Genomic DNA, 57,671 nt, shown 5'->3' on the forward strand with positions numbered 1-57,671 from the left:
TCAGCGGCAAGACGTTCGGCGCACGCGCGGCCGATGCCGCGAGAACCGCCCGTTATCACCGCGACCCGCGCGGACCCGCCGTTTGTGGTTGCCACAGGATGCTGTTCCTTCCGTTCGTCGGCGTGATTCCGGAACTATCCTGACGACGCCCGGTCACCGGGCGAACGACTGTGGGCAGGCGATACGCCGTGGCCCGGCGGCGTCGGAAGGGGCCAACCATAACAGCGCGGCCGCCGGAACTCGCCGGTCACCGCACCGGCGAGCGGTTACGCGGAGCGGGCGGTCCACTCGCGCGAGCGGATCGCGCCGTCAGGCGAGGACGGCGCGAAGATTGCGCGCCAGCACTTCGACGCGGTGGCGCTGGAGCTCGGTGAACTCTTCCGGATGGTGTATCTCGACGCTCAGCCGACCGTCGAAGGTACTGATGACGCAGGTGCCGCCACCTGGTTGTTGCGGTCGACGGCCGGTCAGGTCCGGCTTCGCGAGCATCGTGGAGTGGAAGTCGTCGATGCGCAGGTCGTCGTGTTCGGGTAGCGGCGGGATGGTGCCCCAGTTGGTCGCGATGACCACGCCGGGCAGCGCGGGCCTGGGTGCGGCCGCCATGTCGGGGATGCTCAGGGGCGTGCGTTGCACGATGCCCGCGGCCAGGCCGGCATGCAACGCCTCGCTGATGCCGCGGGCCGACTCCACCAGCGTCACGTCGGAGTCGGGGGAGAGGTAATTGGCGAATCCGAGGACGTTCGTCCCCTCGGTCGCGCCGATCTCCGGGGTCACCCTCGTGCGCAGGTCCACGGAGTACAGGTAGAGCAGTCCGGTGAGCGGTAGTTCGCGAATCTCCGCTTCGGTGCGCAACAGCGCCGCCGACACCAGACCGTGCACGGTGACGTTCTCCCGATGCCCGAGCGCCACCAGCGCGGTGGTCTCCTCCCGGGTGAACCTGCACCGGGTGGTGCACAGCATCGGGTATTCGTCGTCGCGCTCCGGAACGCCGGGCGTCGCCGCGGCGGGAGTGGCGTCGGCGGGCACGGAGCCGGGCAACGCCATCTTCTCGATGCCGCGCGCCGCAAGCAGCTGCTCGACCGGATCGGGGAACGCGCGCACCGGCGGCTGCGGCGTACCGCCGCCGATCGCGTCTCGATACCCCGCCCAGAACTCGGTGACGACGACGAACGCGTGGAAGGCGTCCGCGATGCTGTGATGGATCATGAGCGTGACGCTCGCGGTGTCGCCGTCGCGCACCACGCACAGGGCGCAGACGCCCGCTCGCTGATCGAATTTCGCACCGATGAGGGGGAATTCGGGGTCGGCATCGGCGACGAAGATCTCCGGCACGGCATCCGTCACGGCGAAGACATGACCGCCCGCTTCGGTCGGCTCGATGCGGGCACGCAGGATCGGATGCGCTCGCGCGACGGCCTCGAAGGCAGCGGTCAGCGCCCGCACGTTCAACCGGCCGGATACCCGCGCCGTATAGCCGATGAAGACCTCGCCCGCGGCGAACATCTCCTCGCTCGGGGCGAGCCGGCGGATCACGTCGACCACGATAATGCCTTCCCTTCGCTCCCGGCGAGACTAGCCCGACACCGTTGCGCAGGGGCATCATTCGCCCCAATCGGACGAAAAGGACATGGAATCGGCGGCAATCGGCCTTGCCGGAGCCGGGAACTGGATCTGTCGGATGATCGGATCACTTGGCTAAGCTCCCGGTCGTCGAAAGCGAGCGGAGCATGTTCCCCACCGAGCAGAGGTCATTCGGCGCCGCGCCGATCGCCGTCCCAGGGCGCCGAACGGCGGGCGCGCGATGACCCGCCGCGGGTGGTCGCTGTTCTTGGCGATGGGCGTGATCTGGGGCGTGCCATACGCGATGATCCGCGTCGCGGTGGAGGATCTGGACCCGATCGTGGTCGCGTTCGGCCGCACACTGATCGGCGGCTTGCTGCTGTTGCCGGTGGCGCTGTTCTCCCGTGCGCTGACGCCGGTGTTCCGGCGGTGGCGGCCACTGCTGCTCTACACCTTGGTGGAGATCACCGGACCGTGGTTCCTGATCGGGTACGCCGAGACCACGCTGCACAGCTCGACCGTCGGCCTGCTGATCGCGGCGGTGCCGCTGATCGCCGTGGTGATCGTGACCGCGCTCGGTCACGATCGGTTCGACGCACGGCGGCTGGTCGGCCTGTTGATCGGGTTCGCCGGCGTCGCCGCCCTGGTCGGTTTGGACGTCGACCTGGGGAACCCCGCGGCGATCGCGGCGATCGGCCTGACCACGATCGGCTACGCCGTGGGCCCGATCGTGATCAATCGCGCGCTGGCCGATCTGCCTCCGCTCGGCGTGGTGACCGGATCGCTGCTGCTCGCGGCGGCGATCTACGCGCCGTTCGCCGGTTACCGGTGGCCGGCGCGGGTTACCGCCGACGCGGCCTGGTCGGTACTCGGCCTCGCGGTGGTCTGCACGGCCGCGGCGTTCCTGTTCTTCTTCGCGCTGATCGCCGAGGTCGGTCCCGCCCGTGCGACGGTGATCACCTACATCAATCCCGCGGTGGCGATCCTGCTCGGCGTCACGGCGCTCGACGAGCCGCTGACGGCGGGCATGGTGATCGGGTTTCCACTGGTCGTCCTGGGTTCGGTGCTCGGCACCGCGAGCGGTCGCGACAAGGCGGCGCGTACGGAGTCGGCGACGCCCGCCGCGCCGGAGGCCGCCGCTCAATTACCCGAGAGGTAATCGCCACGGGTGCGGGGACACCCGAGAATCGGGTACGCGCCGTTGCGATCGCGCGGTGCCGCTTCGAAAGGACCTCTCGTGTCAGTCACCGCGCCCGCCACTCGAACGGTGGTCGAAGAGTTGTTGCGGCGGATCGGTTCCGGGGACCCGGAAGCCGTCGCCGAGTTGTACGCCGAGGACACCGATTGGCGGCTCGATTGGCCGGAGGCGGAGCACGGACGCGCGGCGACGCCCTGGATCCGGCACCGTCGCACCCGCGCCGATGCCGCCGATCATTATCGCTCGATCGCCGAACACCATGTGCCGGAGGAGGTGGCCACGCGTGTCGAACGGGTGCTTGTCGACGGCGCGGACGCCGTGGTGCTCGGCGAAATCCGGCAGACCGCGCGCCGCACCGGTCGCGCCTATCGCGCGCGCTTCGCTCTGCATCTGACGGTGCGGAACGGCCTGATCACCCGGCACCACGTCTACGAGGACAGTCTCGCCGTCGCCCAGGCCTTCGAACCGGGGGAGTGAGTAGGTAATACGCTGCTCGGGATGCTCGATTCGACGGAAGACTTCGCAGACGAACGCCCCGATGTCGCGGCCACCCGCGCCGCCTACGACGATATCGCCGAGCTCTATACCGAGCTCTTCCGCAATCACCTCGCCGGTGCGGTGCTCGACCGGGCGGTACTCGGCGCGTTCGTGGAATCGGTGGCGGGCAACGGTTCCGGGCCGATCGCCGATCTCGGCTGCGGCCCGGGACGGATCACCGGCCATCTGGCGTCGTTGGGGGCGCGGGTATTCGGCATCGATCTCTCGCCGCGAATGGTGGAGCTGGCCCGCGCGGAGCATCCACAGCTGTTCTTCGCGCAGGGTTCGGTGGAGGAGCTACCGATCGGCGATTCGACGCTCGGGGGCATTGTGGCGTGGTATTCGCTGATCCATACGCCACCGGAGCGCGTGCCGCACGTGTTGAACGAGTTTCACCGGGTACTCGCGAGCAAAGGGCACGTGTTGCTGGCTTTCCAGACGGCCGACCTGCCCGATGCGGTGGAAGCCTTCGACCACAAGGTGACCCGGGCCTACCGGTGGGCACCGAAACGCCTTGCGCGTCTGCTCGGCGGCGCCGGGTTCGCGATGATCGCCCGTATGGTGCGCGAACCGGGCCCCGACGAGCGGTTCGGGCAGGCCTACCTGCTGGCTTCGAAGGTTCGGTGATTCACCGAACGCGGTCCACCCCGTCCGGGTAGGTTTGTCGTGTCGCGGCGGCTTCATGGCTGCGCGGGCCCGCCGACAACGTGGTCGATCCGAAACTCGAACGTTCCACCATGTCGTCAGGGGGCGACTCATCATGGAATTCATTGCGCCGGTCGATGCCGTCTTCTTGCTCGCCGAATCCCGGGAACAGCCGATGCATGTCGGTTCGCTGCAACTGTTCGAGCCACCGGAGGGCGCGGGAGACGACTTCGCCGCGCAGGTGCACGACGAACTCCTCCGGAACACCGACATCGATCCGACCTTCCGCAAACATCCCGCGACGATATTCGGCACCCCGCAGATGGCGTGGACGCGGGCCGAGAACGTGGACCTGGACTATCACGTGCGGCGGCTGGCCGTACCCGGTCCTGGACGCATGGACCAGCTCGTCGAGCTGGCCTCCGGGCTGCACAGCAGCCTGCTGGACCGGCATCGGCCGCTGTGGGAGTTCCATCTGATCGAGGGTCTCGCGGACGGCAGGTTCGCGCTGTATTCGAAGATGCACCACGCGTTGATCGACGGCGTTTCCGCTCAACGCCTGCTGCGGCGCACACTGACCAGCGATCCGTCTTCCGGCGCCGCGCGGGTGCCGTGGCACCTGCCTCGGGGCAGGCGCAGGACGGCGTCCGGTGCGGGTGGTACCGCGCGCAGCCTGGTCTCGGCGGCGACGTCCGGCGCATCGATGCTGCGCGCGGCCCGCACCGCCTTGACGCGGCAGCAGCTGACCTTGCCGTTCGCGGCCCCGCGCACCATGTTCAACGTCCCGATCGGCGGCGCGCGCCGCGCGGTGGTCCGGTCCTGGCCGCTGGAGCGGTTGCAGCAAGTCAAGAAGGCCACCGGTTCGACGCTCAACGACGTGGTGCTCGCCATGTCGGCGGGCGCGCTGCGGCGGTATCTCCTCGAACGCTCGGCCCTGCCGGACAAGCCGTTGGTCGCGATGGTGCCGATGTCGCTGCGCGCCGAGGACGACGACGGGACCGACGGGGTGAAGGTCGGCGCGGTGCTGTGCAATCTCGGCACCGACCTCGCCGATCCGGTGGAGCGGCTGCGGGTGGTCGCGGCGTCGATGCGCGACGGCAAGGACGTCTACCGCACGCTGTCGTGCAACCAGACGATGGCGCTGTCGGCGCTGATGCTCAGCCCGCTGGCCCTCAATCTGGTGCCCGCGCTGATCCCGTACACCAACCCGACCTTCAACATCGTCATCTCGAACGTCCCCGGACCGCGTGAGCCCATGTATTGGAACGGAGCGCGTCTGGACGCGAGTTACCCGTTGTCGATCCCGTTCGACGGCCAGGCGGTGAACATCACGCTCACCTCCAACGCAGGCAATCTCGATTTCGGCGTGGTCGGCTGCCGCCGCAGTGTGCCGCAACTGCCCCACCTGCTCGACCACCTGGAGGAGTCGCTCGCCGAACTGGAGCGGGCCACCGCCTGACGCGGAAGCGCATTCCCCAGAAAACTAGAACGTGTTACTGTCGAGGCATGGTGCACCGGCCAGTCGAGGAAGCCGCGGCCGCTTCATGGCGATATCAGCGGCTCGCGGCGGACTCGACGCGCGGCGACCAGGCCGAGCCGGGCGCCTCTTATGCAACTCGTTCTAGTACATCTGCGACGCGCCGTTCGCGGCGGAGCAGTTAGGGAGACCAGCACGCCATGCGTACCGAAATCTGCGAACGGCTCGGGATCGAATTCCCCATCTTCGCCTTCACCCACTGCCGCGACGTGGCGGCCGCGGTCAGCAACGCGGGTGGACTCGGCGTGCTCGGCGCCGTGGGCTTCACCGCCGAGCAGCTCGAGGTCGAGCTGGCCTGGCTGGACGAGCACGTGCAGGGCGTATACGGCGTCGACCTGGTGATTCCGTCCAAGTACGAAGGCAAGGGCATCGACGGCCTGAGCCCCGAGGAACTGGAAGCCAAGCTGGCCGAGCTGGTCCCGCAGGGGCACCGCGACTTCGCCGAGAAGATCCTCGCCGACCACGGCGTGCCCAAGCTGCCGGAGGACGAGCACCACAACCAGCTGCTCGGCTGGACCGCCACCACCGCAGGGCCGCAGGTGGAGGTGATTCTGCGGCATCCGAAGGCCAAGCTGGTGGCCAATGCCCTCGGCACCCCGCCCGAGGACGTGATCAAGCAGGTGCAGGACTCCGGCAGGCTGATCGGCGCGCTGTGCGGTTCGGTCAAGCACGCGCTCAACCACAAGCGGGCGGGTCTGGACTTCGTGGTCTGCCAGGGCACCGAGGGCGGCGGCCACTGCGGCGAGGTGTCCTCGATGGTGCTGTGGCCGCAGGTCATCGACGCCGTGGGCGACCTGCCGGTGCTGGCCGCCGGCGGCATCGGCAACGGCCGCCAGGTGGCCGCGGCGATGGCGATGGGCGCCGCGGGCGCGTGGACCGGCTCGGTGTGGCTGACCGTCGAGGAGGCCAATGTGCCGCCCGCCCAGATGCAGACCTACATCGACGCCACCAGCCACGACACCGTGCGGTCGCGCGCCTGGACCGGCAAGCCCGCCCGCATGCTGCGCAACGAATGGACCGAGGCGTGGGAGCGGGCCGACACCCCCGATCCGCTGCCGATGCCGCTGCAGATGATGGTCGCGCTGGACGGCGTGAAGCGTGGCCACCGCTATCCGGAGGCCGCCAAGGACGTCAACTTCAACCCGGTCGGCCAGATCGTCGGCATGATGAACCGCGTCGAGCGTTCCGCCGACGTGGTCAACCGGCTGATCCAAGAGTACGTAGAGGCGTGCGAGCGCCTCAACAAGCTCAACGGCGGAGCCTGAGTCCGGGCAACGACACGGGGAGGGCGATGCCGGGCGGTAGGGCCGCGCGGCATCCATCCGGTCGAGTCCGGGCCGATCGCACCGGCGTAGCCGCGGCTTCCCTTACACCGGTGCGACCCGCCGGACCGATTCCGCCGCACCGAAGGAATCGGCCACGGCGCTGATGTTCTGTCGCGGAGTCGATCTCGCCGGTCGGCGTCGTTCCCGGTGGTCCGAACACCCTTGCCGAGTCGGAACCGATTCGTCCCATTCGCATCCAGATCGTCTGGGACAGAGTGGCCTAGGGAACTTCGCGGCACGGCCGCTTTCCCCGCGATGAGCGGACTCGGTTCGCGAGGTGCCCGAAAAACGTCTGAGACGGACTGTGCGGTGTACGAAACGGCTAGGCGGTGGCCGCTCGGTTCTCGTCGGCGCTCTCCTCGACGCCCGCCACCAATTCCTCGAAGCGCGCGATGACCTTCTCGTGGTACATGCCGAACAGATCCTCGAACAGCGCCAGCTGAGCCTCACTCGGCCCGGAGCCGGAATCCCACACCGCGGCCAGCGCCCGCCACACCAGGACATGGAGATCCGGCGCACCGGCGAAGTACGCCTCGACCGCCTCCGGCACCTCGAGCACCATCTCGCCGATCGAGTTCAAGATCGCGCGCTGCATGGGGAGCCCGAGCGCGGTCAGCAGCCTGCGCACCAGCGCCACTTCGAGCGCCAAGAGCCGAGACAAGTCCGGATCATGCTCACGGGCTATCGATTCGAGCTCATCGATCGTAGATTTCATTTCCGCGGAATCGATCCGCTGTGCGCAACCGGTGTAGGCGAGCAGCGTCTCGAGTACGAGATTGCGCTCGACGTCGACGATATCGCGGAACATCTCTATCGCGATGTCGGGCATGGGAATCGAGAAGCGGAACAGCTGACGGTACACGTCCACCCCGCCGGCCTCCCGGACGTCGCGGATCGTGAATCCCTTGCCGCGCCGGGCTTCGACGAAGCCGTACGACTCCAGCCGACCCAGGGTCAGCTGCGCGGTCGCGCGGTTCATATCGAATTCCTCGGCGACCTGACGCACCGACGGCATGAGATCCCCCGGCTGATATTCCCCCGCGGCAACCCGGCGCGCCAGCTCGTCGGCAACGTCGGCGACCACCGTCTGGGATCCCATCGAAGTCACCTTTCGACTGGTTTCGTACACGTCCCAGACAGTCTAAGCCCTACTGATCGGTACTGCACATGTGTCACACTTGTGCGCGCGACTGTGAGGTGAGTCATGACCATCCGGCCCATCGGCGAGCGCCCCGAGGAGGGGACCGCGGGCAAACGATCCCGGCTTTTCGCTTCCAGGCCCCATGGCAAACCGCCTGTTCACGGCGCTGTTCGTGGTGCGAAGCTGGCCGCGCTGCCGGTGGCGTTCGCCGGGCGGCAGGCCGCGGGGCTCGGTAAGCGGGCACTCGGCAGATCGGCCGAAGAAGTCAATCGCGACATCCAGCTGCGCACCGCGCAGCACATCTTCGAGGTGCTCGGCGAGCTCAAAGGTTGCGCCGCGAAATTAGGGCAGCTTCTGGCCATCTACGAGCTGGCGCTGCCGCGGGACGTGGCCGAGCCGTACCGGATCGCGCTCGCCAGGCTCCAGGACGCCGCGCCCGCGATGCTGCCGCACGCGGTGCATGCCGCCATGGCCGAAAGCATGGGCGCGCAATGGCGTTCGAGCTTCCGCGAATTCGACGACCGGCGCGCCGCGGCGGCCTCGCTCGGGCAGGTGCACCGCGCGGTCTGGCACGACGGCAGGACGGTCGCGGTCAAGGTGATGTACCCCGGCGGTAGGCAGGCGGTGGCTCGCGATCTGGACCACTTGCGCCGGATCTCCTATCTCGCAACGGTATTCCTGCCCGGCGCGGACGTGAATGCGCTGACCGAAGCGATCTGCGCGTCGGTCACCGGTGAACTCGACTATGCGGCGGAGGCGAATTACCAGAGGGCGTTCGCCGCGGCCTATGCCGACGATCCGGACTTCCACGTGCCGAATGTCGTTGCGCAGCAGGGCGACGTGTTGATCAGCGAATGGATCGACGGCACGCCGGTCCCGCGCATCGTCGCCTCCGGCACGCAGGCCGAGCGCGACCGCGTAGGCATGCTCATGGTCCGCTTCGTGACTCGCGGCTGGGGCCGGCACGGACTGCTGTACGCCGATCCGCATCCCGGCAACTTCCGGCTGCTACCCGACGGACGGCTCGGCGTCATGGATTTCGGCGCGTGCTGCGCGTGGCCGCCCGCGGGTTTCGGCGATCTGACGCTCGACTGCTGCAAGGCGATCTTCCGGGGCGGGCCGGGTGATCTGGCCGCGGCCACGCGCAGACACGGCTTCGTCGCGAACGGACGGGCCATCGACAGCGAGGCGCTCTACGCGGCGATCACCCCGTGTGGTGAGCCGTTGCGGCACGCGACCTATCGCTTGACCACACGCTGGTTACGTCGACAAGTATTGCGCACCACGAATCCTCGGCTGACCAACGTGGTGCGCCAGATGACCATGCCCGCCTACTTCACGCCGTTCGCCCGCTCGTTCCTCACGCTGGTGGGCGTGCTCGGGCAGCTGGAGACCGAAGGGCCTTACCGCGACGAGATCATTCATTGGGTACCGGAATTGAGCGAGGCGTTCAGTCCCGATGTTGCGCCGGAAGCGGTTTCGGCGACGGCAGACCTGGACACCGTTCGGAGACGGCGCGACGGGACGCGCAAGCGGGGCCTGCCGATCGGATGAGCACCAGTACGTTGCAGCACAAGCGGATTCGGTGACCCGCCTAGCCGCGAACAGCTATTGCCGGCTATTCTGCCATTTCCGTCTGAGACAGTACGACGAATCCTCGGTACCCTGTGTTCGGAAAACGACATTTCACCCCGCCAACCACGCCCGCCACCGCGGAGCGATGAGCGCGGCGATCTCCGCGTAACCCGCGGCGCCGGGATGGGCCCCGTCGCCCGCCCGAACCTCGGCGCCCCACACCGCGTTGTCGCGCAACGGCTGATGCACGCGCACGTACGGCACCCCGGACGCGGCGCAGACCCGCGCGAACCGCTCGTCCAGTGCCGCGGTGCGGGCATTGTGCTCCTCGTCCGCGATCGGCGGCGGGGCGACCATCAGCACCGGCCAACCCCGCGCCGCGGCCTGGGCCAGCAGTGCGCTCAGATTCGCGACCGACTCGTCCGGGGTCACTCTCGGACCGCCGTTCTCGTGCAAGGTGTCGTTCACGCCGAACGACAGAACGACCCTGGCGTCCACGCCCTCCGGCAGGCGGGGTGCGCATTCGGCCGCGAAGCGCCGGACGACGTCCGTCGAGGTCTGTCTGCGCACCCCGAGGTTGTAGGCGGTCAGCGGGACGCCCTCCGCGTGCGCCGCGGACGCGAGCCTGCCCGCCCAGCCCAGGCAACCCGGGTCGCCGACACCGGCGACGAACGAGTCTCCGACGAAACACACACGCAGATCACGGCTCACCGGATGATCCTCGCAGCGCGGAGACCGGCCCATCTGCGCCGGGTGCGGGCAATATGATCACGGAGGTTCGACCGGGAGGGACTAATGGTGACAACCGAGCCGGAACTCACGACACCGCCGGTTCCGCAGTGGTTCGCGCAGTTGTTCGCCCATCGGCGCTGGGTCCGGCGCAGCAGGCCGTTTCCGCACGTGTACGCCCGCGACGTCTTCGTCCCCGAGTTCTACCAGCGCCTGGCCGACCAACTGGAACGCGTTCGCCGAGAACGCCCCGACCGGTTCGTCACCGTCGCCGACGGCTACAGCGCCGATGGAATCCGATTCGCCGACCTGCGCGACGGTCCGCTCGCGGTGTTCGCCACGCGCGAGTGGCACGACTTGGTCGCCCGGCTCGGCGGCGTCGAAGCGACCGGCGACGTCGAGGGGTCGGTGCACCATCACGGGCCGGGCAGCCCGTTCGGCTGGCCGCACAACGACCTCAACCCGGCCTGGTTCCCCGGGCCCCCGCCCGGTCTCGGGGAAGTGCGGCTGCCCGACGGCACCGTCCACACCAAGACCGGAGCGCGCGCGCCGGGCGTCGTCGCGCGTGAGACCGTCCGCGCCGTCGCGGTGCTGTTCTATCTGGGCAATCCGGGATGGGAGCCCGGCGACGGCGGCGAGACCGCGCTGTACGACCACGTCGCCGACGGAACCGCGCTGCCGTCGGTGGCTCTCGTCCCGCCGCTGGACAATTCGCTCGTGCTGTTCGAGGTCACACCGCGCAGCTGGCACACGTTCGCGGGCAACAACGCCAAAGACCGCAACAGCGTGGTGATGTGGGTGCATCGCACCAAAGCGGACGCCGAACGACGCTGGGGAGGAGACCGGATTGTCCAGTGGTGACCGCCGCGTCTGCCTGCTCACCGGCGCCGGCGGCACGCTCGGCGACGCCTTCTGCCAGGCCTACTATCGCGACTACGACATCGTCGCCGTATGCCGCACGCGCACGCCGGCCGTGCCCTCGCAGCTGGAGTGCTACGTCGATCCGCTGGCGCCGGACGCGGCGGTGCCGGAGAACGACTCCCGGGTGTTCGTGGTCCGATCCGATCTCACCCAGCCGGGCGAGGTGGAACGCGTGGTGGACCTCGCGCTGGCCCGGTTCGGCCGGGTCGACCTGCTGGTGAACAACGCGGCGCACGTCCGGCTGCACCCGCGCGGCATCGTCGACGGCGACGCGGCGCTGGACGACTTCGATGCCCATTTCACGCTGAACGTGGCGGTACCGCTGCGTCTTTCGGCACGGCTGGCACAGCGGTCCTGGCTGCACGCCGGCTCCGAGAATCTCGCGCGCAACCGCAACGTCGTCAATGTCTCGAGCATCTCCGGCTCGGAGGTCTATCCGGGACAGACTCTGTACTCCGCGTCGAAGGCCGCGCTCGATCAGCTGACCCGCAATCTCGCGGCCGAATTCACCGAGTTCGGTGTGCGCGTGAACGCCATCGCGCCCACCACGTTTCCCGTGCTGGTCCCCACCGAGCACGTCGCGCGGGCGATCGTCGAGTTGGACGCGAGCGAGGTGTCCGGCGGAGTGTACGGGGTCGGCGTCGAACCGAACCGGACGGACGGCAACTCCCTCCGGCTCGCCGACGCCCAACCCTGAACCACCGGACTATCCGGTCGCGAGCCCGGTGGCGCGCTCGGAGAGCGTCCAGAGCCGACGCGCGAGTTCGGCGTCGACCGCCTGCTTGTTGCGCGGTCGCTCCAGCTTCAGCCGGTGGAAGTACTGCCCGTTGATCGCCGCGCCGTCGGCGGTGGTAGCCAGGTGGATCAGCGGCTCGGCGCCTTTGTCCGGTTGGATGAAGAACAGGCGACCCAGCGGCGACCGGATGACCCGGCCGAGACCGAACGGAGCGTTGTCGTAGACGTGGGTGGCGACCGCGCCGGGATGGAAGGCCGCGGTGGTGATCCCGGTGCCCTCGGTGCGGCGCGCCAGTTCCCGGGTGAACAGGATGTTCGCCAGCTTCGACGCGCCGTACGCGCCGAGCTGGTTGAACGAACCCGTCACCGCGTTGGCCGTGTCCAGGTCCAGTTTCGCCATCCGGTAGGTCGTGCTCGCGGTGTTCACCACCCGGGCCCGGGCGTGGGTCAAGCGCTCCAGCAGCAAGTTCGTCAGCAGGAACGGCGACAGGTGATTGACCTGGAAGGTGAGCTCGTTGCCGTCGGCGGTGACGGTTCGCTCGCGCCACGCGCCGCCCGCGTTGTTGGCCAGCACGTCGATCGTGGGATACCGGTCGAGCAGTTGGTCGGCCAGCTTGCGCACGTCGTCGAAGCGGGCGAAGTCGGCGACGAACGGCTCCGCGCCTGCCTTCGCCGCCACCTCGGCGGTCCGCTCGGGTGACCGGCCGACCACCGCGACGGTGGCGCCGCGCGCGGCGAGCCGCTGCGCCGCGGCGGCGCCGATGCCCGAGCTCGCGCCGGTCACCACCACCGTCTTTCCGGTGAGGTCCTTGTCCTGTCCCTGGTCCTGCGCTGCCATCGCCGCCTCCCGAGCATCGGTTATCCGACCCGATCGTCTTCGGCTCGCCCGGATTCGGCAAGCCCTGACGCACCGGAGTAGTGCTCGGCGATCTCGTCGCTGGTGGTCAGCCACACTCCCGGATGGGTGGCCACGTACTCGAGCGCCTGATCGAGGTACTTGATCCGGAACGCCTGCCCGATCACGAACGGGTGCAGGGCCAGCGCCATGACGCGCCCGCTGCCGGCCGATTCGGCGTAGAGCTGGTCGAGCTGATCGCGGACGATCCGCACGAAGTCCGGTCCGCTGGTGGCTTTGCCCAGGAAAAGCGTGTTGTCGTTGAGCTCCACCGAGTAGGGGACGCTGAGCAGGCCGGGAACCGACAGCGGATAGGGCTGGTCGTCGTTGGTCCAGTCGAGTACGTAGCCGAGGCCGAGCTCGGCCAGCAGCGAGGGGGTTCGGAACGACTCGGTCAGAGCGGGCCCCATCCAGCCGCGCGGCTTGCGGCCGGTGGCTCGTTCGATCGTCGCGACCACGTCGGCGAGGTACGCGCGCTCCGCATCCGCCGGAAGGTCCGCCTGGAAGATCGAGTTGTTCTTCCCGTGCGCGAGCCACGCCCAATTCCGTCGCACACCCGCCGTCACGATCTGCGGATAGTGTTCGACGACATCCGAATTGAGCAGTGCGCTGGCGCGGATACCGTGCCGGTCGAGCACATCGATCACCCGCCAGATGCCCACCCGCGGTCCGTAGTCGCGCCAGCCGTAGTTCAACGGGTCGGGCGCGAGCCCGGACGTGCCGGGAAAGATGCTCGTGGACGGCCGGTCCACCTGATAGTGCTCGATATTGAGCCCGACGTAGAACGCGACCCGGGCGTCACCGGGCCAGCGCAGCGGCGGGCGGTCGACGATCGGGCTGTACTCGAAGAGTTCGTTGTCCATGCCCTCATGCTGGAACTTGACACTAATGTGAGGATCAACGCCGAGAATGGTGATATAGGACACAACAGACAGCCGATGCCCGGCACCACCGCCGAATCCCCGAGCGTGCCGAACGGTATCGTGCAGCGAACGAAACAACCGATCTCGTACGCACATGGGTAACTCAACGGGTACGCCCAAAAGAGGAGTGGCGCTCAACGCAAGACCTGAAGGCGGGTCTCGCGCCTCCCAACCAGTACGGCCTGAGTACCCGGAGAGGCGGGCGCGCATGCGAGTGGACGGGCGAGAGATCCCGGTCACGGGCAGCATGCTACAGCCGCTGATCCGCCGCACGAGCGACATCGTCCGGGTCGTCCTCGCGGCCCTCTGGGTGGCGGTCGTCATCGCGGCCTCCCTGATCACCCGCCCGGAATGGCTGGCGCTGGAACAGTCGGTCTCCGAGATCGTCGGCTTCCTCAATCCGGACCAGTCGAACCTGGTGTACCTGGTCTACGGCATGGCGATCCTCGCGCTGCCCTTCGCGATCCTGATCGAGCTGATCATCGGCAGGCAATGGAAGCTGCTCGCCGGTTACGCCGCGGCCGGGGCCGTCGCCGCGCTGCTGTTGTCCATCACCGGCACCGGACTGTCCGCGCCGAAATGGCATATGCAAGTGCCGGACCGGTTGGACACCTTCCTGTCCCAGTTCCTCGACGACCCGCGCTGGATCGCGATGATCGCCGCGATGCTCACCGTCGCCAGCCCGTGGCTGCCCGTCCGGCCGCGGCGCTGGCTGTGGTTCCTGCTGCTCGCGTTCGCGCCGATCCACCTCGCGGTCAGCACCGTGGTGCCCGCCCGGGCGATGTTCGGGCTGGCGGTCGGCTGGCTGGTCGGGGCGGTGATCGTGCTCGTGGTCGGCACGCCCGCACTCGAGGTCCCGCTCGACGCGGCCGTCCGGCTGCTCGCCCGACGCGGGCACACGGTCACCGGATTCACCGTGGTGCATCCGGCGGGCCGCGGGCCGCTGGTGCTCGCCGCGGCCGTCGAGGGGCCGGAACGCGAGCTCGTCGTCGAGATGTTCGGCAAGAATCAGCGCAGTTTCGGCGCCCTGCGGCAGCTGTGGCGGTGGCTGACGTTCCGCTCCAGTGAGACGGCGGCCATCCACGGTTCCATGCATCGCGCGGTCGAGCACCGGGCGCTCATGGCGATCGCCGTCGCCGATCTCGGACTCGGCAGCTGCACGCCGGTCGCGGTCGCCGCGCTGTCGCGCGGCTGGATGTTGTACGCGCGCACCCAGCCCTGCGGGACGGCCCTCACCGAACAATCCGCCGAAGTGCTGCCCGGCGTGTGGCGGGCGCTCGACACCTTGCAGCGGAAACAGATCTCGCACGGCGACCTACGGCCGGTCGACATCCGCGTCGCCGACGGCGTCACGTTGTTCGGCGGCTTCGGCAACGCCGAGTACGGAGCGTCGGACGCGCAACTGCAATCCGACATCGCCCAATTGCTGGTAACGACCACCGCGACGTTCGGCAAGGAGCCCACGGTGCGGGCGGCGATCGAAACGCTGGGGGAGGCTCGGGTGCTCGCTGCCGCGAGCAGGTTGACCAAGTCCGCCATACCGACCGGGATCCGCAAAGCGGTTCCGGAATGGAAGGCCGCGCTCTCCGACGCCCGCGAGGAGGTACGCAGACAGACCGGCCAGGACCGGATCGAGGCCGAGCAGATCACCCGGTTCTCCCGCAACCAGATCATCCAGCTGGTGCTGCTGATCGGCCTGGTGTACGTCGCCTACCCGTTCATCAGCGCCGTGCCGACCTTCTTCACCCAGCTGCGCACGGCCAACTGGTGGTGGGCGCTGGCCGGGCTGCTGGTCTCGGCGCTGACCTACGTCGGCGCGGCGGCGGCGCTGTGGGCCTGCGCGTCCGGTGCGGTGAGCTTCCGCAACCTGGTGATCATGCAGGTCGCCAACACTTTCGCCGCGACGACCACGCCCGCACGGGTCGGTGGACTCGCGCTCAGCGTGCGATTCCTGCAGAAGGGCGGCGTCGGCGCGGTGCGCGCCACGGCGGCGGTGGCGCTGCAACAGGCGGTGCAGGTGATCACCCATCTCAGCCTGCTGCTCGCGTTCAGCATCTTGGCCGGCACCTCGACCGATCTGTCCCACTTCGTCCCGGACGCCACGGTGCTGTACCTGCTCGCCGGTGTCGGCGTCGGCATCGTCGGCACGTTCATGTTCGTGCCGAAACTGCGCCGCTGGCTGAACAACGCGGTCCGCCCGCAACTGCAGGAGGTCCTCGGCGAGCTCGCCGACCTCGCCCGCGACCCCAAGCGTTCGGCGGTGATCGTCCTCGGCTGCGCGGCGATCACCCTCGGCCTCGCCGGCGCGCTCTGGGCCAGCGTCGAGGCGTTCGGTGGCGGCACCACCTTCATCACCGTCACCATCGTCACCATGATCGGCGGCACCCTGGCCTCGGCCGCGCCGACCCCGGGTGGCGTCGGCGCGGTCGAGGCCGCGCTGATCGGCGGCCTGGCCGCCTTCGGGCTGCCCGCGAACATCGCGGTGCCCTCGGTGCTGCTCTACCGCGTGCTCACCTGCTGGCTTCCGGTGTTCTGCGGTTGGGCGACCATGCGCTGGCTGGCGAAGAAGGACCTGATCTAGGTTCGGTCCGGCACGGCTCGCGGCTTGGTGGCCGACAGGACGCCGGTCGCGGGACGCACGACGACGAACTCGACGTCCTCGAAACCGGTGGCCTCCAGCATGTCTCGATACCGGCGAATGTCGATGCCCGCCATGGGATCACCGTGGTCGTCGCCGTGGCCGGTGTCGTGGGTGCGGTGGGCCGCGAACCGGGCCATCACGCGCACGGCGGTGGAGCGGAGCGGGTCGGTCGGATAGGTGTCGGCGAGCAGCAACCGGCCGCCGGGCCGCAGTACCCGAAACATCTGCGCGACGGCATCGGCACGGTGCGCCGCGGGGATGTGGTGCATGGCGAAGGTGCAGGTCACCAGATCGGCCGATACGTCGGGCAGCGGAAGCGACTGCGCGGTACCGCGTTCGAATCGGCAATTCGCCAGGTCGCGGCAACGCGCGGTCGCGTAGTCGACCATCTGCGGCGCCGGGTCGACACCGATGACCCGGCCGGCTCGGCGCGCCAGCACCCGAGCGAGGTCGCCCGGGCCGCAACCGACGTCGACGACATCGGCGTCGGGCGCCGGACGAGCCAGTCCGGCGAGGCGGGCGTTCAGACGGTCTCCTCCGCCGAGCAGGAAAGCGGCTTTGAACGCGCGGTAACGGCGCGGCTGGGTGAGCAGGACTCCGACGTCGTCGTGCGAAGTGATGGCAGACTGTGGTTCGTTTCGGGACATGAGTTCAGGATCTGCCGCCGTCGCGCTGCCGACCAGGGGCAATGCCCCGGGATCCGTCCGGAACCGGACGCATAGGAAACATCTGTCCGGGAGGCACCGTGCCGGAAGAACAAGACACCGCGGATCGCCGGGTGCGCCGCACCAGAGCCATGCTGCACCGGGCGCTGATCGAGCTGATGATCGAGCGCTCGTACGACCGGATCACCGTCCGCGACATCCTGGATCGCGCGGACGTCGGGCGGTCGACGTTCTACGCGCACTACCGCGACAAGGACGATCTCCTGCTGCGCAGCAGCACCGACTACCTACGCGCCGCCATGGCCGCGGCCGAGCCGGACGCCGACGCTCCCGAGCTGCTCGCCCCCGTGCGCACGCTATTCGGCCTGGCCGCAACTCATCCGGAGATCTACCGTGCGCTGCTCGGCCGCAAGAGCGGCACCGTGCTGCTGCGCACCACGCGGGTAATGGTCGCGCAGATCCTCGCCGAGCGGCTGGGCGAGCGGCTGGCGATGCCGGAGGACGAGTTCGCGACCACCGTGACGTTCCTGTCCTGGGGTGTGGTCGGCCTGCTCGGCGCCATCGCCGAACCGCATCCACCGCTCTCGGCCGAGGAGGCGTACCACCGGTTGGTGCGCCTGGTCGGCCCCGGCTTGGCCGATCGGGCGCGAGACTGAGCCGCGCTCTCCGGTGTCCTGTCTGCGGGTTTCCATCGCTTTCGCGCAGACGCTTCTTGCTTCGCCACCGGCCGACCCGCTCGAGTGGAGCTCGTCTGTTCTGCCAAGGAGTTGGGCGCGGCGGCAGGCCGGTTGTCAGCCCGCGCGTCGCTCAGCGGCCGAGGAGCTCCAGCGCGTCCGCGGCGCGGACGCTGCCCGCGGTGACGAGTTCGAGGTTGGCCAACGCGGCTTCGTGCGCCTCCGGGCCCGCGGCGGCCACGCAGTCGGCCACCACGTGCACGGTGAAGCCGAGATCGGTGCCGTGCCGGGCGGTCTGCTCGACGGTGAGATTGGTCGCGACGCCGGTGAGCAGGAGCGTCTCGATACCCTGATCCGCCAACCACTCCGGCAATTTGCTGCCCGCCAAGCCGGACAGTTTCTGATTGTCGAACACTTCCGTCGGCTGCGCCGCCATCTCCGGAATGATCGCGGCGCCGGGCGAATCCGGCCGGAACTCGGTTTGCGCCGCGCCGACCGAGCGCATGAATCCGGTGTTGCGCACCAGCTCACCCTCGCCGACCGGAATGGTGAACCTGGTGAAGATCACCGGCACCCCTGCCGCCGACGCCGCCGCGTGGAAGTCCGTCGCCCGCGACACCACACCGGATGCCGCCACGGGCGCGGCCAGCATGGGTCCGAAAAACCCTTCCGGCCGAATGACATTCACCTGCCAGTGCAGCGCCAGCACGGCGGCGCGGATGCGTCGGATCGCCATGTGACGACCTTACGCATCCGCGCCCGCGCCCAGTGTCCGATTCACGTGAAACGAACGCGTCGGCCGATCAGGACGAGTAGTCCTTGCGCAACTGGACTTTCACCACCTTGCCGCTCGCGTTGCGGGGCAGCTCGGGGAGCAGCACCAGGTCCTTGGGGTGCTTGTAGCGCGCCAGGTTCTCGTTGAGGAACGGCTCCAGCTCGGCGAGGGTCAGCTCGTCGTCCGGGTTGTGCAGCGCGACCACCGCGACCGGCACCTCGCCCCACTTCTCGTGCGCCCGGCCGACCACAGCCGCCTCGCGAATCTTCGGGTGCGCGAACAGCACGTTCTCCACCTCGGCGCAGTAGATGTTCTCACCGCCGGAGATGATCATGTCCTTCTTGCGGTCGACCACGTAGACGAAACCCTCTTCGTCCTGTCGGACCAGGTCACCGGAGTGGAACCAGCCGCCCGCGAACGCCTCGGCGGTGGCCTCGGGCTTGTTCCAGTAGCCCTGCATGAGCGTCGGGCCACGGTATACGATCTCGCCCACCTCGCCGGGCGCGACGTCGTTCATCTCGTCGTCGACGATGCGGGCCTGAATCGTGGGGATCACCTTGCCGACCGAGCCGAGCTTGCGGATGGCGTCCTTGCCCTCCAGCACGCAGGTGATCGGCGACATCTCCGTCTGACCGAATACCGCGACGTTGAACGCGTTCGGGAAGCATTCGGCCATCGCGCGCAGCACGGTGTCCGAGGCGGGCGCCGCGCCCCAGCTGAGCACTTCCAGCGCGAGTTTGCGGTCTTTCACCGTCGGATGATCGCAGACCAGCTGCCACTGCGCGGGCACACAGAAGGCGGAGGTGGCCTGCTCGCGCTCCAGCGCGTCCAAGAACTCACCGGCGTCGAAGGCGCCGAGCGGATGCAGCACCGTCTTCGAGCCGAGCAGGAAAGCCGGTGCGAGACTGCCGAGGCCGGCGATGTGGAACAGCGGCGAGGTGCACAGCCCGATCGAATCCGGTTCCAGCGCCAGCGCCCGGATGCAGGTCAGCGCCTGGGCGTTCATGTTGGCGTAGGTCAGCACCGCGCCCTTCGGGCTTCCGGTGGTGCCGGAGGTGTACATGATGAGGCTGGGGGTGTCCTCGGGGATGTCCAAGGGGGTATGCGGCTCACCCGGTTCGGCGAGCAGGTCGTCGAAGCCGATCGCGCCGTCGGCGGACGCGCCGCCGATCACCACGAGGGTCTCCAGCGCGGGCGCCTGTGCCTGTACGGCGGCGGCCAGCGGCTGCAAGACGGTGTCGGTGACGACCGCTTTGGCTCCGCTGTCGCTGACGATGTAGGCGACCTCCGGCGGGGTGAGGCGGAAGTTGACCGGGACCGCGATCGCGCCCAGCGCGTTGATGCCGAACACGGCTTCCAGGTATTCCGGGTAGTTCAGCGCCAGGATCAGCACCCGGTCGCCGAATCCGACGCCTCGGCGCGCCAATCCGTCGGCGAACTTCAGCGACCGCTCGTGCAGCTGCCGCCAGGTGGTGTCCACGCCGCGGAATCGCACGGCGACCGCGTCCGGGCGCATCTGCGCGTGCACGGCGATCTGGTTGTTCCAGTGGTTGCGCCGCGACCTGATCGGCTCGTCGAGCGCTGCTGCCCCGGTGGTCATTGCCACGAACTCCTCTCGGACCGCCATCGGCCCGCCGGGTGGTCCGACGGCGGCGACGGGCTGAATCGGGTGCAGAATAGCAACTAACTTAAACGCCCGGCAAGGGATTGCGGAATGAATCCGGGTTAATCAGCCTGACTACGCACCCCGCCCGGCGATACGCCTTCTAGCAGGCCATTTGATCTCTTTAGTCCGCTCACGGTGCGGAAACCATACCGACGAAGATCATCGAATATGCGAACCTCGGCTCACTTATGAGTTGAAGGCGGGGTGATTATCGTGTCACCATCGACCCCAACGGGCGAACCGGCACGCCCGCGCGAGACATAGGAGAAGCGCAATGCTGCGGACCAGGTTCACCGAGAAGTTCGGGGTGGAACATCCGATCGTGCAGGGCGGCATGATGTGGGTCGGGCGGGCCGAGCTCGTCGCGGCCGTCGCCAACGCGGGCGGGCTCGGCTTCATCACGGCCCTGACCCAGCCGACCCCGGACGACCTGCGCCGCGAGATCGCGCGCACCAGGGAGCTGACCGACAAGCCGTTCGGCGTGAACGTCACCATCCTGCCCTCGATCAACCCGCCGCCCTACGCGGAATACGTGCAGGCGATCATCGACAGCGGCGTCAAGATCGTCGAGACGGCGGGCAGCAACCCGGAGCCGTTCCTGCCCTACTACAAGGACGCCGGCATCAAGGTGCTGCACAAGTGCACCAGCGTGCGGCACGCGCTGAAAGCCGAGCGGATCGGCGTGGACGGGGTCAGCATCGACGGCTTCGAGTGCGCGGGCCATCCCGGTGAGGACGACGTGCCCGGCCTCGTGCTCATCCCGGCCGCCGCCCGCGAACTGAGCATCCCGATGATCGCCTCCGGCGGCATCGCCGACGCGCGGGGCCTGGTCGCCGCGCTCGCCCTCGGGGCGGACGGCGTCAACATGGGCACCCGGTTCCTGTGCACCCAGGAGTCCGCGATCGATCAGAAGGTCAAGGAGAAGATCGTCGCGAACTCCGAGCGCGACACCCAGCTCATCTTCCGCACCATGCGCAATACCGCGCGGGTGGCCGACAACGAGATCAGCCGCAAGGTCGTCGAGATCGAGAAGGCCGGCGGCACCTTCGACGACGTGCGGGATCTGGTCGCGGGAGCGCGCGGCCGCCGCGTGTTCGAGGAAGGCGACCTGGACGCGGGCATCTGGTCGGTCGGCCTGTGCCAGGGTCTGATCCACGACATCCCGACCTGCGCCGAGCTGATCGGCCGGATGGTCACCGAGGCCGAGGAGCTGATCACGGCCCGGCTCGCCGACACCGTGGTGGTCGGCTGACCGGAATCACTTGGCCGCGCGGGCGGTGACGGCGGCGTAGTCGTGGCTCGCGATGAGTTCGATGCCGTCGGGCAGCGCGTGCAGACGGTGGATCGTGGCGAAGGCGGCGTCGCGGTCGGCGTCGAACAACTTGCCCGGCATCGGCGCTTTCTCCCGCAGGAGGTCGACCTGCAACTTGCTCCAGACGGCGTCGCCCGCGAACAGCACACGGCTGCCGTCGTCCACCGCGAGCAGCACGCCGATGCTGCCCGGCGTGTGGCCCGCGAGATCGACCAGCAGCACCGACCCGTCGCCGAACAGGTCCTTGCTGCGCGGGAAGGTCAGCACCGGCGGTCCGTCCAGCTCGAAGCGGTCGAAGTCGCGCCCTCGCAGCGGGCCACGCGCCACGCCGGCCGGAGCGTGCGGACCGCCGAGCGCCCAGTCGTATTCCGCGGCGGGCAGGCGGATCTCGACCGAGGCGGGCAACTCCAGCAGGCCGGATACATGGTCCCAGTGCAGGTGGGTCGGCACCACGAAATCGATGTCCTCGCCCGCGACATCGTGCGCGGCGAGCGCGTCGGACAGGCCGAGCACCGGCTTGTCCGGCGCGACGAGCAGCGGAACGGGGAACGGCAGTTCGGGCAGCACGCGATCGTGCACGCCCGCGCACAGGGCGGGATCGATCAGGAAGCGCGCCTTCGGATGCTCGACCAGGAACGCCGCCATCGACAGCCGCATCTCCCGCAGGCTGCGCACACCCTCGGCCACGATGGTGGTCGGCGCGGACATGGTGGCCTGGGTCAGCACGGTCAGCCGGACGGTCGCGCTCGCGGCCGGCGGCGGCAGCACCTCGAGATTCGCCAGGAGCTCCTTGTCGGGGCGGCGCGGCCGCAACAAGCGGCCCGGCGTGGCCGCCAAGGCGGCGCAGCAGCGCAGCAGGACGGGCAGAGTGGGCGTGCGCTCGGCACGGGTGGCGGCACCGCTGTCCGGTTCGGTCACGGTGCCACGGTATGCGATCACCGCCGTTCGCGAAAGAGCCGGGCTGGCAGCGGATATGCGACCTTGCTCCGGGCGATTTCTCCGGCATAATCGCGGGGGTACCGTTCTCGAGTGAGTGACAGCAGCCGGGGAGACGGGGAGGGAGAACGCGATGCGGCCCAGTCTTCCGGACGGGCACCGCGGTGCACCGGAGAACGATGGTTCGCTGGGTCGTAGCCGGCGCGCCGTGCTCACCTGCGCCGCCGTCCTTGCTGTCGCCGACCTATTGGGCGTCGACGCCGCCGCGGTGTCGACCAGCTCGCCCTTCACCGATCTCGGCCTCGGTTCCACACAGCTCGCGAGGCTGACCGCCCATCTCGAAGACGCCATGGGAGTCGAGGTTCCGCTGACCGCGATCTACGACCATCCGGACATCGAACAGCTTGTCGAGTACCTCGCGATGCGATGAGCGGCGCGCCCACGGATTCCGCCGGCTCGCATCCTCCCGTCGCCATCATCGGCATCGGCTGCCGACTGCCCGGGGCGGCGAGCGCCGCCGAGTTCTGGCGGCTGCTGGTCGAGGGCCGCGACGCCACGTCCACCCCGCCCGCCGGGCGGCTGGGTTCCCGGCGCGGCGGGTACCTCGACGACGTCGAGTCCTTCGACAACGACTGGTTCGCCATCTCCGACCGCGAGGCGGCGGTCATGGACCCGCAGCAGCGGCTCGCGCTGGAAGTCGCGGTCGAGGCGCTGGACGACGCCGGGATCGGCTATCGCGCCAGGGGTTCCGGCGCCGCCGTCGTCTTCGGCGCTTCCGGGTACGACCACGGCATCGCGGTGCTCGGCCGCGCCGGCCACGACGCCCCCTACGCGGTGACCGGCTCCGCGCTCAGCATCATCGCCAACCGGTTGTCGTACGTGCTCGATCTGCACGGGCCGAGCCTGGTGCTCGACAGCGCCTGCTCGTCCTCGCTCGCCGCGGTGGACCTCGCGGTCCGGCTGCTGGCCGACGGCACGGTGCCGTTCGCCATCGTGGGCGGCGTCAATCTGGTGCTTTTGGAGCACACCTCGAACTACCTTGCCGAGGGCGGTTTCCTGTCACCGGGCGGACGGTCGGCGCCGTTCGACGCCACCGCCGACGGTTACGCCCGGGGCGACGGCTGCGCCGTCGTGGTGCTGCAACGCAGCGCGGACGCGGTGCGCGAGGGCAACCGGGTGTACGCGGAGATCGTCGGCACCGCGGTCGGGTCGGACGGGCGCTCGAACGGCCTGTACGCCCCCAACGGCCGCGCGCAGCAGGAGACACTGCGCACCGCGTGGTCGCGGGCCGGGCGCGCGCCGAGCAGCGCCGGGTACATCGAATGCCACGGCACCGGAACGCCGCTGGGGGACGCGGTGGAAGTCGGCGCGCTCGCGGCCGCGCTCGGCGACGGCGCGAGCGACCCGATCTGGATCGGTTCGGTGAAGTCGAACATCGGACATCTGGAAGCCGCCGCCGGCGTCGCCGGGATGGTGAAGACCGCGCTGTCCATCCACCACGGGGTGATCCCCCCGACCATCCACCTGGACACCGAGCACCCTCTGCTGCACTTGGCCGAACGGGGGCTGCGTGTGCCGACCGAGCCGGTGGATTGGAGCCGGGTGGCCGCGCCGGAGCGCGTGGCGGGGGTCAGCTCGTTCGGATTCGGCGGCACGATCGCGCACATCGTGCTGCGCGGCACCCCGCCGACCCGGCCGGATCATGGTGACCATTTCCCGATGCTGCTGCCGTTCACCGCACGCGACGACGAGGAACTGCGCGAACGCGCACTCCGGTTGGCCGACGAATTGGACAAGGCGCGGCCACCGTTGCCCGAGTTCGTGTCTGCCGCGGCGCGCTCGATCTCCGAGCCGACCCGGGCCGCGATCGTCGCGCACGATCACGCGGACGCGGTGCACCGGCTGCGCGCGTTCGGCCGCGGCGATACCGATGCGGCGCTCGGTCCGGTGACGAACCGCCGCCGCGGCGGGCTGTTGTTCCTGTTCTCCGGACAAGGTGGTCAGCATCCGAAGATGGGCCGCGCGTTGGCGGCGCGGTATCCGGCCTTCGCCGCCGCGCTCGCCGAGGCGACCGACGCGATCGTGACTGCGGGCGGGCCGCGGGTGTGGACGCCACGCCACGGCTTCACCTCGGCCGGCGAGACGCAACCCACCGATCTGGTGCAGCCCGCCTTGTTCGCGTTCCAGATCGCGCTGGCGAAGTTGCTGGAGACGTGGGGGATTCGTCCCGATGCCGTGGCCGGGCACAGCTCGGGCGAGATCGCCGCGGCGGCGGCGAGCGGCGCGCTGTCCCTCGCGGATGCCGCGCGCGTGGTGGTGCTGCGCAGCGCGACCCTGGCGCATCTGGACGGGCACGGCGCGATGGCGGTGCTGGAGGCGGACCCGGACGAAGCCGCCAGACTCGTGGAACCGATGCGGGCGGAGGTGGCCATCGCCGCGATCAACGGCCCGCGATCGGTGGTCGTTTCCGGGACGCCGCGCTATGTCGACGCGCTGGTGCGGCGGGCCACGCGCCGCAGCATGTTCGCGCGCAGGCTCGCGGTCGACTTCGCCGCGCACAGCCCGCAGGTCGCTACCGTGCTCGCGCCGTTCGTCGGGGCGTTGACCGAGATCGCACCGCTCGTCCCGCGCCTGCCGGTGTATTCGACGGCGCGGCGGGGCGTGAAACTCACCACCGCGGTCATGGACCGCGACTACTGGGCCGAGAACGCCACGGGCACGGTGGAGTTGGCGGCCGCGCTGGAGCGCGCGGCCGAAGACGGATTCTCGACCGTGCTCGAGATCGGCCCGCATCCGGTGCTGCTCCCGGCGGTGCGGGAGTACGCGGACTTCCGCGACGGCGCGCATTCCGTTGCCGTGCGCGAGGACGAGGCGAGCGCCTACCTCGCCGGCGTGGCCCGCCTGTACCTGGAGGGGCGTCCGATCGACTGGTCGGCGGTCGGCCCCTTCACCACGCCCGCGCCGCGGCGGTGGCGCAAGCGGAAGTTCCCGCTGCTGGTGGCCGGGCCCGCGAGCGCGCATGTCCCCGAAACCGCCTTCGAGGCCGAGGATCTCGCCGATCACGTGGTCCAGGGCGACAACATCGTCCCCGCCGTCTTCTGGCTTCGGAGGCTGCTGCACCTCGCCCGGGACACCGCGGGGACGGCCGCCGTGGCCGACTTCGCCGTGCACGAGCGGACCGATCCGAGCGTTCTGCCCGCGGTCGTCTATCGCGGACCGGGGCCGGAGGAAAGCGTACGGGCGGAGGTCACGGGCACCGGGACGCTGGCTTCGGCCCGGCCCGCCGGTGACCCCACACCCGCGGATATCGTCGCATGGATGCGGGTGGTCGACGCAAATCGGGCCGCCCGGCATCAGATGCGAGTGGTCACCACCGGCGCGTTCTACCAGGAATTGCGCCGCAGGCGGCTGGAGTACGGGCCCCGGTTCCGCACGCTGCGCGGCATCGCCGCGGGCACCGGACGTGCGCTGGGATTGTTCGACGCCGCCGAATTGCATCGCACCGCAACGCTGGACGGCTGTCTCCAAGTGCTCGCCGCGGCGGTGTTCGACGAACTGCCCACGACGTCGATTCCGCTGCCGATCGGCATCGATGCGGCCTGGTTGTCGCACGAGCCGAATCGCCACGTGCTCGAGGTACACGCCCTGATCCGGGAGCGCAGCGACACCGGGCTGGTCGGCGAGGTCGTCGCGACCGACCAGCACGGCGTGCCCTGTCTCGCCTTCTCCGGCGTGCACGTCCGTTACGCCGACGCGGCGGACGAGGAGAGCCCCGGCGGGCTTCGCGTGGCCCGTGCCCCGCAGACCGCGCCCTTCCGCCACGAGGTCTGGGAACCGCACGACCCCGGCTCGCTCGGAATCGGCGGCCCGGCCGGAACCCTCGTGCGGCGCGCGGTGGTGGTGGGCGCGTCGGATCTCGCGGTCCGGCTCGCCCGCGCGCTGGACGCCGAGTTGCCGACCGAACGGATCGCGCGTGAACCGGACGACGCGAGCCCGCTCGTCACCGCGGTCCTGACCGGGCGCGGCGGCGGCCACGGCGTAGTGGCCGTGTGGCCCGCGGACTCCGGCGCGCGCGACGACAGCGCCGCCGCGACGACTGGTCGCGTTCTCGAATTGCTGCAAGTGATCTCGAACCACGACGCCACCGCCTCCATGACGGTCGTGCTGCCGGTCTCCCGAGCCGACGAGCCCGGCACGGTGCCCCCGGTCGTCCCCGCGGCCATCGCCGGGCTGGTGCGCTCACTCCAGCTCGAGACGGACCGACCGGTGCGGCTGATCTGGACCGACCCGGATCTCAGGAACCTGCCGCTGCTCGCCCGCCTGGCGACGACTGCCGACAGCGCGATTCCCGGCGAGCTGCGCTTGTCGGCGGGCGAGGTCGCGGTGCGGCGCTTCACGCCCGCGCGAGCGCGCGCGCTGCCGGTGGCAGGCATCGACCCGAGCGGAACCTACGTCGTCACCGGCGGGCTGGGCGCGCTCGGCTCGGTCGCCGTGCGCTGGTTGCTCGAGGCGGGCGCGCGCGACGTGGTGGTGCTGACCCGGGCGCCGCGCCCGGTACCCGCACTGCTCGACGGCTTGGAGGACCGCATCGTCGTGGTGCGCTGCGACGCCGCCGACCGGGTCGACCTGGCCAACGCGCTCAGCGATATCCGAGCCTCCGACTCGGTGATCCGCGGCGTCGTGCACGCGGCGGGAGTACTGGAGGACGCCCTGTTCGACGCGGTCACCGCGGGCCAGCTGGCCAGGATGTTTCTGCCCAAGTCCACCGCGGCGGGCAATCTCATCGAACTCACCGCCACCGACACCACCGACTTCGTCTTGCTGTTCTCCTCGGCCACCGGTGCGCTCGGAGCGCCGGGGCAGGCCGCCTATGCCGCCGCCAACGCGGCCATGGACGCCCTCGCACTGCGTGATCCGGGCAGACGAGTCCTGAGCGTCGGCTGGGGCCTGTGGGATGCCGGTCTCGCCGCGGCGGCGGGCGGAGCGGGTCATCTGCGACGAGCGGGCGTCGGCGCGTTCGACGTTCGGCACGGAAGCGCCGTGCTGTCCCAGGCCCTGCGGTATGACGGCCCCTATCTGCTGGCGCTGGAACATTCGCCGACGACCGACGTCTCCCCGGTCGCGGTGCGGTTGGCGAATCTGCTCGCGCCGACGCTCGATTCGCGTCCCGACCCCACCCGGACGGCAGCGACACTCGAGCCCGCCGAACCGTTGTCCACAACCATCCGCCGCGTCCTGGCGAGCACGCTGGATCTGCCCGCCGAACGCATCGACCCGGCGGCCGACTTCAACACCCTCGGGCTCAGCTCGCTGCTCGCGATCGAGATGCGACGGAACCTGGAAGCGCGGCTGCGCGTCCGTATCGCCACCGCGGAGTTGTTCAAGCACCCCACCATCACCGCCCTCGGCGCGGCCCTGCTGGATCGGGTCGCGGCGAACCTCGGAGACGAGTCGTGACCCGCGCCGAGCACCCGGCGGGCAATGGCCTCGCGACTTCGGTGGCCGCGTGGGCCGCCACGCGGCCGGACGAGCCCGCCTGCACCGAACTGCGCTTCCGTGTCCGGGAACGCGAGCCCGTCACGCTCACCTACGCCGGTTTGCACGCCGCCGCGGGCGCGCTGGCGGCACGGTTGCGGCAGGAGAGCGCGCCCGGTGACCGGGTCGGCATCCTGTGCGCCCACGGAATCGATTACGCGGTGGCATTTCTCGCCTGCCTGTACAGCAATCGAGTCGCGGTGCCGCTGTTCCCCGCCGCGGGCACCCGCAACCGCGACCGTCTGCAAGCCGTGCTGGCCGACGCGCGGCCCACGCTGGGCCTGATCTCGGCGCACGACGAGATCACCGCGCCGGTCCTCGGGCCCGCACTGGGCCGGGTAGTCACCGTCGCGTCGGCTTCCTTCGTCCCTGAACAGGATTCAGCTGAACGGATCAGCGCGTATCCGGGGGCCGCGACGACGGGAACGGCGCGGTACGCGGGATCCCTGAAGACGCGTTTCGGCACGCAAGCGGGCGCGTCGGACGCTGCCGCACCGGTCATAGATCCGGTATCCGACGAGCTGGCCTACTTGCAGTACACCTCCGGTTCGACCAAGTCTCCCGCCGGCGTCCGGGTCACCCACGAGAACCTCGCCACGGCGTTGACGCAGCTCGGGCACGCCGTGTCGGGCGCGGCCGACCGGCCGATCGTCACCTGGCTGCCGTTCTTCCACGACATGGGTTTGATCCTCGGCCTCGCGCTGCCGCTGTTCCTGGGCGTGCACGGCATCACGCTGGCGCCGGCGGAGTTCGTGAAGCGCCCCGCCCGGTGGCTGCGTGCGATCGCCGACTACCGCGCCGGCACCACGGGATGCCCGAATTTCGGACTGAAACTCGCGGTGACCGGCACCACCCCCGCCGAGCGAGCCGGGCTGGATCTGTCCGGACTCGACATCGTGCTCAACGGCTCCGAGCCGGTGCGCGCCGACGTGCTCGAGGCGTTCACCGAGACCTTCGGTCCGTACGGTTTCCGCCATCACGCGCACACCCCCGGCTTCGGCTTGGCCGAGGCCACCCTCACGGTCACCGTCTGCGATCAGCACGCGGCCCCGGTGTGGCACCGATTCGACCGGGCGGCACTGGCCGAGGGGCGCGCGGTCGCCCTACCCGAGACCGCGGAGGCCGCGGACGGTGTGCCGCTGGTCGGGTGCGGCGCACCCGTCGGGCAGGAGCTGCGCATCGTCGATCCGATGGCGGGGACAGTGTTGCCCGCGGGACGCGTCGGCGAGATCTGGGTGGCCGGAGACAATATCTGCGACGGCTATTTCGGCAGGCCGGACGCCACCGCGGAGATCTTCGGCGCCGCGGTGCCGGGAAGCGGCGCCCGCTGGCTGCGCACCGGGGATCTCGGGTTCCAGCACGAAGGGCAGCTCTATATTGCGGGCCGCCGCAAGGACGTCATCGTGGTCGACGGACGCAATCACTATCCCGCCGACATCGAGGCGACGGTGCAGGCATGTGCTCCGGAGGTCAGATCGGGCCATGTGACGGCGTTCGGGCACGACGACGGGCTCCGGGAGGATTTGGTCGTGGTCGCGGAACTGGTCACGGCCCGCGGACGCGAGCCCATCGAACTCTTCGCCCTGGCTCGGCGCATCCGCACCGCGGTCGCGTCCGCGCACGAGGTGATGCCGGGAGCGGTGCTGCTCGTGGAGGCGGGACGGATTCCCAAGACCAGCAGCGGGAAATTGCGCCGCGGCGAGTGCCGGGCACGGTACCTCGCGGGGACCCTGAGCCCGGTGGCCATGATCTGACCTTCTCGATCAGTGCTCGGGTCGGCCCATGAGCCGATCGGTCTCGCGACGCTCACGCTTGGTCGGCCGCCCCGCACCGCGATCGCGACGAGGCATGCTCGCCACTATCTCGCGCGGGGGAGGGGGCGGACTGCGATCGATCAAGCATTGCGCGGCGATCGGAGCGCCGACGCGCTTGGTGACGATCCGCTCCACGATGACGATGCGTTCGATGCCCCCCGCCCGGATGCGGACCTCGTCACCGGGACGCACGGGCTGCGCGGGCTTGGCCGTCGCGCCGTTCACCCGGACGTGTCCGCCACGACAGGCTTCCGCAGCAGCGGATCTGGTCTTGAACAGGCGCACCGCCCAGGTCCACGAGTCGACGCGGGCCTGGGTAGCGGTGCTTTGGATGCCGGATTCGGCGCGGGCCACTCGTTAGACGATACGGCGTGCGGTGACCACCATGTCGGGGCGCAGCGGCGTGTAGGACACCGGCGTACCCGTCTGCACCGCGTTGAGGAGCTTGTTGTCGCCCGCGTAGATGCCGACGTGACCGCCGCCGTTGGTGATGACGATGTCACCCGGCTTCAGGTCGTGGTAGGCGACCGGAGCGCCGACGTGCGACTGCTCGAAGCTGGTGCGGGGCAGTTCGACGCCCGCCTGGCGGAACGCCCACTGGACGAGGCCGGAGCAGTCGAAGGAGCGGGGACCCGCGGCGCCCCACGAGTACTGGGCGCCGACCTTGGTCCTGGCGGCGTCGAGGGCGATGTCGCCCGGGGAGTTGTTCTGCTGCTGACCGAACAGGCCCGGCAGCATGGGCGCGAAGTTGGGAGCTTGGGGAGCGACCTCTTGCGGCGCCTGGGCAGGGGCGGCGGGAACGGCCGCGAGCGCCTGCTGGATCTGCTGATTGAGCTGCTGGACCGGCTGTTCCCATTCTTGCGGAACGTCGAAATTGCCGACACCGGGAACGTTGATGGTCGCGGCCATGGCCGGAATCGCGGGCATGGCGCCGGTCGCGGCCACCGCACCCATGACAATCGCACCCTTGACGGAATTCGGAACCCGAGAATCCCGTTGCAAGCTGTGTTTACCCACCGAGCTACGTCTCCGATCTTGCTGCTCTCCCGCCGACCGGGTTAGCTGACGGGTTCGGGCCGGGAGAGCGGCCCTACCCCACGACCGGCATGGCCGCGAGGATTCACCCCAGACGAACCTGTGGGTCCCCGGCACGACAGCCGAGACCGGTTGGCCCCGACAGCCGTTTAGGCGGTAACTAGTGGCGCCGTTTCACTTACGAAGCGACTTGTTCCACTAAGTCACGAAGAGATTACGGTGCCGACGCGATGTTGTCCAGCGCACAGAGCAGCATCTTTTCCATCACCGCGGGTATCGCTGCGCCCTCGGCGGGAAACGGGCGTAACAGCTCGGGTCACGAGGAGATCTCACCGCTCGGCCGAGGTCACGGAGAGGGCAACGCGGTCAGTACTGCCCGCGGTGCACCGCGCGCTCCAGTTCATCGATCCTGCGGCGCGCCTCGGCCAGTTCGACCTCGAGTTTGCCGAGCGCCATGACCAGCGGCCCGACCGCGAGATCGGCGACCAGTTGAGGATCGTCGTAGCCGCGTTCGATCGCGACGAGGATGTTGGACCGGATGCGCTGAGCCACCGTGGCGCCCGCCGGAACGTTCCAGGACCCGACCACTTCGGCGAGGCCCGCTGGTGTCGGTTCGTCGGACATGCCCCTCCGTTCTCACGCGCCGTGGCGCGCGACCATTCTGGCGAACCGCCACCGGCCTAGGGAACCGGCGGCGAGAGCAATAGTGCAATACCGGCCGCTAAGGCTTTCTAGGACACGCCGTAGATGTGCCCAGATTATCCGGACGAAACGCGCTACGGTGTCCGGGCATGGACCCCGTGCGGAATCCGTATGCTCCCGGAGCCGGACAGCGCCCACCCGAATTGGCCGGGCGCGACAAGCAACTCACGGCTTTCGACATCGTGCTCGAACGCGTCGCGCGTGGCCGCCCGGAGCGCAGTGTCGTGCTCACCGGCTTGCGCGGCGTCGGGAAAACAGTGCTGCTCAACCAGCTTCGCTCCGCCGCGATCTCGCGCGGCTGGGGCACCGGCAAGATCGAAGCGCGGCCGGACCAGGAACTGCGCCGCCCGCTGTCCTCGGCGCTGCACATGGCGGCACGGGCGATCGCCACGGCGCACCGCAATCCGGAGCGGGTGGACGACTTCCTCGGCATCCTCAAGTCTTTCGCCTTGCGGGCCACCGCGGACAAGGGCATGCGGGAACGCTGGCAACCCGGCATCGACGTACCGGCGGTGAGCGGCCGGGCCGATTCCGGCGATATCGAGATCGATCTGGTGGAGCTGCTCGTCGAGGCGGCGGCGCTGGCCGGCGATATCGGCGTCGGCATCGCGATCTTCATCGACGAGATGCAGGATCTCGGGCCCGCCGACATCTCCGCGATCTGCGGCGCGTGCCACGAACTGAGTCAGGACGCCGCGCCGCTGATCGTGGTCGGCGCGGGCCTCCCACACTTGCCCGCGGTGCTGTCCGCGTCGAAAAGCTACTCGGAGCGACTATTCAGCTATCACCGGATAGACCGGCTGGACCGCGAATCCGCCGACCAAGCGCTGATCGCGCCCGCCCAGCGCGAAGACGTGAAATTCACCGACGAGGCGCTGGACGCGCTGTACCGCAAGGCCGATGGTTACCCGTACTTCGTGCAGGCGTACGGCAAGGCCGCCTGGGATCAGGCGCCGGAGAGCCCGATCACGGCCGAGGACGTCGAGGTGGCCTCGCCCGCCGCGGAGGAGGAGCTCGCGGTCGGGTTCTTCGGTTCCCGTTACGAGCGAGCTACCCCCGCCGAACGGGAATACATGCGCGCCATGGCGGACCTGTCGGGCGACGACGGCCCGGTGGCGACCGCGGCGGTGGCCAACGAACTCGGCCGCAAACCGGCATCGCTCTCGCCCGCCCGCGACGGTCTGATCAAAAAAGGTCTCATCTATTCCGCCGAGCGCGGCACGATCGGCTTCACGGTCCCGCACTTCGGCCGCTACCTGCGCTCGGTGTGAGCGCCCGGCAGCCGCGCCCAGCGGCGGATTGCCGACTATTCGCCCCTCTTTCAAGATCGCTAGATATTCGTAGATTTATCTCGACCAGCAGCCCTACCGATGGGTAACAAACCCTCCTACACTCGAATGTGATCCTGATCACGTCCGAGGGAGGACATCATGGCGACAGCCGCGAAAGTCGACGCCACCGAAGAGCAGGCCCGCGCACTGGTCGAGGAGTCCCGCGAAACAAGCTGGGCCAAGCCGTCCTTCGCCAAGGAGATGTTCCTGGGACGGTTCCGGCTCGATCTCATCCATCCGTATCCGCAGCCCGGCGCCGAGGACGCCGAGCGCACCGACGCGTTCCTGGCCCGGCTGCGGAAGCTGTGCGAGTCCATCGACGGATCGGTGATCGAAGCGGAGGGTCGGATCCCGGACGAGTACGTCAAGGGCCTGGCCGAACTCGGCTGCTTCGGCCTGAAGATCCCGCAATCCTATGGCGGCCAGGGGCTTTCCCAGGTCGGTTACAACCGCGCGCTGATGCTGGTCGGCTCGACGCACCCGAGCCTCGGTGTCCTGCTGTCGGCGCATCAGTCCATCGGTGTGCCCGAGCCGCTCAAGCTGGCAGGCACCGACGAGCAGAAGGCCGAATTCCTGCCGCGCTGCGCGGCCGGGGCGGTCAGCGCGTTCCTGCTCACCGAGCCCGACGTCGGTTCCGACCCGGCCAGGATGGCCAGCACCGCGACGCCGACCGACGACGGCGAGGCCTACCTGCTCAACGGCGTGAAGCTGTGGACCACCAACGGCGTGGTCGCCGAACTGCTGGTGGTGATGGCGCGGGTGCCCAAGAGCGAGGGGCATCGCGGCGGCATCTCGGCGTTCGTGGTCGAAGCCGATTCCCCGGGCATCACCGTGGAGCGGCGCAACTCCTTCATGGGCTTGCGCGGCATCGAGAACGGCTTGACCCGCATGCACGACGTCCGGGTGCCCAAGCGCAACCTGATCGGCCGGGAGGGCGACGGCCTCAAGATCGCGCTCACCACTCTGAACGCGGGCCGGCTCGCCATCCCGGCGATGTGCACCGCGGCCGCCAAGTGGTCGTTGAAGATCGCGCGGGAGTGGAGCACCCAGCGCGTGCAGTGGGGCAGGCCGGTCGGCGAGCACGCGGCCGTGGGCCAGAAGATCTCGTTCATCGCCGCGACGACGTTCGCCCTGGAAGCGGCGCTCGACCTGTCGGCCACCATGTCCGACGAAGGCCGCAACGACATCCGGATCGAGGCGGCGCTGGCGAAGCTGTGGGCCAGTGAGATGAGCTGTCAGATCGCCGACGAACTCGTGCAGATCCGGGGCGGCCGCGGCTACGAGACGGCGGCTTCGCTCGCCGCGCGGGGCGAACGGGCCGTCCCCGCCGAGCAGTTGGTGCGCGATCTGCGGATCAACCGCATCTTCGAGGGCTCCAGCGAGATCATGCGGCTGTTGATCGCCAGGGAGATGGCCGACGCGCACATGGCGGCCGCGGGCGCGCTGGTCGACCGTAAGGCCGAGTTCAAGGACAAGGCGAAGGCGGCGGTCGGGGCGACGGGCTTCTACGCCAAGTGGTTCCCGCAGCTGGCGGTCGGCGCGGGGACGGTGCCCGCGGCATACACCGAATTCGGCGTGCTCGCCCGGCACCTGCGATTCGTCGAGCGCAGCGCGCGCAAGCAGGCGAGATCGCTGATGTACGCGATGGGCCGCTGGCAGGCGGGCCTGGAGTACCGGCAGAACTTCCTCGGCCGGATCGTTGACATCGGTGCCGAGCTGTTCGCCATGTCGGCGGCCTGCGTGCGGGCCCAGGCATTGCGCGCCGCGGACGCGCCGGAAGGCAAGGCGGCCGAGGAACTGGCGGACGTCTTCTGCAGGCAGTCGCGGCTGCGCGTACGCCGGTTGTTCGACGCGCTGTGGGAGAACACCGACGACGACGACCGCACCCTCACCCGCGGTGTGCTGGACGGCCGGTACGAGTGGCTGGAGAGCGGCGTCCTCGATCCGAGCGAGGGGACCGGGCCGTGGATCGCGGAGTGGCAGATGGGTGCGTCGACCGAGGAGAACCTCCTGCGCCCCTTCCTGCCGTCCACACGTCCGCGCGCGGAGGCCTGAGCGAAGCAGCGGGTCCGTCGCGGGCGAGGCGCGTGCGACGGACCCTCGCTCTCGCAATATTCACCGGTATCGGATTTCTCCTAGAAAGACGCAGATTCCCCTCGGCGCACCGAGGATAGGAATCTAAAGGAATCTAGTCCGAGGACTATCGTTCCGTAGATTTTCCTGTGCGCATGGCGATGGCCGCTGGATCGACCGGCAGCCTCGGTTGGGCAACGTGTCCATAACGGCAGGTGTGGGCCGGTAACGGCGCGGAAATCCAGTCCGACAACTGGGCAGGAAGCGCCGATCATGCGCCTCGCCCACAGGAGAGTGCCATGTCCACCACCATCGCCCGCCGCGCCGCCGATCACGACGGTCACCGCGTCACGGTGTCGGCCGGGGACGGCGTTCCCCTCGCGGTCCGCGTCTTCGGCGCCGATGACGCCGCCGCGACCGTCGTCTTCGTGCACGGGCACTGCTTGCGCACCGAATCGTGGTTCTACCTGCGCGAGCACCTGCTGCGGCGATGGGGCGACGACACCAGGATGGTGTTCTACGACCATCGCGGTCACGGCGAATCCGGGGCAGCGCATCCGTCGACCTACACCATCGAGCAGCTCGGCCACGACCTGGACGCCGTGCTGCGGACGGTCGCGCCGACCGGGCCGGTGATCCTGGTCGGCCACTCGATGGGCGCGATGGCGGTGCTCGCCTACGCCCGGCTGTACCCGGAGGCGATCGGTACCCGGATCGCCGGTGTCGGGTTGCTCGCGGCCGCGGCCGCCGGAATCACCGAGGTAGGACTGGCGCGCCTGCTCCACCGACGGACGGTGAGCTCGCTGCAAGCCGCCGTCGCGCGGGCGCCGCGCGTCATGCAGGCTTCCCGGCATCTGACCCGCCGCTTGTTCGCGCCGGTGCTGCGCGACGCCGAGTTCGGCACCAGGAAGGTGAACCCGCGGGTGGCCGCGCTGGCCACCGCGATGCTCAACGACACGCCGCTGGTGACCATGACCGGCTTCCTGCACTCGCTGATCGCTTTCGACGAGACGGCGACCCTCTGCCGCCTCGGCGCCATCCCCGTGCTGGTGCTGGCGGGCTCGGCGGACATCATCTTCCCGTTCGCGCATTCGGTGGCCCTGGCTTCCCAGCTGGCCGGCGCCGAACTCGTCCGCCTGGAAGGCGCCGGACACAGTGTGATGCTCGAACGCGCCGAAGAGGTCGCGCTGTCCATCGCCGCACTCACCGAACGCGCCGTCGCGGCGGCGGCCGCCTGCACCGGGTACGCCGCCGCGGGTTGACCGTCGGCAACCGAGCGGCAATCATCGGATTTCCCCTGGTGCGAGCCAGGAGCGGATTCTTTCGGTACTGTGTTGTAGATCACGTTGTGCGGTGGGTCACACAACTCGGTGTCGCGCGGTCCAAGGCAGAAGGGCAACCGCGCGCCACGGCACCGAGTTCGCATGTCCGCCAAGGAATTCAGGAGGTATCGATGACTCGCAGCGAATTTGCGGAACTACGCTACGCGGTCGGCCAACTCCGGCAATCCATCGGCGTACTGCGCAACCAGTACGGCGACGCCAGCACGGTCCGCAGGCTGGAGAACGACCTCGAGCGGCTCGTCATCGACGCCGACGAACTCGAGCAGTCACCCCCGCCCGCGGTGCGGCGCGGTGCCCAGGACGTCATCTACGTGCCGGACAGCAAGTCGGACGAGGCCGCCTGGATGGGCGCGCAGGACGAGGGGCTCGGCTTCCACTCTCGTCCGCGAACGAAGTAGTCCCGGGATGGGCGGTGCGAGCCGCCCATCGCGGTCCGCTCGCGCCCGGACCATGCCGGCTCGACCGGCACCTCGGCATCCGCCGTGATCGCTGCGGAGCGTCCTGCCCCCGGGCCGCGGGGCCCGTGCGCGGCCACCACCTGTGCGGCATCGACAGGAGCCGCGGACGGGCGACGATCGCGGAGTTCGACCGAGAAGCTTCGAGGTCGCGGGTCCATGCGGGTGCGCCGGTCGGCCGTGGCTCTACCACCGAGGACGCATGCCCGCCGTGGCGCGCGGCGTCGGCGCTGCCACCGGCCCTCGAAAGTCATCGTCGATGCGGATCCGATGCGGACGAGCCACCGGCCCCCGCGCTCGGCGCCGGAATCACATGCCGCCCGCAGGTGACAAAGCATCGCAGCGGAGCCGAGCTTCGCGACTCGATCCGCATACCAGAACTCCGGACGGGCCGTTTCCTCGGCTCGTATCGCCCCCGCCGGACAGCGGTGACCGCCCCGCTCGAAACACGTTCGGCGTGAGTCGAGTTCGAAAAGTCCGGTTAGCCCGCTACGCGGCGTAAGCAATCAAGCGGCGCCCCGAATGTGGCGCAAATCATACGGTTGACGGCGGCGCGGGTTTGTCGAGACCCCGCTCGATCAATAGCGGACGTGTCGTATGGTGCTCAGCATCACATTCGATTGCGGAGGTAACGATGACCACCCGCACACAAGATCAGCGAGGCATCCACCTGTGAGTGCCGCACCGACTGCCGCCCCGGAAGCGGGCACCGGCGTATTCAGCAGAACAAGGGCCCGGATCTCGGAACGCACATTGCGCACCGACCGATGGTGGATCCCCCCACTCGTCACGGTGCTCGGACTCGCCGCGTTCGTCATCTACGCGACGATCAGATCGTATGTGCGCACGGCATATTGGGTTCCCGACTACCACTACCTGACCCCGTTCTACTCACCCTGCCTGAGCACCTCCTGCGTGGCGGGTTCCAGTCATTTCGGGACGCCGTTCGGGGAGCTGCCCGCGATCCTGCCACTCGGCTTCGTGGTGCTGCCTTTCCTGCTCGGATTCCGGCTGACCTGCTACTACTACCGCAAGGCCTACTACCGGTCGGTGTGGTTCTCGCCGCCCGCCTGCGCTGTGGCGGAGCCGCACGGCAAGTACACCGGCGAGACCAAGCTGCCGCTGATCATCCAGAACGCGCACCGCTACTTCTTCTATGTGGCCCTGGTGGTTTCGGTGATCAACACCTATGACGCCATCGTCGCGTTCCACGGCAAATCCGGAGGCTTCGGTTTCGGCCTCGGCAATATCGTGCTGCTGGTCAACGTGATCCTGCTGTGGGCCTACACGCTGTCGTGCCACTCGTGCAGGCATATCGCGGGCGGACGGCTCAAGCACTTCTCCGCGCATCCGGTGCGCTACTGGTTCTGGACTCAGGTGTCCAAGCTGAACACCCGGCACATGGCGCTGGCCTGGACCACGCTCGGCACCCTCGTGCTGACCGACTTCTACGTCATGTTGGTTGCCAGCCAAACGATTTCGGATTTGCGGTTCATCGACTGACCGCCTCATCGAGGAGTTTCTCTGCATGGCAGAAGTGGAACGGCACAAGTACGACGTCGTCGTGATCGGAGCGGGCGGCGCCGGATTGCGAGCGGTCATCGAAGCCAGGGAGCACGGGCTGTCCGTCGCGGTGGTGTGCAAGTCGCTGTTCGGCAAGGCCCATACGGTGATGGCCGAGGGCGGCTGCGCGGCGTCGATGGGCAACGCCAACGAGAAGGACAATTGGCAGGTCCATTTCCGGGACACGATGCGCGGCGGCAAGTTCCTCAACAACTGGCGCATGGCCGAACTGCATGCCCAGGAGGCGCCCGATCGGGTGTGGGAACTGGAGACCTACGGGGCGCTGTTCGACCGCACCCCGGACGGCCGCATCAGCCAGCGCAATTTCGGCGGCCACACCTACCCGCGGCTCGCCCACGTCGGCGACCGGACCGGCCTGGAGATCATCCGCACCATGCAGCAGAAGATCGTCTCGCTGCAACAGGAGGATTTCGCCGCGACCGGCGACTACGAGAAACGCATCAAGGTGTTCGCCGAGTGCACGATCACCGAATTGCTCAAGGACGGTGACCGCATCTCCGGCGCCTTCGGCTACTGGCGCGAATCCGGGCGCTTCATCCTGTTCGAGACCCCCGCGGTGGTGCTGGCCACCGGTGGCATCGGCAAGTCGTACAAGGTGACCTCGAACTCCTGGGAGTACACCGGCGACGGGCACGCGCTGGCGCTGCGCGCGGGCGCGACGCTGATCAACATGGAGTTCCTGCAGTTCCATCCGACCGGCATGGTCTGGCCGCCGAGCGTGAAGGGCATCCTGGTCACCGAGGGCGTGCGCGGCGACGGCGGGGTGCTGAAGAACACCGAGGGCAAGCGGTTCATGTTCGACTACATTCCGCCGGTCTTCAAGGGTCAGTACGCCGAGACCGAGGAGGAGGCCGACCAATGGCTGCGCGACAACGACTCCGCGCGCCGCACGCCGGACCTGCTGCCCCGTGACGAGGTCGCCCGCGCCATCAACGAAGAGGTCAAGGCGGGGCGCGGCACCGAGCACGGGGGCGTCTACCTCGACATCGCTTCCCGGATGCCCGCCGAGGAGATCGTGCGCCGGCTTCCTTCGATGCACCATCAGTTCAAGGAACTCGCGGACGTGGACATCACCAAGGAGCCGATGGAGGTCGGGCCGACCTGCCATTACGTGATGGGCGGCGTCGAGGTCGATCCGGACACCGGTGCGGCCACGGTGCCCGGCCTGTTCGCCGCGGGCGAGTGCTCCGGCGGCATGCACGGGTCGAATCGACTGGGCGGGAATTCACTGTCCGACCTGCTGGTATTCGGACGCCGGGCCGGACTCGGAGCCGCCGCTTACGTGGAACAACTCGGCGAGCGGCCGTCGGTCGCGGACGACGATGTCACGAAGGCCGCGAAGGCCGCCGTGGCGCCGTTCGATCCGCCCGCCGACGGCAACGGCGAGAACCCCTACACCCTGCACACCGATCTGCAGCAGACGATGAACGACCTCGTCGGCATCATCCGCAAGGAACACGAGGTGCGCGAGGCGATCGACAAGCTCGCCCAGTTGCGCGCCCGGTTCCGGCAGGTGACCGTGGAGGGCCACCGCCAGTTCAATCCCGGCTGGCATCTCGCGCTCGACTTGCAGAACATGCTGCTGGTCAGCGAATGCGTGGCGCACGCGGCGCTGTTGCGTACCGAGAGCCGCGGCGGGCACACCCGGGACGACTACCCGTCGATGGATCCGGACTGGCGCAACAAACTGCTGGTCTGCGCGGTCGATCCGGACACGGCCGGCGACCCGATCCCCGGCGTCACCGTGACGCGCAAGGACCAGACACCGATGCGGTCGGATCTGCTCGCCCTTTTCGATCTCGGCGAGCTCGAGAAGTACTACACCCCGGATGAACTCGCCGGGCACCCGGCCGCGGCCGGGCATTCGACGGAGCGAGAGGCGTAACGATGGGTTACGACGCCAAATTCCGCGTCTGGCGCGGCGATCTCGACGGCGGAGAACTGCAGGATTTCACCGTGCTGGTGAACGAGGGTGAGGTGGTGCTCGACATCATCCACCGGCTACAGGCCACCCAGGCGCCCGACCTGGCGGTGCGCTGGAACTGCAAGGCGGGGAAATGCGGTTCCTGTTCCGCCGAAGTGAACGGGCGGCCACGGCTGCTGTGCATGACGCGGATGTCGACCTTCACCGAGGACGAAGTGATCACGGTGACGCCGATGCGCACCTTCCCCGTGATCAAAGACCTCGTGACAGACGTGTCGTTCAATTACGAGAAGGCGCGCGAGATCCCGTCGTTCACGCCGCCCGCCGATCTGAAACCGGGCGAGTACCGGATGAAGCAGGTCGATGTGGAGCGTTCGCAGGAATTCCGCAAGTGCATCGAATGCTTCCTGTGCCAGAACACCTGTCACGTGGTGCGTGACCACGAGGAGAACAAGAAAGCGTTCGCGGGGCCGCGCTATTTGATGCGCATCGCGGAATTGGAGATGCATCCGCTGGATGTGGGCGACCGCGCCGAACTCGCCCAGGACGAGCAGGGACTCGGTCTGTGCAATATCACCAAATGCTGCACCGAGGTCTGCCCGGAACACATCAAGATCACCGACAACGCGTTGATCCCGATGAAGGAGCGGGTGGCCGACCGCAAGTACGACCCCCTGGTTTGGCTGGGTAACAAGCTGTTTCGCCGATAGCGCCGGACCACCGGCCGGGGTGATCCCCGGCCGGTCGGCGCACCCTTACAACATGGCCACGACACCGAGGGCCACGATCCACACCAGCAGGCCGACGAGCAGCGCCGACAGCAGTGAGCTGGTGAGGACGAAGACTCCGACCGCCGACACCGCGAACAACAGCGCGACGATCAGCCATTCCACCCAATCGTCCGGCCGTAATTTCCGGTACCGGGGATGGGAACTCTTGAGCCCACGGTCCACGGATATGGGCTACCCGCCTCCGGCCTCGGCAAACGTCTTTTCGTTGCCGAATATGTGTCATTCCGTGATTTTCGGCGGCCACCGTGCCTTATCGTGGCCGGTCGAACTCGCCGTCCTGCACGCCCGCGGTGAAGGCGGCCCACTCCGCGGGCGTGAAGATCAGCACCGGCCCGTCCGGGTCCTTCCCGTTGCGCATTCCCACGTGTCCGTCGGCGAGCAGCGCCACCTCGACGCTGTCGTTGCCCGCTCCTTCCCCCGCCCTTCGCCACGTGGCGCCGGTCAGGTCGATGTTCGCGTTGCCTTGAATGCTCACGAATTGGACTCCTTCGCTGTCTGCCGTGGCAGACGTGTACGGACCGAGAACCCAGCGCTGTCGCCGGACGCATTCACGCGCGCCCGATAGTACCGCCGCCGACCGGCGCTGTCGGGCGAACAACCGGCCGAAATCGGCCCGGTACCTCGATGATCCCGGCTGACAGTTGTCACGGGTATCGCCGTGCTCAGCGGCGGCGCGGCGCAGGCTCGGCCCACGCCCGGATGGCCGCGACCACTACCCGCCCGGAGGGGCGGAATCGGTTTCGCGGCGGCACTATCCAGGATCGGATCGCGCCGACCGAGGCGGTCGGGGACGGCAACGCGATCGTCGACCCGGTGCGGGAGACCGACACGTTGAGCCGGAACAACTCCGCGAACAAGCGCGTATCGTTTTCCGGCAGGTCCGGCGCGATCAAGAAAGTCCATCGGTTCGAGCGCGGGTGCGCCAGGATCGGCCCGAGCCGGACGCTCTTGCTCTGTAGGTGCGCCTTGACCGCCTGCCCCAGACCGCTCGGCATGGTCAATGCCCACACCGAGCCTGCTCGCATCACGATGCGGCCCAGTTCGGGTGGGTCGACCATGGCGGGCAGATCACATTCGCGCCGGTAGAACTGACATCTGGACCGTGGTGTATCCCCAAGTGGCCTCTGCTCCACTGAACAACCCCCTGCAGTTGTGTGGTTCGATCGACAATGAGGTGCGCGCCAAACCGAAGCGCCTGCTCTCCGACCGCGGTGGCCTCGCGTACCGATATGAATGCGGCGATGGCCGAGTGTGGCGCGACTACCTATAGTTTCGCTTTCCCCAGACCGGGAACGGCGGATAAAGACTGGCCAAAATTGCGGAAAAGTAGTCGACTATGGGACGTCTGTTAACTGCTGTGACTCAATGCCAACTGTGGTCGGTGCGAGCGGTGCGCGGGCCGAACTTCGGTTTGTGGAAGTGGCCGCTGATTTCCAGCAGGCGGATCGCTCGATAGCGGTGTGGACGCAGCGGTTCCAGATATTCGACCATCTCGTCGTCGTCGATCGGACGGCCGAGCAGGGTCCAGCCGACCGTAGCGGCGAGGTGATAATCACCGACCGACAGCGCGTCCGCGTCACCGAAAGCTCGCTGCCCGATTTCCGCGGCTGTCCACACCCCGATACCGGGAACGCTGCACAGCATGCGTGCCGCCTCGGCCGGATCCACCCGCGCGGCGCGCTCCAGCGACTCGGCGATCCGCGCCGCGCGCACGATGGTCTGCGCGCGCTGCGGTCCGACGTTGGCCCGGTGGTAGACCCAGGAGGGAATCCGCCGCCAGGTGTCGGCGTCCGGCGGCAGCCGCATTCCTTCCGGTGCCGGGCCCGGCGCCGGTTCGCCGTACTGCCGCACCAGCTTCCGCCACGATGCCCGCGCGGAGACGGTGTGCACCTTCTGCTCCAGCACGGCCGGTACGAGGGCTTCGAACACCAGATCCGTGCGCAACATGCGCAGGCCGGGGAACCGGCGGTGCGCATCGATGAGCTTCGGGTGATCAGGGAGGAACGCCGAGACGTTCTCGTCCAGGCAGAGCATGCGCTCGAGACCCGCGAGGAATTCCTCCGCGCCCGGCCCCCAAGCGCGGGCCTGCACCGCACACGGGCCGGACTGCGCCAACCGGTAGGTGACCGGCCCGGTCGGGAGGCGGGAGGCATGCCAGTGCGCGCCGTCGGCGGTCACCCGGTGGCACGGATCACCTGTGCCGCGGCCGAGCGGGGCCAGGGTGCACGCCAGATCGATCGGCCGATCCGTCATGAGGGTCCGGCTCGCTCCCGGTTCGACCGTCACGCTGCGCACCGGCCTCATTCTGCCCGGTGCGGCGCGCGGCGCCGCATCACCCTCCGCCCGGGCGCGACGGATTATCATCACACCCATAACTCTTCTCATCTCGATCACGCATGATTATAGTTTCGCAATCGGTTGTAACGAAACAAGATTCACGGCGATATTGATTTCGTTCGGCAAATAGCTGGCTGTAGCGATGACGGAGGTTGTCTGATGATCACCAATCTGCTCAACTGGTTGCTCAACGCCTGGGGCGGGATTTTCGCGGGCAGTTCGGGCTACCAGATCCCGCCGGGCACCCTGCCGTTCGGCAGCTGACCTCGCCCGGATCGCAGGCGGGCCCCGAAAGGCTCACCGCTCCAAGAGAAATTGCGCGAGATGCCGCGCCTGTCGCCCGGCCAGGGCAGCGGCCTGGGTGCGACAGGAGAAGCCGTCGGCGAGGAAGATCGCGTCCTCGCCCGCGGCGCGCAGCGCGGGGAGCATGCCGTTCTCGGCCACCGCTACCGAAATGTCGTAATGACCTCGCTGCATTCCGAAATTTCCCGCCAGACCGCAGCATCCGGTGATTTCCGTCACCTGCACGCCCATACTGGCTAATAACCGGCGTTCGACGTCGAAACCGAGGATCGCGTGCTGGTGACAGTGCGGTTGGACCACCACCGACTGCCCGGTTCGCCGTGGCGGCCGCCAGGTCGGCTGCTCGGCCAGGAACTCGGCCAAGGTGCGTACCGCGGCGGCGGTGGGCGCGGAGCGTGGATCCTCCGGCAACAGTTCGGTCAGGTCCGCGCGCAGGACTGCGGTGCAGGACGGTTCCAGCCCGACGATCACGCCGCCCGCGCTCACGTGCTCCTCCAGCGCGGCCAGGGTGGCCCGCAGCCGCGCGCGGGCGCCGTCGAGCTGCCCGGTGCTGATCCAGGTCAATCCGCAGCAGACGCGTCGCTCGGGGATCCGGACCCGGTAGCCCAACGTGGTCAGCAACCGAGCCGCCGCCAGTGCGATCTCCGGATCGAACGCGTCGGTGAACGTATCGATCCACAGCATGACCTCCCCGCGACCACCGCTGCGCTCCTCCGGCGCATAGGACGACTCGGCCAGTGCGGCGCCGTCGTCCAGATCGCGCCAGATCCGGCGGAAGCCGCGCACGGCCAGGCGCGGCACGTCACGGCGCGGGTCGATGCCCGCCGCGCGCAGACCGATTCGACGCAGCGCGGGCCGGCCGGCGAGTGCGTTGACGACCCTCGGCAGCCGGCTCGCGGCCGACAGCCACCGGGGCAGCCGGCCCAGCGAGTAGTGATCGATCGGGCGCAGCCGATGGCGGTAGCGGCGATACAGCGTCTCCGACTTGTAGGTGGCCATGTCCACGCCCGCCGGACAGTCCGACCGGCACGCCCGGCACGACAGGCACAGGTCCAGCGACTCCGCCACAGCCTCCGACGACCAGGGCAGCGCGCCGCGCACCACCTCCTGCAACACCCTCGCCCGCCCGCGCGTGCTGTCCTTCTCGTCCCGGGTGGCCTGGTAGGACGGGCACATGAAACCGCCGTCGGCGCGGCACTTGCCGACGCCGACGCAACGATGAACCGCGACGGCCATATCGCCGCCGTCTTCGGGGAGCGGGTGACCGAGCGACGGCCGGGCGTCCATCAATCCGGCCAGCCGCAGGTCGGCGTCGATCGCACGGGGTGCGACGAGCACACCGGGATTCAGGACGTCGCCGGGATCGAACAGCGCCTTGTATCCGGCGAAGACGTCGAGCACCGCAGGGGAGTACATCACCGAGAGCAGCTCCGAGCGGGCCCGGCCGTCGCCGTGCTCGCCGGAGAGCGAACCGCCGTAGCGCACGACCAATTCCGCCGCGTCGAAGAGGAAAGCGCGGAAACGGCGCGGCGCGTCGGCGATCGGGAGATCGAGGCGGACGTGGATGCAGCCGTCGCCGATGTGCCCGTACAACAGCCCGTCGACGCCGTGGTCGCGGGTGAGTGCGGCGAAATCGCGCAGGTAGGCGCCGAGCCGCGCGGGTGGGACGGCCGCGTCCTCCCACCCCGGCCACGCCGGCCGACCGTCGGGCGTGCGACCCGCCAGCCCCGCGCCGTCGGCCCGGATCCGCCAGAGCGCCGCCGCCGTCCCCGGATCGGTGACGATCCGGGTGTCCATCGCGCCCGTGGTCCGGCACAGCTCCTGTGCTACGGCCAGCGCGTCGGCTCGGGTCTCGCCCGCGGTCTCCACGAACAGCCAACCGCCGCCGCGCGGCAGGTCGGGCACCGTGCCCCGGTGCGCCCGGACCACGTCGACCAGCCGCGCGTCGATGCCTTCGACCGCGATCGGCGCGCAGGCCAGCACGGCGGAGACGTCGTCGGCCGCCGTGGCCATATCCGGGTAGCCGAGCACGGTGAGCACGGTGGCCGCCGGAAGCGCGACCAGGTCGACGGTCGCGTCCAGCAGCAAGCCGCAGGTGCCCTCGCTGCCGACGAACGCCTTCGCCGCCGACGCGCCCCGCTCTGGGAGCAGATGCTCCAAGCCGTATCCCGACGCCTGCCGGTCGAAGCGCCCCAGATCGGTGCGCAGAACCGCGAGATTCGTCCTGCTGAATTCCGCGAGGCCAGGCACCGCCGACAGGTCGGCGGCCAGCGCGCGTTCGGTGCCGGTGCCGTCCAGGATGCGCACCGCCCGCACGGTGTCGGAGGTGCGGCCCCACGCGACGGCGCGCGGTCCGCAGGCGTTGTTGCCGATCATGCCGCCGAGGGTGCAGCGATTCTGCGTCGAAGGGTCCGGTCCGAAGCGCAGGCCGTGCGGACGCGCCGCCCGCTGCAATTCCGACAGCACCACGCCCGGCTGCACGGTGGCCACGCGGGCGGCCGGATCGATCACCACGATCCGGTTCATATGCCTGCTGAAATCGAGCACCAGGCCGGGGCCGATCGCGTTGCCCGCCACCGACGTTCCCGCGCCGCGCGCGGTCACCGGAAGGCCCTCGCCGCGGGCGAATTCCAAGGTGACGGCGACGTCCTCGTCGGTCCTGGGGAAGACGACCGCGGCCGGGAGAACCCGATAGTTCGACGCGTCCGAGGAGTACTCCGCCCGCCGCCGCTCGGAGGTGTCGACCTCACCCGCGATCCTGCCGTGCAGTGCCGCCATCCGGTTCTCGGTCACGGTGTTATTTTCCAGCGAGCTGTGTTCGTTTTTCCAGCGCCTATGCGTAAAGCGCCATGCACGTCGTGGTCCGGGGTTCGGGTTGTGGCCGGTTTCGCTGTGGGAGGAAAGGGTTCCGCGCCGGAATCGACTTGAACTAAACCATTGTTGAGGTCTTAGTGTCGGTGGCCAGGTCTTGGATGGGGTGGGGAGCGAGAGGAAGAGCAACGTGAGCATCGAATCCGTGGCGTGGAGCCAGATGTACCGGCGGGCGAACGCGCCGCAGGAACAGCGGCCGTTCCGCTTCGCCACCGCCAAGCGCATCATCCGGTTCGCGACGCCGCACCGCCGCAGGATCAGCGCGTTCCTGCTGTTCAGCGTCGTGTCCGCCGGGCTCGCCGTGGCGACGCCGGTGCTGGCGGGCCGGGTGGTCGACGACATCGTCGGCGGCGCGGCGCCCCGGGTGGTGGTCGTGCTGGCGCTGGTGATCGGGATGCTCGCGGTGTTCGACGCGGGGCTCGGGCTGGCGATCCGATGGATGTCGGCGCGGATCGGTGAAGGGCTCATCCTCGATCTGCGCACCGCCGTGTTCGACCACGTGCAGAAGATGCCCGTCGCCTTCTTCACCCGGACCAGGACCGGCGCACTGGTCAGCCGCTTGAACAACGACGTCATCGGCGCGCAGCGCGCGTTCAGCGACACCCTGTCCGGCGTGGTGGCCAACCTGGTGACCCTCGCGTTGACGCTCGGGGTGATGCTCAGCATCTCGTGGCAGATCACGGTGCTCGCGCTGGTATTGCTGCCGGTGTTCGTGCTTCCGGCGCGCCGGATGGGCAACCGCCTTGCGGACATGCAGCGGGAAGCGGCCCGTCTGAACGCGGCGATGAGCACCCAGATGACCGAGCGGTTCTCCGCGCCGGGCGCGACGCTCGTCAAGCTCTTCGGCCGTCCGGAGCAGGAGTCCGACGAGTTCGCCTTGCGGGCGCGCCGGGTGCGGGACATCGGCGTGCGCACCGCGATGCTGCAGACCGTCTTCGTCACCTCGCTCACGCTGGTGTCGGCGCTGGCGATCGCCCTGGTGTACGGGCTCGGCGGCTGGTATGCGCTGCGCGGGCAGTTGGACGCGGGCGCGGTGGTGTCGCTGTCGCTGCTGTTGACCAGGCTCTACACGCCGCTGACGGCGCTGGCCAGCGCCCGGATGGAGATCATGGCCGCGCTGGTGAGTTTCGAGCGCGTCTTCGAAGTGCTGGATTTGAAGCCGCTGATCGAAGACGCGCCGGGGGCGCGGCCGGTTCCGGCGGGCCCGGTCGCGGTGGAGCTGGACGCGGTGAGTTTCGGCTACCCCTCGGCCGACAAGGTGTCGCTGGCCTCGCTGGAGGACGTGGCGAATCTGGACACCCGCGGCGGGGTGGAGGTGCTGCACAAAGTGTCGCTGCGCGCCGAGCCCGGGCAGCTGATCGCGCTGGTCGGCTCGTCCGGCGCGGGCAAGTCCACCATCGCGCAACTGGTCTCGCGGCTCTACGACGTCGACAGCGGCGCGGTGCGGTTGAACGGCGTGGACGTGCGCGAGCTGACCACCCGGTCGATCCGCGAATCGGTGGGGCTCGTCACGCAGGACGGGCACCTGTTCCACGACACCATCCGTGCCAACCTGCTGCTCGCAAGGCCGGAGGCCGACGAGGACGAACTCTGGGACGCGCTGGAGCGCGCCCGGCTGCGCGAGCTGGTCGCGTCGTTGCCGGACGGACTGGAGACCGTGGTCGGCGAGCGCGGCTATCGGCTCTCCGGCGGTGAGCGCCAGCGCCTGACCATTGCGCGCCTGCTGCTCAAGCAGCCGCGCGTGGTGATCCTGGACGAGGCGACCGCGTCGCTGGACTCGACCTCCGAAGCCGCCGTGCAGGAAGCGCTGTCCGAGGCGCTGGAGGGCCGGACCGCGCTGGTGATCGCACACCGGTTGTCCACGATTCGCGCCGCCGACCAGATCCTGGTGCTGGAGGAGGGCCGGATCGTGGAGCGCGGCACGCACGCCCAGCTGCTGAACGCCGACGGCCGCTACGCGGAGCTCTACCGCACCCAGTTCGCCGAGGAGCCCGTCACGGCGGCGGCTTGATCCGTCGTCCGGCTAGCTCGCTGTCTGGTCCGTGGTACAGGTGGTGTCCGTGTCCGGCAGGGTTCCCGCGCCGAAGTAGGCGTTGATCGCGTTGTTCACGCAACTGCTCAGCTCGGGCCGGAATGTCATGTGGATACGGACGCCTTCCAAGGTGACCATCCGCGACGCCGACAGGTACTCGTGCAGCCGGACGGCATGGGTGTAGGGAGTGCGTGGATCGCCCGACGCCTGCACGATGAGCACGGGCACCGCGTTCCGCACCACTGTCGGCGGTTCGACCGGACGAGGCCAGAAGGCGCAGGGCTGGATATTGCCCGCCAGCGCCCCGAACACCGGTTGCGTGGCCCGGCTCTCCTCGATGTTGCGCCAGTACCAGGTGGGATCGACGGGCGCGCCGACATCACCGCAAGCGATCTGCGCCAAGACGGAGTTCTCGTTGTCCCGCAGCGCCGCCACGATCGCGCGCAGTCGCGGCGTGCGGGAGGTCGTGGGCGGACCGCCCGCGTCGTCGGCGAGCTCGCGCACCGTCGCGGCCAGCGGTTCGTTGAGCCGGAAGTTCCACAGCAAGGCGTGCAGGATGAACGGCAGCCAGTGGTCGTCGATCGCGAAACCGTCGATGACGATCGGCTTGCGGTTGACGACGCGGACCAACTCCTCGACCTTCGCTCGCACCTGCTGCGGCGTCGCACCGAGCCGGAATTCGTCGTCCCGGGCGGCGGCCCACACCGCCCAATCGTCCAAGGCGATCTCGTCGGCTGGTCCCCAATCCTGGACCAAGCCCGTCCAGTACCGGTCCGGATCGATCGCGCTGTCGAGCACGACTCGATCACTGCGCTCCGGGAACATCTGCGTGAACACCGCCCCGAGGTACGTGCCGTAGGACAGGCCGTAGAAATTGACCTTCTGCTCACCCAGGGCGGCTCGGACGATGTCCATGTCCCGCGCGGTGTTGCGGGTGGTGAACTGCCGCACCAGCTCCGGATCGCGAACGACGCAGGTGGCGGCCATGCCCGCGGACTGAACGGTGTCGTGCACGAACCCCAGCGGATCCAGGCCCGCCGACCGGATCATCTCGCCGACCGGCCACCCGCACCGCGGGCTGCTGCTGGACTCGCCGACCCCGCGCGGGTCCATGCCGATCAGGTCGTAACTCGCCAGCACGTCCGGCGACAGCACGTCACCGAGCAGATCCACGCTGTCCAGGCCCGGGCCGCCGGGACCGCCCGGATTCGACAGCAGGACGCCCCGCCGCCGCGCCGGATCGGTCGCCTTCACCCGGGATATCGCCACGGTGATCGTGCGATCGCCGGGCCGCCCGTAGTCGAGTGGCACCAGGACGTTCGCGCACTCGCCTCCGGCCTTGTCCAGATTCTCGGCACCGCACGGCTTCCACTCGAGCGTCTGGTGATAGAACCGGTCCACGCCGTTGGGCTGCGCGTCGACCGCCGGATCGGCCCGGCCGTACGTGGGCGCGGCGAGCAGTGCGGACGCCGCCACTATCGACATCGAACGCCAGAACAGATTCGCGGACAACGAGGTTCGCCTCTCGACCGGAGCGAGCATGGGATTGATGCGGAAGAACCGTATCGGATCGAGGCTCTCGGCGGTGGCAGCGTGTTCCCGCGCGCGGCGTGATCCGATCGCAGCCGTTCAACCGGCGAAGCCCGGCTCGAACGAGTCGAGCCGGGCTTCGCCGATCGGTCGCGATCAGAATTCGCCCATGACGCCGATCACGGTGCGGCCCCGGTGGCTGCCGTCGCGGATGGCGCGCAACACCCGCTCCACATCGGTGATCGGAGCGTAGTTCTCCAGGGCCGAAAGATGCTGTGGCCGCAGCTCTTTGCCGAGCTGGGACCACACTTCCCGGCGACGCTCGATCGGGAGGTTGACCGAATCGATGCCCTCCAGCGCGACACCGCGCAGGATGAACGGCATCACCGTGGTGGGCAGTTCGGACCCGCCGGTCAGCCCGCTCGCCGCGACCACGCCGCCGTAGCCGATGGCGCTCAGTATGTAGGCGAGCGAGGCGCCGCCGACGCTGTCCACGGCCGCGGCCCACCTGGCCTTGGTCAACGGCCGCGGTTTGGCATCCGGCTCCGGCAATCGGCCGATCACCTCGTTGGCGCCGATCTCGCTGAGCAGCCCGCCCGCGTCGGTCTTGCCGGTGGATGCGATGACTTCGAAACCGAGTCCGGAGAGGATGTCGATGCTCACGCTGCCGACCCCGCCGGTCGCGCCGGTGACCAGCACCGGGCCCGCGTCCGGGGTGAGGCCGCGATCGAGCAGCGCCTGCACGCTCAGCGCCGCGGTGAAACCCGCGGTGCCGACCGCGGCCGCGTCGCGCAGGCTCAGGTCCTCCAGCTTGACCACCCATTCGGCGGGGACCCTCGCGTACTCGGCGAAGCCGCCGTTGTGCGAGACGCCGATGTCGTAACCGTGCGCGATCACCGGGTCGCCGGGGGCGAAATCGTCGTCGGCGGACTCGACCACCTCGCCCACCAGATCGATTCCGGGCACGATCGGGTAGTTGCGCACCACCCCGCCGCCCTCGGTGATCGCCAGACCGTCCTTGTAGTTCGCGCTCGAGTAGTGCACTTTGATCGTCACGTCGCCCGGCCCGAGGAAATCCTCGCCGACCTGCTGCCGGGTCAGGACGATCCCGCTATCCGATTCGTGTGCCACCATCGCCCAGAACTCCATGCGGACGAGCATACGAGTGTCCGGACGGCTCCGGGAGCTACTGCGGCAGGAGTTCCAGCCGGACGCCGAGCAGGCGGACCGGGCGGTCGAGGTCGAACCGATCGATGATGCGCAGTGCCGTCTCGGCGATCCGCGCCACGTCGATGGTCGGTTCGGGCAGTTTCTCCTGTTTGCTGCGTGTGTAGAAGGTGTTGGTCCGCACGGTGACAGCGACGCGGGTGGCGATCCGGCCCGCCGCGGCCATCTCCTCCGCGACCTCGGTGGCCAGCCGCGCGACCTGAGCGCGGATCTCACCGGGATCGGTCAGATCGTGCGGGAATGTCTCCGACTTACTGCGGCCTACGGGGATTCGCGGTTCCGTGGTGACATCCGTATCGCCTTTGCCGTGGCCGAGCACCCAGAAGTACGGCCCGGTGTTCGGCCCGAACTCCGCCGCGAGACGCTGCCGGTCGGCCGCCATCAGGTCGCCGACGGTTCGGATACCGAGCTCGGCCAGCCGTGCGGCGATCCGATTGCCGATACCCCACAGCGCGTTCGTCGGTCGATGGGCCATCACTTCGGTCCAGTTCGCGGCGGTGAGCCGGAAGACGCCCGCAGCGGCGCCCGGGCCTGCGACGGGCTCGGCCGACGACTTGCCCGCCGACTTGGCGAACCCGGTCGCGAGTTTGGCGGTGAGCTTGTTGTCGCCGATGCCGATCGAGCAGGTCAGGTCCAATCCGGCGATGGCGTCGCGCACCTGCTGTGCGAGGGCCTCCGGGTCGTCGGTGTCGGCGGCGAGGAACGCCTCGTCCCAGCCCCACACCTCGACCCGGCCGGGAAACGTCCGCAGCAACGCCATGACCTCGTCGGAGGCATCCTCGTAGGCGGCCATGTCCAGGGGCAGGAAGACGCCCTCGGGGCACTTGCGCTGCGCGCTGCGCAGCGGCATCCCGGCCCGCACGCCGAACGCGCGCGCCGGATAGGACGCGCAGGTCACCACCTTGCGCGGTTCGGTGGGATCGCCGTGGCCGCCCACGATGACCGGCAGTCCCCGCAGTTCCGGATGCCGGCGGAATTCCACCGCCGCCTGGAACTGGTCGAGATCGACGTGCAACAGCCATCTGGCCACCTCTCGTTCTTACCGCAGACCTGCGACACCCGGCGTTGCGGCGCGCGCAGGACAGAACTAAATTCTGGATATGAAGATTCGAGATCGGTTGCTGTTGGCGGCCGAGCGTCAGTTCGCCGAGCACGGGGCCCTCGACGCGACGCTGGCCCAGATCCGGGATGCGGCGGGCGCCAGCGTCGGCGCGCTCTACCACCACTTCCCGGACAAGGCCGACCTGTACCGGCAGGTATGGGCCAACGCGCTGGCGGACTACCAAGCGCACTTCTGGGCGGTGGTCGGCGACAGCACCGACGCGCGCGAAGGCGTCACCGCCGGCGTGCGTGAGCATCTGCGGTGGGTGAGCGAAAACCAGTACCGCGCAACGGTGCTCACGTCCGCACGGCCGCCGGGGGTGCGCGAGAGCGAGAGCAACCGCCGCTTCCTGTCGGACGTGACGCGGTGGTGGCGCACACACGCGGGATACGGGGCGGTGCGCGATCTTCCGATCGATCTGGTCTACGCGCTGTGGTTGGGTCCGGCGCAGGAATACACGCGGCAGTGGCTGGGCGGGGAAATGCGCATCGGCCCGGCCGAAGTCGCGGGCGAACTGGCCGATGCCGCCTGGCTAGCCCTCTCCGCCGATCGCACCCGGGCCGTGGGGGAGGTCTCCCGATGACGACCACGATGACCCTCGACCTCGACAGCGCCAAGAGAATCCTGGCCGCGCAGCCGTTCGCCGCCCTGGTGGGCACCGAGATCACCGCGTTCGGCGACGGCGCGGCCACCCTGGTCATCCCGTTGCGCCCGGAACTGACCCAGCAGTTCGGCTACGTGCACGGCGGTGTGCTCGCCTACGCCGCCGACAACGCCCTCACCTTCGCCGCCGGAACAGTTCTCGGCGCGAACGTGCTCACCGGCGGTGTGACGATCACCTACCTCCGCCCCGCCGCGGGCGATCGCTTGCGCGTCGAGGCAGCCGTCACCGGGTCGACGCGCCGCCAGGCGGTCGCGCACTGCGAGATCTACGCGGAGAGCCCGGACCGCGCACCTGTCCTCTGCGCGGTGGCCCAGGGCACCACCCGGCTCGCGGAAGCGGACCTGACCGGTGCGAATACCGGCGCATGACGCCACCCGGCCAACGGTGCTACGACGTACGGGAAGCGCCGCACGATCCGCAGCGGGGTACCGGTCTGATCGACGGCGTCGGCCGGGCTTGCACCTGTCGCGGCGGCTGCGCGGGACGGCGACCGCCGAAACTCGCCGCGACGTGCTGCGGCTGTTCGGCGGGATGAGCCGCACGATGGTCCGCTGCCGCGATGCCGAATGCGCAGGGTTGCGAGCGCGAACTGCCTGCTCAGCAGACCACGGCCGGGCAGCGCGCGTCCGCCCGCAGGCATGCGACGGCCGGGCACGGGAACTCCGTGCCCGGCCGTGGCAGCCCAGGTCAGGCGGTCGCCGCGAAGGCCGGGCCCAACGCGGGTTCGGCGACCGGCTCGATGGCGTAGGCGAGGATGTCGGCCACGTCGGCGACGGGGCGGACATCCAGCGCGGCCAGCACCTCCGCCGGGACGTCGTCCAGATCCGGCTCGTTGCGCGCCGGGATGAACACCGTCTTCAGTCCGGCCCGCTGGGCGGCGAGCAGCTTCTGCTTCACCCCGCCGATCGGCAGCACCCGGCCGTTCAGCGTGACCTCACCGGTCATGCCGACATCCGACCGCACCTGGCGTCCCAGCGCGAGCGACACCAGGGCGGTGACCATCGTGACACCCGCGGACGGCCCGTCCTTCGGCACCGCGCCGGCCGGGAAGTGGATGTGGATGTTGCGGTCCAGCACCGACGGCTCGATGCCGATCTCCTCCAGGTGTGAGCGCACGTAGGTCAGCGCGATCTGCGCGGACTCCTTCATGACGTCGCCGAGCTGACCGGTCAGGGTCAGCGACCGTTCGCCCTCGGCGGCGTTCGCCTCGATGTAGAGGACGTCGCCGCCCGCGCCGGTCACCGCGAGGCCGGTGGCCACACCCGGGACCGCCGTACGTTCCACCGAATCGGGGGTGAAGCGCGGGCGACCCAGGTAGTCCTTCAAATCGTCCAGACCGATCGTCAGGGTGCCGGTGTCGACCTCGTAGCCCAGCTCGGGGTCGTAACCCGATGCCGCGGACCCGCTTTCGCGCTCGGACAGCCGGGTGGCCGCCTTGCGGAGCGCCTTGGCGATCAGCCGCTCCATCTGCCGGACGCCGGCCTCCCTGGTGTAGTTCGCGGCGATCTCGCGCAGCGCTTCCTCGCTGATCGTCACCTCGTCGGCGGTCAGCGCGTTGCGCTCCAACTGCCGCGGCACCAGGAAGTCGCGCGCGATGGCCACCTTGTCGTCCTCGGTGTAGCCGTCGACGGTGATCAGCTCCATCCGGTCCAGCAGCGGGCCGGGGATGGTCTCCATGACGTTCGCCGTCGCGATGAACAGCACGTCGGACAGATCTAGGTCCAGATCCAGGTAGTGGTCGCGGAACGTGTGATTCTGCGCCGGGTCCAGCACCTCGAGCAGGGCGGCCGCCGGGTCGCCGCGGAAGTCCGAGCCGACCTTGTCGATCTCGTCCAGCAGGACGACCGGGTTCATCGAACCGGCTTCCTTCATGGCCCGGACGATACGGCCGGGCAGCGCGCCGACGTAGGTACGGCGGTGCCCGCGGATCTCGGCCTCGTCGCGCACGCCGCCCAGGGCGACGCGGACGAACTTGCGGCCCAGCGCGCGCGCCACGGACTCACCCAGCGAGGTCTTGCCGACGCCGGGCGGACCGACCAGCACCAGTACCGCGCCGGACCCGCGTCCGCCGACGACCTCCAGGCCGCGAGCGGCCCGGCGAGCGCGGACGGCCAGGTACTCGACCATGCGGTCCTTGACCTCTTCCAAGCCGTGGTGGTCGGCGTCCAGCACCGCGCGGGCGGCCGAGACGTCGGCGCTGTCGGTGGTCTTCACCGTCCACGGCAGCTCGAGCACGGTGTCCAGCCAGGTCCGGATCCATCCCGATTCCGGGCTTTGATCGCTGGCTCGTTCCAGCCTGCCGACTTCGCGCAACGCGGCCTCGCGAACCGTGTCGGGCAGGTCCGCCTGTTCGACGCGGGTGCGGTAGTCGTCGGCGCCGTCCGGCTCGTCCTCGCCGAGCTCCTTGCGGATGGCGTTGAGCTGCTGGCGGAGCAGGAATTCGCGCTGGCTCTTCTCCATGCCCTCGCGCACGTCTTCGCTGATCTTCTCGCTGATCTCGGCCTCGGCGATGTGCGCTTTGGTCCACTCGATCAGCGTGGTCAGCCGCTCGGCCACCTCGGGGGTCTCGAGCAGTTCCCGCTTCTGGTCCGAAGTCAGGTACGGGGCGTAGCCCGCGGTGTCGGCGATGGCCGAGGGATCGGTCAGCTGGTTGACCGCGTCGATGATCTGCCAGGCTTCGCGGCGTTGCAGCACCGAGACGACCAGCTTCTTGTATTCGGCGGCCAGTTCCTTGGTGCGGCCGTCGGGAGTGGGACTCTCGACCGGTTCGGCCTCGACCCACAGCGCGGCGCCCGGCCCGGTGACCCCGTGCCCGATCTTGGCGCGCCGTTCGGCCTTGAGGACGGCCGCGGGGGCTCCGCCGCGCATCCGGCCGACCTGTTCGATGGTGGCGACCACACCGTAGGTGGCGTAGCCCTCGGTCAGCCGCGGCGCGAGCAGCACGGCGTCGGTCTTGGCGGCGCGCGCGGCATCGATCGCGGCCTGCGCGGATTCGTCCAGTTCGATGGGCACGACCATGCCCGGCAGCACGATCGGATCGGTCAGGAACAGCACCGGCAGGTTCTGTGGTGTAGTCACGTCTTCGACCCTTCCAAAAGTTGAGCGATGCCTACTCAACCCCGGGGCGTCCGGCTTTGTTCCGCCCCGACCGGTCCGTTCGCTCACGGCGAAGACCCGCCGAGCGTTGACACCCCGTCCAAGGCAATGAGAACGTGAGGACATTGATATCTCATACCGGCGGTACCGCCGGATCGGCTTGAGGAGTCCCATCGATGTCGTCGCTCGCCGCTGGCGTGTTCATCGACTGGGAAGGTTTGACCGGGCAGCCGAAGTTCGTGGTCGACCTGATCACATTCCCGATCTTCAGCGCGCTGGCGGGCTGGCTGACCAACTGGACCGGCGTGCTGATGTTGTTCTGGCCGATCATCTTTCGTGGCGTCCGGATTCCCGGCCTGCACGTGCTCTATCCCTATTTCCCGCGCCGCGTCCAAGTACTGCCGACCTTCTCCGGCGACGGTCGCCGCCTCGGCTTCCAGGGCTTCATCCCGGCGCGTGCGGAGAAGATGGCCAGCATCTGCGTGGACAAGGCCCTGATGCGGATCGGCAGTCCCAAGGACTTCATTCACGAACTCGATCTCGACGGCATCGCCGACTACATCGCGGTCCTCGCGCGCGAGCAAGTGCGCCCCCTGGTGGACGAGTTGATGTACCGGGAGAACCCCGACCTGTGGCGCACGGTGCCGCGCGCCGCCAAGCAGCTGATCTACCAGCGGGTGGATCGCGAACTGCCCGCCTTGTCACGTCGCGCGTTCGCCTCGCTCGGCGACAACGTCGACCAGCTGATCGGCATCAAGGGCTTCGTGATCCGCTACCTGCAGGACAACCCGGCCATCCTCAAGGACCTGACCACCACCATCGCGGCGCCCGAGCTGCGCTTCATGGTGCGCATCGGCCTGCTCGGCGCGCCCTTCGGCGTGCTACTGGCCCTGTATCTGCACGTGCACCAGCACATTCCGGTGCTGGGCTGGATTCCGGGCTGGGTGATCGTCCTGCTCGCCTCGGCCGCGATCGGCGTGATCGTGAACGTCATCGCGGTGAAGATGGTGTTCGAGCCGGGCGACCCGCAACCGAGGTACAAGTACCTGTGGAAGCAGGCGCTGCTGGCGAAACGGCAGCCACAGGCGGCCACCGATCTGGCGCACATCCTGGCCTACCAGGTGCTCACGCTGCCGAACTTGTCCAAGGAGCTGCTGGAGGGCCCGAACGGGGACAAGACCAGGCAGTTGCTGGAGCGCTTGATCGCCGACGAGATCCATCGCCAGCTCGGGCCGACGACCTCACTGGTGCGAGCGGCGCTGGGGCGCCGCCAATTCGACAACCTCACGGTGGGCGCGGCGGGGGCCGCGGTCGGGCTGGCCCCGACCCTGGTCGAGGACGAGGAGTTCACCCTGGCGCAGGCCAAGACCATCGACGACTTCGCGGCGCGCAAGTTGCGGCGGCTCACGCCGGGGGAGTTCATGGAGATGTTCTACGCGTCCGTCGAACAGGACGCCTGGCTGCTGTATCTGCACGGCGCGGTCCTCGGCCTGGTCGTGGGAGCCGCCCACCTGATGGTCTTCGGCTGGTAG

General features: G+C 69.1%; 47 protein-coding genes and 1 riboswitch (1 of these 48 only partly in view). Of the genes, 25 read left to right on the top strand and 22 right to left on the bottom strand.

From position 1 onward, the window contains the following. On the bottom strand, positions 1–95 hold the 5' portion of the coding sequence (locus QMG86_RS30995; RefSeq protein WP_281876396.1) for an SDR family oxidoreductase. Its footprint begins 655 nt before the window's first position; 95 of the gene's 750 nt are visible here — the first part of the coding sequence; the start codon lies at positions 93–95; the stop codon falls past the left edge of the window. Between the two features lie 214 nt (positions 96–309). Beyond that, positions 310–1,533 carry a phthiocerol/phthiodiolone dimycocerosyl transferase family protein gene (locus tag QMG86_RS31000; RefSeq protein WP_281876397.1) on the bottom strand — a complete coding sequence of 408 codons (1,224 nt, stop codon included), beginning with the start codon at positions 1,531–1,533 and terminating at the stop codon, positions 310–312. Positions 1,534–1,801: 268 nt separating this feature from the next. Between QMG86_RS31000 and QMG86_RS31005 the strand changes: the two genes are divergently transcribed. The 5 genes from QMG86_RS31005 (at position 1,802) to QMG86_RS31025 (ending at position 6,742) form a co-directional block, all read left to right on the top strand. Then, on the top strand, positions 1,802–2,719 hold the full coding sequence (locus tag QMG86_RS31005; RefSeq protein ID WP_281876398.1) for a DMT family transporter: 918 nt from the start codon (positions 1,802–1,804) through the stop codon (positions 2,717–2,719). 78 nt (positions 2,720–2,797) lie between these two features. Next, entirely contained in the window at positions 2,798–3,235 is a 438-nt protein-coding gene (locus QMG86_RS31010; protein WP_281876400.1) for a nuclear transport factor 2 family protein, read from the top strand. 21 nt (positions 3,236–3,256) lie between these two features. After that, positions 3,257–3,922: a class I SAM-dependent DNA methyltransferase gene (locus QMG86_RS31015; RefSeq protein ID WP_281876401.1), complete on the top strand. Its 666-nt coding sequence runs from the start codon at positions 3,257–3,259 to the stop codon at positions 3,920–3,922. 133 nt (positions 3,923–4,055) lie between these two features. Further along, positions 4,056–5,399: a WS/DGAT/MGAT family O-acyltransferase gene (locus QMG86_RS31020; RefSeq protein ID WP_281876403.1), complete on the top strand. Its 1,344-nt coding sequence runs from the start codon at positions 4,056–4,058 to the stop codon at positions 5,397–5,399. 218 nt (positions 5,400–5,617) lie between these two features. After that, the gene (locus tag QMG86_RS31025; RefSeq protein WP_281876405.1) at positions 5,618–6,742 is read left to right on the top strand and encodes an NAD(P)H-dependent flavin oxidoreductase; all 1,125 of its coding nucleotides are present in this window, start codon (positions 5,618–5,620) and stop codon (positions 6,740–6,742) included. Between the two features lie 382 nt (positions 6,743–7,124). Here QMG86_RS31025 and QMG86_RS31030 read toward each other — a convergent pair whose 3' ends face one another. Next, positions 7,125–7,901, bottom strand: coding sequence for a FadR/GntR family transcriptional regulator (locus QMG86_RS31030; RefSeq protein WP_281876406.1), 777 nt, complete (start codon positions 7,899–7,901; stop codon positions 7,125–7,127). 105 nt (positions 7,902–8,006) lie between these two features. Between QMG86_RS31030 and QMG86_RS31035 the strand changes: the two genes are divergently transcribed. Beyond that, entirely contained in the window at positions 8,007–9,497 is a 1,491-nt protein-coding gene (locus tag QMG86_RS31035) for an ABC1 kinase family protein (RefSeq protein WP_281876407.1), read from the top strand. 132 nt (positions 9,498–9,629) lie between these two features. Here the strand turns inward: QMG86_RS31035 and QMG86_RS31040 are convergent, their stop codons facing one another. Next, the gene (locus QMG86_RS31040) at positions 9,630–10,229 is read right to left on the bottom strand and encodes a DUF459 domain-containing protein (protein ID WP_281876409.1); all 600 of its coding nucleotides are present in this window, start codon (positions 10,227–10,229) and stop codon (positions 9,630–9,632) included. Between the two features lie 84 nt (positions 10,230–10,313). Between QMG86_RS31040 and QMG86_RS31045 the strand changes: the two genes are divergently transcribed. Then, positions 10,314–11,108, top strand: coding sequence for a 2OG-Fe(II) oxygenase family protein (locus tag QMG86_RS31045; RefSeq protein ID WP_281876410.1), 795 nt, complete (start codon positions 10,314–10,316; stop codon positions 11,106–11,108). Further along, positions 11,095–11,865, top strand: coding sequence for an SDR family NAD(P)-dependent oxidoreductase (locus QMG86_RS31050; protein ID WP_281876411.1), 771 nt, complete (start codon positions 11,095–11,097; stop codon positions 11,863–11,865). The genes QMG86_RS31045 and QMG86_RS31050 overlap by 14 nt, the downstream gene beginning before the upstream one ends. A gap of 9 nt (positions 11,866–11,874) precedes the next feature. Here the strand turns inward: QMG86_RS31050 and QMG86_RS31055 are convergent, their stop codons facing one another. Next, positions 11,875–12,741, bottom strand: coding sequence for an SDR family NAD(P)-dependent oxidoreductase (locus QMG86_RS31055; protein WP_281876412.1), 867 nt, complete (start codon positions 12,739–12,741; stop codon positions 11,875–11,877). A 20-nt stretch (positions 12,742–12,761) separates the two neighbouring features. Further along, positions 12,762–13,661, bottom strand: a complete 900-nt coding sequence (locus tag QMG86_RS31060) for a polysaccharide deacetylase family protein (RefSeq protein WP_281876414.1) — start codon at positions 13,659–13,661, stop codon at positions 12,762–12,764. Between the two features lie 268 nt (positions 13,662–13,929). On the opposite strand from QMG86_RS31060, the gene QMG86_RS31065 reads away from it, so the two are divergent. Continuing rightward, positions 13,930–16,302 carry a lysylphosphatidylglycerol synthase transmembrane domain-containing protein gene (locus QMG86_RS31065; protein WP_281876416.1) on the top strand — a complete coding sequence of 791 codons (2,373 nt, stop codon included), beginning with the start codon at positions 13,930–13,932 and terminating at the stop codon, positions 16,300–16,302. On the opposite strand, the gene QMG86_RS31070 is transcribed toward QMG86_RS31065, so the two are convergent. Further along, the gene (locus tag QMG86_RS31070) at positions 16,299–17,009 is read right to left on the bottom strand and encodes a class I SAM-dependent methyltransferase (RefSeq protein ID WP_281876418.1); all 711 of its coding nucleotides are present in this window, start codon (positions 17,007–17,009) and stop codon (positions 16,299–16,301) included. The two genes, QMG86_RS31065 and QMG86_RS31070, sit on opposite strands and share 4 nt — an antisense overlap. Before the next feature lie 98 nt (positions 17,010–17,107). On the opposite strand from QMG86_RS31070, the gene QMG86_RS31075 reads away from it, so the two are divergent. Further along, positions 17,108–17,683 (top strand): TetR/AcrR family transcriptional regulator, encoded by a 576-nt coding sequence (locus QMG86_RS31075; RefSeq protein ID WP_281876419.1) that lies wholly within the window; start codon positions 17,108–17,110, stop codon positions 17,681–17,683. Positions 17,684–17,834: 151 nt separating this feature from the next. Here the strand turns inward: QMG86_RS31075 and QMG86_RS31080 are convergent, their stop codons facing one another. Together QMG86_RS31080 and fadD5 are read right to left on the bottom strand one after the other, a co-directional pair. Continuing rightward, entirely contained in the window at positions 17,835–18,437 is a 603-nt protein-coding gene (locus QMG86_RS31080; RefSeq protein ID WP_281876420.1) for a cysteine hydrolase family protein, read from the bottom strand. A 67-nt stretch (positions 18,438–18,504) separates the two neighbouring features. Continuing rightward, on the bottom strand, positions 18,505–20,076 hold the full coding sequence (gene fadD5 / locus QMG86_RS31085; protein ID WP_281876421.1) for a fatty-acid--CoA ligase FadD5: 1,572 nt from the start codon (positions 20,074–20,076) through the stop codon (positions 18,505–18,507). A gap of 340 nt (positions 20,077–20,416) precedes the next feature. On the opposite strand from fadD5, the gene QMG86_RS31090 reads away from it, so the two are divergent. Continuing rightward, positions 20,417–21,394 carry an NAD(P)H-dependent flavin oxidoreductase gene (locus tag QMG86_RS31090; protein ID WP_281876423.1) on the top strand — a complete coding sequence of 326 codons (978 nt, stop codon included), beginning with the start codon at positions 20,417–20,419 and terminating at the stop codon, positions 21,392–21,394. A 6-nt stretch (positions 21,395–21,400) separates the two neighbouring features. Here QMG86_RS31090 and QMG86_RS31095 read toward each other — a convergent pair whose 3' ends face one another. Beyond that, complete coding sequence (locus QMG86_RS31095; RefSeq protein WP_281876425.1) at positions 21,401–22,372, bottom strand: MBL fold metallo-hydrolase; 972 nt, start codon at positions 22,370–22,372, stop codon at positions 21,401–21,403. A 151-nt stretch (positions 22,373–22,523) separates the two neighbouring features. Between QMG86_RS31095 and QMG86_RS31100 the strand changes: the two genes are divergently transcribed. From QMG86_RS31100 to QMG86_RS31110, 3 genes are read left to right on the top strand one after another with little or no spacing between them, the layout of a single operon-like run. Beyond that, entirely contained in the window at positions 22,524–22,820 is a 297-nt protein-coding gene (locus QMG86_RS31100) for an acyl carrier protein (protein WP_281876427.1), read from the top strand. Then, positions 22,817–27,847, top strand: a complete 5,031-nt coding sequence (locus tag QMG86_RS31105; protein WP_281876428.1) for a type I polyketide synthase — start codon at positions 22,817–22,819, stop codon at positions 27,845–27,847. Before QMG86_RS31100 ends, QMG86_RS31105 begins: the two co-directional genes overlap by 4 nt. Further along, complete coding sequence (locus QMG86_RS31110) at positions 27,844–29,679, top strand: fatty acyl-AMP ligase (RefSeq protein WP_281876429.1); 1,836 nt, start codon at positions 27,844–27,846, stop codon at positions 29,677–29,679. Before QMG86_RS31105 ends, QMG86_RS31110 begins: the two co-directional genes overlap by 4 nt. Before the next feature lie 9 nt (positions 29,680–29,688). On the opposite strand, the gene QMG86_RS31115 is transcribed toward QMG86_RS31110, so the two are convergent. The 3 genes from QMG86_RS31115 to QMG86_RS31125 all read right to left on the bottom strand — a co-directional run bounded on the left by QMG86_RS31115 (position 29,689) and on the right by QMG86_RS31125 (position 31,398). Next, complete coding sequence (locus QMG86_RS31115; RefSeq protein WP_281876430.1) at positions 29,689–30,093, bottom strand: RNA-binding S4 domain-containing protein; 405 nt, start codon at positions 30,091–30,093, stop codon at positions 29,689–29,691. Positions 30,094–30,096: 3 nt separating this feature from the next. Further along, entirely contained in the window at positions 30,097–30,693 is a 597-nt protein-coding gene (locus tag QMG86_RS31120; RefSeq protein WP_281876432.1) for a C40 family peptidase, read from the bottom strand. Positions 30,694–30,771: 78 nt separating this feature from the next. Continuing rightward, a riboswitch (cyclic di-AMP (ydaO/yuaA leader) is annotated at positions 30,772–30,940 on the bottom strand. 200 nt (positions 30,941–31,140) lie between these two features. Next, positions 31,141–31,398: a hypothetical protein gene (locus QMG86_RS31125; RefSeq protein WP_281876434.1), complete on the bottom strand. Its 258-nt coding sequence runs from the start codon at positions 31,396–31,398 to the stop codon at positions 31,141–31,143. A 167-nt stretch (positions 31,399–31,565) separates the two neighbouring features. Between QMG86_RS31125 and QMG86_RS31130 the strand changes: the two genes are divergently transcribed. The 7 genes from QMG86_RS31130 (at position 31,566) to QMG86_RS31160 (ending at position 40,896) form a co-directional block, all read left to right on the top strand. Next, positions 31,566–32,747, top strand: a complete 1,182-nt coding sequence (locus tag QMG86_RS31130) for an ATP-binding protein (RefSeq protein ID WP_281876435.1) — start codon at positions 31,566–31,568, stop codon at positions 32,745–32,747. A 159-nt stretch (positions 32,748–32,906) separates the two neighbouring features. Further along, the gene (locus tag QMG86_RS31135) at positions 32,907–34,862 is read left to right on the top strand and encodes an acyl-CoA dehydrogenase family protein (RefSeq protein ID WP_281876437.1); all 1,956 of its coding nucleotides are present in this window, start codon (positions 32,907–32,909) and stop codon (positions 34,860–34,862) included. Between the two features lie 317 nt (positions 34,863–35,179). Further along, positions 35,180–36,142 (top strand): alpha/beta fold hydrolase, encoded by a 963-nt coding sequence (locus tag QMG86_RS31140; RefSeq protein WP_281876438.1) that lies wholly within the window; start codon positions 35,180–35,182, stop codon positions 36,140–36,142. Between the two features lie 191 nt (positions 36,143–36,333). Then, positions 36,334–36,621, top strand: coding sequence for an Rv0250c family protein (locus tag QMG86_RS31145; RefSeq protein ID WP_281876439.1), 288 nt, complete (start codon positions 36,334–36,336; stop codon positions 36,619–36,621). A 729-nt stretch (positions 36,622–37,350) separates the two neighbouring features. Beyond that, entirely contained in the window at positions 37,351–38,181 is an 831-nt protein-coding gene (gene sdhC / locus QMG86_RS31150; protein WP_159841074.1) for a succinate dehydrogenase subunit SdhC, read from the top strand. 25 nt (positions 38,182–38,206) lie between these two features. After that, complete coding sequence (locus QMG86_RS31155) at positions 38,207–40,147, top strand: fumarate reductase/succinate dehydrogenase flavoprotein subunit (protein ID WP_281876441.1); 1,941 nt, start codon at positions 38,207–38,209, stop codon at positions 40,145–40,147. A 2-nt stretch (positions 40,148–40,149) separates the two neighbouring features. After that, positions 40,150–40,896, top strand: coding sequence for a succinate dehydrogenase/fumarate reductase iron-sulfur subunit (locus tag QMG86_RS31160; protein ID WP_281876442.1), 747 nt, complete (start codon positions 40,150–40,152; stop codon positions 40,894–40,896). Between the two features lie 45 nt (positions 40,897–40,941). Here the strand turns inward: QMG86_RS31160 and QMG86_RS31165 are convergent, their stop codons facing one another. The 5 genes from QMG86_RS31165 to QMG86_RS31185 all read right to left on the bottom strand — a co-directional run bounded on the left by QMG86_RS31165 (position 40,942) and on the right by QMG86_RS31185 (position 46,395). Next, positions 40,942–41,139: a hypothetical protein gene (locus QMG86_RS31165; protein WP_195090817.1), complete on the bottom strand. Its 198-nt coding sequence runs from the start codon at positions 41,137–41,139 to the stop codon at positions 40,942–40,944. Between the two features lie 88 nt (positions 41,140–41,227). After that, entirely contained in the window at positions 41,228–41,452 is a 225-nt protein-coding gene (locus tag QMG86_RS31170; RefSeq protein WP_063016907.1) for a DUF397 domain-containing protein, read from the bottom strand. A 187-nt stretch (positions 41,453–41,639) separates the two neighbouring features. Beyond that, the gene (locus QMG86_RS31175; protein ID WP_281876443.1) at positions 41,640–42,035 is read right to left on the bottom strand and encodes a DNA-directed RNA polymerase subunit beta; all 396 of its coding nucleotides are present in this window, start codon (positions 42,033–42,035) and stop codon (positions 41,640–41,642) included. A 304-nt stretch (positions 42,036–42,339) separates the two neighbouring features. Beyond that, positions 42,340–43,281, bottom strand: coding sequence for a DNA-3-methyladenine glycosylase family protein (locus QMG86_RS31180; protein WP_434085642.1), 942 nt, complete (start codon positions 43,279–43,281; stop codon positions 42,340–42,342). Between the two features lie 330 nt (positions 43,282–43,611). Beyond that, a complete protein-coding gene (locus tag QMG86_RS31185) occupies positions 43,612–46,395 on the bottom strand; it encodes an FAD-binding and (Fe-S)-binding domain-containing protein (protein WP_434086220.1) in 2,784 nt (927 codons plus the stop codon). A gap of 223 nt (positions 46,396–46,618) precedes the next feature. On the opposite strand from QMG86_RS31185, the gene QMG86_RS31190 reads away from it, so the two are divergent. After that, the gene (locus QMG86_RS31190; RefSeq protein ID WP_281876446.1) at positions 46,619–48,499 is read left to right on the top strand and encodes an ABC transporter ATP-binding protein; all 1,881 of its coding nucleotides are present in this window, start codon (positions 46,619–46,621) and stop codon (positions 48,497–48,499) included. A 12-nt stretch (positions 48,500–48,511) separates the two neighbouring features. On the opposite strand, the gene QMG86_RS31195 is transcribed toward QMG86_RS31190, so the two are convergent. The 3 genes from QMG86_RS31195 to QMG86_RS31205 form a co-directional block, all read right to left on the bottom strand. After that, positions 48,512–50,032, bottom strand: a complete 1,521-nt coding sequence (locus QMG86_RS31195; protein WP_281876448.1) for an alpha/beta fold hydrolase — start codon at positions 50,030–50,032, stop codon at positions 48,512–48,514. A gap of 174 nt (positions 50,033–50,206) precedes the next feature. Further along, on the bottom strand, positions 50,207–51,199 hold the full coding sequence (locus QMG86_RS31200) for an oxidoreductase (protein ID WP_281876449.1): 993 nt from the start codon (positions 51,197–51,199) through the stop codon (positions 50,207–50,209). A 37-nt stretch (positions 51,200–51,236) separates the two neighbouring features. After that, positions 51,237–52,307: a DNA polymerase IV gene (locus tag QMG86_RS31205; RefSeq protein WP_281876450.1), complete on the bottom strand. Its 1,071-nt coding sequence runs from the start codon at positions 52,305–52,307 to the stop codon at positions 51,237–51,239. A gap of 70 nt (positions 52,308–52,377) precedes the next feature. Between QMG86_RS31205 and QMG86_RS31210 the strand changes: the two genes are divergently transcribed. Together QMG86_RS31210 and QMG86_RS31215 are read left to right on the top strand one after the other, a co-directional pair. Then, the gene (locus tag QMG86_RS31210; protein WP_281876451.1) at positions 52,378–52,962 is read left to right on the top strand and encodes a TetR/AcrR family transcriptional regulator; all 585 of its coding nucleotides are present in this window, start codon (positions 52,378–52,380) and stop codon (positions 52,960–52,962) included. Continuing rightward, positions 52,959–53,411, top strand: coding sequence for a PaaI family thioesterase (locus QMG86_RS31215; RefSeq protein ID WP_281876452.1), 453 nt, complete (start codon positions 52,959–52,961; stop codon positions 53,409–53,411). The genes QMG86_RS31210 and QMG86_RS31215 overlap by 4 nt, the downstream gene beginning before the upstream one ends. Positions 53,412–53,730: 319 nt before the next feature. Here the strand turns inward: QMG86_RS31215 and lon are convergent, their stop codons facing one another. Then, a complete protein-coding gene (gene lon / locus QMG86_RS31220; RefSeq protein ID WP_281881216.1) occupies positions 53,731–56,061 on the bottom strand; it encodes an endopeptidase La in 2,331 nt (776 codons plus the stop codon). A gap of 254 nt (positions 56,062–56,315) precedes the next feature. Here lon and QMG86_RS31225 point away from each other — a divergent pair, with 254 nt between their 5' ends. Beyond that, positions 56,316–57,671 (top strand): DUF445 domain-containing protein, encoded by a 1,356-nt coding sequence (locus tag QMG86_RS31225; protein WP_281876453.1) that lies wholly within the window; start codon positions 56,316–56,318, stop codon positions 57,669–57,671.

The sequence above is a fragment of the Nocardia sputorum genome (assembly GCF_027924405.1).
GTDB lineage: Bacteria > Actinomycetota > Actinomycetes > Mycobacteriales > Mycobacteriaceae > Nocardia > Nocardia sputorum.

Excerpts from the sequence above, each read along its gene's own strand:
- QMG86_RS31005 (WP_281876398.1), top strand. The coding sequence starts at position 1,802 with ATGACCCGCCGCGGGTGGTCGCTGTTCTTGGCGATGGGCGTGATCTGG.
- QMG86_RS31015 (WP_281876401.1), top strand. The coding sequence starts at position 3,257 with ATGCTCGATTCGACGGAAGACTTCGCAGACGAACGCCCCGATGTCGCG.
- QMG86_RS31020 (WP_281876403.1), top strand. The coding sequence starts at position 4,056 with ATGGAATTCATTGCGCCGGTCGATGCCGTCTTCTTGCTCGCCGAATCC.
- QMG86_RS31025 (WP_281876405.1), top strand. The coding sequence starts at position 5,618 with ATGCGTACCGAAATCTGCGAACGGCTCGGGATCGAATTCCCCATCTTC.
- QMG86_RS31030 (WP_281876406.1), bottom strand. The coding sequence starts at position 7,901 with ATGGGATCCCAGACGGTGGTCGCCGACGTTGCCGACGAGCTGGCGCGC.
- QMG86_RS31035 (WP_281876407.1), top strand. The coding sequence starts at position 8,007 with ATGACCATCCGGCCCATCGGCGAGCGCCCCGAGGAGGGGACCGCGGGC.
- QMG86_RS31045 (WP_281876410.1), top strand. The coding sequence starts at position 10,314 with ATGGTGACAACCGAGCCGGAACTCACGACACCGCCGGTTCCGCAGTGG.
- QMG86_RS31055 (WP_281876412.1), bottom strand. The coding sequence starts at position 12,741 with ATGGCAGCGCAGGACCAGGGACAGGACAAGGACCTCACCGGAAAGACG.
- QMG86_RS31060 (WP_281876414.1), bottom strand. The coding sequence starts at position 13,661 with ATGGACAACGAACTCTTCGAGTACAGCCCGATCGTCGACCGCCCGCCG.
- QMG86_RS31065 (WP_281876416.1), top strand. The coding sequence starts at position 13,930 with ATGCGAGTGGACGGGCGAGAGATCCCGGTCACGGGCAGCATGCTACAG.
- QMG86_RS31070 (WP_281876418.1), bottom strand. The coding sequence starts at position 17,009 with ATGTCCCGAAACGAACCACAGTCTGCCATCACTTCGCACGACGACGTC.
- QMG86_RS31080 (WP_281876420.1), bottom strand. The coding sequence starts at position 18,437 with ATGGCGATCCGACGCATCCGCGCCGCCGTGCTGGCGCTGCACTGGCAG.
- fadD5 (WP_281876421.1), bottom strand. The coding sequence starts at position 20,076 with ATGACCACCGGGGCAGCAGCGCTCGACGAGCCGATCAGGTCGCGGCGC.
- QMG86_RS31090 (WP_281876423.1), top strand. The coding sequence starts at position 20,417 with ATGCTGCGGACCAGGTTCACCGAGAAGTTCGGGGTGGAACATCCGATC.
- QMG86_RS31100 (WP_281876427.1), top strand. The coding sequence starts at position 22,524 with ATGCGGCCCAGTCTTCCGGACGGGCACCGCGGTGCACCGGAGAACGAT.
- QMG86_RS31105 (WP_281876428.1), top strand. The coding sequence starts at position 22,817 with ATGAGCGGCGCGCCCACGGATTCCGCCGGCTCGCATCCTCCCGTCGCC.
- QMG86_RS31120 (WP_281876432.1), bottom strand. The coding sequence starts at position 30,693 with ATGGGTGCGGTGGCCGCGACCGGCGCCATGCCCGCGATTCCGGCCATG.
- QMG86_RS31125 (WP_281876434.1), bottom strand. The coding sequence starts at position 31,398 with ATGTCCGACGAACCGACACCAGCGGGCCTCGCCGAAGTGGTCGGGTCC.
- QMG86_RS31130 (WP_281876435.1), top strand. The coding sequence starts at position 31,566 with ATGGACCCCGTGCGGAATCCGTATGCTCCCGGAGCCGGACAGCGCCCA.
- QMG86_RS31135 (WP_281876437.1), top strand. The coding sequence starts at position 32,907 with ATGGCGACAGCCGCGAAAGTCGACGCCACCGAAGAGCAGGCCCGCGCA.
- QMG86_RS31140 (WP_281876438.1), top strand. The coding sequence starts at position 35,180 with ATGTCCACCACCATCGCCCGCCGCGCCGCCGATCACGACGGTCACCGC.
- QMG86_RS31145 (WP_281876439.1), top strand. The coding sequence starts at position 36,334 with ATGACTCGCAGCGAATTTGCGGAACTACGCTACGCGGTCGGCCAACTC.
- QMG86_RS31155 (WP_281876441.1), top strand. The coding sequence starts at position 38,207 with ATGGCAGAAGTGGAACGGCACAAGTACGACGTCGTCGTGATCGGAGCG.
- QMG86_RS31160 (WP_281876442.1), top strand. The coding sequence starts at position 40,150 with ATGGGTTACGACGCCAAATTCCGCGTCTGGCGCGGCGATCTCGACGGC.
- QMG86_RS31175 (WP_281876443.1), bottom strand. The coding sequence starts at position 42,035 with ATGGTCGACCCACCCGAACTGGGCCGCATCGTGATGCGAGCAGGCTCG.
- QMG86_RS31180 (WP_434085642.1), bottom strand. The coding sequence starts at position 43,281 with ATGAGGCCGGTGCGCAGCGTGACGGTCGAACCGGGAGCGAGCCGGACC.
- QMG86_RS31185 (WP_434086220.1), bottom strand. The coding sequence starts at position 46,395 with ATGGCGGCACTGCACGGCAGGATCGCGGGTGAGGTCGACACCTCCGAG.
- QMG86_RS31200 (WP_281876449.1), bottom strand. The coding sequence starts at position 51,199 with ATGGAGTTCTGGGCGATGGTGGCACACGAATCGGATAGCGGGATCGTC.
- QMG86_RS31210 (WP_281876451.1), top strand. The coding sequence starts at position 52,378 with ATGAAGATTCGAGATCGGTTGCTGTTGGCGGCCGAGCGTCAGTTCGCC.
- QMG86_RS31215 (WP_281876452.1), top strand. The coding sequence starts at position 52,959 with ATGACGACCACGATGACCCTCGACCTCGACAGCGCCAAGAGAATCCTG.
- lon (WP_281881216.1), bottom strand. The coding sequence starts at position 56,061 with ATGGTCGTGCCCATCGAACTGGACGAATCCGCGCAGGCCGCGATCGAT.
- QMG86_RS31225 (WP_281876453.1), top strand. The coding sequence starts at position 56,316 with ATGTCGTCGCTCGCCGCTGGCGTGTTCATCGACTGGGAAGGTTTGACC.